The sequence below is a fragment of the Streptomyces sp. NRRL F-5126 genome (genome assembly GCF_000721265.1).
In the GTDB taxonomy this organism is placed as follows: domain Bacteria; phylum Actinomycetota; class Actinomycetes; order Streptomycetales; family Streptomycetaceae; genus Streptomyces.
Genome location: NZ_JOFZ01000003.1, coordinates 402,169 through 446,042 on the forward strand (window position 1 = coordinate 402,169; position 43,874 = coordinate 446,042).

At 72.1% G+C, this 43,874-nt stretch carries 37 protein-coding genes (1 of these 37 running past the window's edge); 11 read left to right on the top strand and 26 right to left on the bottom strand.

The genetic code is table 11. From position 1 onward, the window contains the following. Positions 1-420: the beginning of an ABC transporter permease gene (locus IH48_RS0108220; RefSeq protein WP_030901169.1), read on the bottom strand. 537 nt of this gene lie to the left of the window's left edge; the window shows 420 of its 957 coding nt (coding positions 1-420); its start codon is at positions 418-420; its stop codon lies beyond the left edge, outside the window. Between the two features lies 1 nt (position 421). Then, the gene (locus tag IH48_RS0108225) at positions 422-1,405 is read right to left on the bottom strand and encodes an ABC transporter permease (protein WP_030901172.1); all 984 of its coding nucleotides are present in this window, start codon (positions 1,403-1,405) and stop codon (positions 422-424) included. 507 nt (positions 1,406-1,912) lie between these two features. Between IH48_RS0108225 and IH48_RS0108230 the strand changes: the two genes are divergently transcribed. From IH48_RS0108230 to IH48_RS0108240, 3 genes are all read left to right on the top strand, one after another. Next, complete coding sequence (locus tag IH48_RS0108230) at positions 1,913-3,133, top strand: sensor histidine kinase (protein ID WP_234434172.1); 1,221 nt, start codon at positions 1,913-1,915, stop codon at positions 3,131-3,133. Further along, the gene (locus tag IH48_RS0108235; RefSeq protein WP_030901178.1) at positions 3,130-3,822 is read left to right on the top strand and encodes a response regulator; all 693 of its coding nucleotides are present in this window, start codon (positions 3,130-3,132) and stop codon (positions 3,820-3,822) included. The genes IH48_RS0108230 and IH48_RS0108235 overlap by 4 nt, the downstream gene beginning before the upstream one ends. Before the next feature lie 168 nt (positions 3,823-3,990). Beyond that, the gene (locus tag IH48_RS0108240) at positions 3,991-4,710 is read left to right on the top strand and encodes a DUF998 domain-containing protein (RefSeq protein ID WP_199809909.1); all 720 of its coding nucleotides are present in this window, start codon (positions 3,991-3,993) and stop codon (positions 4,708-4,710) included. 39 nt (positions 4,711-4,749) lie between these two features. Here the strand turns inward: IH48_RS0108240 and IH48_RS0108245 are convergent, their stop codons facing one another. From IH48_RS0108245 to IH48_RS0108310, 14 genes are all read right to left on the bottom strand, one after another. After that, positions 4,750-5,787, bottom strand: a complete 1,038-nt coding sequence (locus IH48_RS0108245) for a sugar kinase (RefSeq protein ID WP_420705457.1) — start codon at positions 5,785-5,787, stop codon at positions 4,750-4,752. Next, positions 5,769-6,683 carry an SMP-30/gluconolactonase/LRE family protein gene (locus IH48_RS0108250; protein ID WP_051839361.1) on the bottom strand — a complete coding sequence of 305 codons (915 nt, stop codon included), beginning with the start codon at positions 6,681-6,683 and terminating at the stop codon, positions 5,769-5,771. Before IH48_RS0108250 ends, IH48_RS0108245 begins: the two co-directional genes overlap by 19 nt. Then, positions 6,680-7,345 (bottom strand): bifunctional 4-hydroxy-2-oxoglutarate aldolase/2-dehydro-3-deoxy-phosphogluconate aldolase, encoded by a 666-nt coding sequence (locus IH48_RS0108255; protein WP_051839363.1) that lies wholly within the window; start codon positions 7,343-7,345, stop codon positions 6,680-6,682. Before IH48_RS0108255 ends, IH48_RS0108250 begins: the two co-directional genes overlap by 4 nt. 1 nt (position 7,346) lies before the next feature. Continuing rightward, complete coding sequence (locus IH48_RS0108260; RefSeq protein ID WP_037841251.1) at positions 7,347-8,162, bottom strand: hypothetical protein; 816 nt, start codon at positions 8,160-8,162, stop codon at positions 7,347-7,349. Then, a complete protein-coding gene (dgoD, locus tag IH48_RS0108265) occupies positions 8,156-9,301 on the bottom strand; it encodes a galactonate dehydratase (protein ID WP_030901196.1) in 1,146 nt (381 codons plus the stop codon). The genes IH48_RS0108260 and dgoD overlap by 7 nt, the downstream gene beginning before the upstream one ends. Further along, complete coding sequence (locus IH48_RS0108270; RefSeq protein ID WP_030901199.1) at positions 9,298-10,050, bottom strand: FadR/GntR family transcriptional regulator; 753 nt, start codon at positions 10,048-10,050, stop codon at positions 9,298-9,300. The genes dgoD and IH48_RS0108270 overlap by 4 nt, the downstream gene beginning before the upstream one ends. A gap of 82 nt (positions 10,051-10,132) precedes the next feature. After that, the gene (locus IH48_RS0108275) at positions 10,133-10,891 is read right to left on the bottom strand and encodes an SDR family NAD(P)-dependent oxidoreductase (RefSeq protein WP_030901202.1); all 759 of its coding nucleotides are present in this window, start codon (positions 10,889-10,891) and stop codon (positions 10,133-10,135) included. Between the two features lie 91 nt (positions 10,892-10,982). Further along, positions 10,983-13,115, bottom strand: a complete 2,133-nt coding sequence (locus IH48_RS0108280) for an alpha-galactosidase (protein ID WP_051839365.1) — start codon at positions 13,113-13,115, stop codon at positions 10,983-10,985. Beyond that, a complete protein-coding gene (locus IH48_RS0108285; RefSeq protein WP_030901208.1) occupies positions 13,112-14,020 on the bottom strand; it encodes a carbohydrate ABC transporter permease in 909 nt (302 codons plus the stop codon). The genes IH48_RS0108280 and IH48_RS0108285 overlap by 4 nt, the downstream gene beginning before the upstream one ends. Further along, positions 14,020-14,919, bottom strand: a complete 900-nt coding sequence (locus IH48_RS0108290; protein WP_030901210.1) for a carbohydrate ABC transporter permease — start codon at positions 14,917-14,919, stop codon at positions 14,020-14,022. Before IH48_RS0108290 ends, IH48_RS0108285 begins: the two co-directional genes overlap by 1 nt. A 1-nt stretch (position 14,920) precedes the next feature. After that, entirely contained in the window at positions 14,921-16,213 is a 1,293-nt protein-coding gene (locus IH48_RS0108295; protein WP_030901213.1) for an ABC transporter substrate-binding protein, read from the bottom strand. Between the two features lie 144 nt (positions 16,214-16,357). After that, a complete protein-coding gene (locus tag IH48_RS0108300) occupies positions 16,358-18,496 on the bottom strand; it encodes a glycoside hydrolase family 27 protein (RefSeq protein ID WP_030901215.1) in 2,139 nt (712 codons plus the stop codon). A 145-nt stretch (positions 18,497-18,641) separates the two neighbouring features. Further along, positions 18,642-20,159: an alpha-N-arabinofuranosidase gene (locus IH48_RS0108305; RefSeq protein WP_030901217.1), complete on the bottom strand. Its 1,518-nt coding sequence runs from the start codon at positions 20,157-20,159 to the stop codon at positions 18,642-18,644. Between the two features lie 64 nt (positions 20,160-20,223). Next, positions 20,224-21,252, bottom strand: a complete 1,029-nt coding sequence (locus IH48_RS0108310) for a LacI family DNA-binding transcriptional regulator (protein ID WP_051839367.1) — start codon at positions 21,250-21,252, stop codon at positions 20,224-20,226. Between the two features lie 279 nt (positions 21,253-21,531). Between IH48_RS0108310 and IH48_RS0108315 the strand changes: the two genes are divergently transcribed. The 7 genes from IH48_RS0108315 (at position 21,532) to IH48_RS0108345 (ending at position 32,578) form a co-directional block, all read left to right on the top strand. Further along, a complete protein-coding gene (locus IH48_RS0108315) occupies positions 21,532-23,388 on the top strand; it encodes an arabinofuranosidase catalytic domain-containing protein (RefSeq protein ID WP_030901223.1) in 1,857 nt (618 codons plus the stop codon). A 196-nt stretch (positions 23,389-23,584) separates the two neighbouring features. Further along, positions 23,585-24,688, top strand: coding sequence for a LacI family DNA-binding transcriptional regulator (locus IH48_RS0108320; RefSeq protein WP_030901226.1), 1,104 nt, complete (start codon positions 23,585-23,587; stop codon positions 24,686-24,688). 111 nt (positions 24,689-24,799) lie between these two features. After that, complete coding sequence (locus IH48_RS0108325; RefSeq protein ID WP_030901229.1) at positions 24,800-26,410, top strand: FAD-dependent oxidoreductase; 1,611 nt, start codon at positions 24,800-24,802, stop codon at positions 26,408-26,410. A gap of 97 nt (positions 26,411-26,507) precedes the next feature. Beyond that, on the top strand, positions 26,508-28,637 hold the full coding sequence (locus IH48_RS0108330; RefSeq protein WP_030901231.1) for a hydantoinase/oxoprolinase family protein: 2,130 nt from the start codon (positions 26,508-26,510) through the stop codon (positions 28,635-28,637). Beyond that, positions 28,634-29,272, top strand: a complete 639-nt coding sequence (locus IH48_RS0108335) for a hypothetical protein (protein WP_051839369.1) — start codon at positions 28,634-28,636, stop codon at positions 29,270-29,272. Before IH48_RS0108330 ends, IH48_RS0108335 begins: the two co-directional genes overlap by 4 nt. A gap of 2 nt (positions 29,273-29,274) precedes the next feature. Then, positions 29,275-30,564, top strand: a complete 1,290-nt coding sequence (locus IH48_RS0108340) for a TRAP transporter large permease subunit (protein ID WP_030901236.1) — start codon at positions 29,275-29,277, stop codon at positions 30,562-30,564. Positions 30,565-30,637: 73 nt separating this feature from the next. Beyond that, positions 30,638-32,578, top strand: a complete 1,941-nt coding sequence (locus IH48_RS0108345; protein WP_030901238.1) for a hypothetical protein — start codon at positions 30,638-30,640, stop codon at positions 32,576-32,578. Here the strand turns inward: IH48_RS0108345 and IH48_RS36180 are convergent. The 7 genes from IH48_RS36180 to IH48_RS0108380 form a co-directional block, all read right to left on the bottom strand. Continuing rightward, entirely contained in the window at positions 32,562-33,170 is a 609-nt protein-coding gene (locus tag IH48_RS36180) for a hypothetical protein (RefSeq protein WP_030901240.1), read from the bottom strand. The genes IH48_RS0108345 and IH48_RS36180 overlap by 17 nt on opposite strands. Before the next feature lie 4 nt (positions 33,171-33,174). Next, positions 33,175-34,011 (bottom strand): carbohydrate ABC transporter permease, encoded by an 837-nt coding sequence (locus IH48_RS0108355; RefSeq protein ID WP_030901242.1) that lies wholly within the window; start codon positions 34,009-34,011, stop codon positions 33,175-33,177. After that, complete coding sequence (locus IH48_RS0108360) at positions 34,008-34,973, bottom strand: carbohydrate ABC transporter permease (protein WP_030901244.1); 966 nt, start codon at positions 34,971-34,973, stop codon at positions 34,008-34,010. The genes IH48_RS0108355 and IH48_RS0108360 overlap by 4 nt, the downstream gene beginning before the upstream one ends. Beyond that, positions 34,970-36,307 (bottom strand): ABC transporter substrate-binding protein, encoded by a 1,338-nt coding sequence (locus IH48_RS0108365; RefSeq protein WP_030901247.1) that lies wholly within the window; start codon positions 36,305-36,307, stop codon positions 34,970-34,972. The genes IH48_RS0108360 and IH48_RS0108365 overlap by 4 nt, the downstream gene beginning before the upstream one ends. A 107-nt stretch (positions 36,308-36,414) precedes the next feature. Further along, entirely contained in the window at positions 36,415-37,140 is a 726-nt protein-coding gene (locus IH48_RS0108370) for a cupin domain-containing protein (RefSeq protein ID WP_037841254.1), read from the bottom strand. Continuing rightward, positions 37,137-38,060 carry a PmoA family protein gene (locus IH48_RS0108375; RefSeq protein WP_030901252.1) on the bottom strand — a complete coding sequence of 308 codons (924 nt, stop codon included), beginning with the start codon at positions 38,058-38,060 and terminating at the stop codon, positions 37,137-37,139. The genes IH48_RS0108370 and IH48_RS0108375 overlap by 4 nt, the downstream gene beginning before the upstream one ends. Next, complete coding sequence (locus tag IH48_RS0108380) at positions 38,057-39,202, bottom strand: Gfo/Idh/MocA family protein (RefSeq protein ID WP_030901254.1); 1,146 nt, start codon at positions 39,200-39,202, stop codon at positions 38,057-38,059. Before IH48_RS0108380 ends, IH48_RS0108375 begins: the two co-directional genes overlap by 4 nt. 205 nt (positions 39,203-39,407) lie before the next feature. On the opposite strand from IH48_RS0108380, the gene IH48_RS0108385 reads away from it, so the two are divergent. Continuing rightward, a complete protein-coding gene (locus IH48_RS0108385; RefSeq protein ID WP_051839370.1) occupies positions 39,408-40,487 on the top strand; it encodes a LacI family DNA-binding transcriptional regulator in 1,080 nt (359 codons plus the stop codon). A 120-nt stretch (positions 40,488-40,607) separates the two neighbouring features. On the opposite strand, the gene IH48_RS0108390 is transcribed toward IH48_RS0108385, so the two are convergent. From IH48_RS0108390 to IH48_RS0108400, 3 genes are all read right to left on the bottom strand, one after another. Beyond that, a complete protein-coding gene (locus IH48_RS0108390) occupies positions 40,608-41,996 on the bottom strand; it encodes a mercuric reductase (RefSeq protein WP_030901259.1) in 1,389 nt (462 codons plus the stop codon). 188 nt (positions 41,997-42,184) lie between these two features. Beyond that, positions 42,185-42,895: a flavodoxin family protein gene (locus IH48_RS0108395; protein ID WP_030901261.1), complete on the bottom strand. Its 711-nt coding sequence runs from the start codon at positions 42,893-42,895 to the stop codon at positions 42,185-42,187. A gap of 316 nt (positions 42,896-43,211) precedes the next feature. Beyond that, positions 43,212-43,592 carry a TraR/DksA family transcriptional regulator gene (locus IH48_RS0108400; RefSeq protein WP_037841257.1) on the bottom strand — a complete coding sequence of 127 codons (381 nt, stop codon included), beginning with the start codon at positions 43,590-43,592 and terminating at the stop codon, positions 43,212-43,214. Between the last annotated feature and the right edge of the window lie 282 nt (positions 43,593-43,874).

The window sequence follows — 43,874 nt, forward strand, 5'->3', positions numbered from 1 at the left end:
GAAGTAGGCGGCCGTGGTGCCGAACAGCCCCGCTATGGCGGTGGTCAGCAGCGACACCGTCACGGCGATGATCATCGACCTGCCGAGGCCGTGCACGAGTTGGGCGTAGACGTCGTTGCCGGCGCCGTTGGTGCCGAGCAGGTGGCCGCTGACGCCCGGGGAGACGGTGAGCGAGGTGAAGTCCGCCTCCGTGTAGTTCCAGTGGGTGAGGAACCGGCCGAACACCGCGAAGAACACGAGCAGGGCGAAGAGTACGAGACCGCCGAGCGCCGCCTTGTTGCGCGCGAAGCGCCGCATGTAGAGCTTGACCGGTGAGAGGCGCTTGCCGCCTGTGCCGGTCTTCCCCGGCTGCGGCTCCCCCGCCTCGCCGTGGCGTACCTCTATGGCGTCGGGTCCGGCGCCTGGCATGTTGATGGCCATGTCAGCTCACCCTGATCCTGGGGTCGAGGGCCACGACGACGAGGTCGGCGAGGATCGCGCCGATGGCCGTCATGAGGGCACCGAAGGCGGCGACGGCGACGACGCCGTGCACGTCGTTCGTGCTGATGGTCTTGGTGAAGTACTCGCCCATTCCGTGCCAGGCGAACACCGTCTCCGTGATGACCGCGCCGGTGAACAGCGCCGGCATCGCGAAGGCGACCTGGGTGGCGACGGGGATGATCGAGGTGCGCAGCCCGTGCCGGTAGATGGCCTGCTTCCGTGTCAGCCCCTTGGCCCGTGCCGTGCGCACGTAGTCGGAGTTGATGTTGTCCAGTAGCAACGACCGTTGCAGCAGGTGATATCCGGCGTAGGAGATGAACGTGAGCGAGATCGTGGGCAGGATCGCGTGGGTCGCTCTGGAGGCGAACACGGGCCAGAACCCGGAGACGTCGGGGCTCTGCGCTCCGGCGACCGGCAGCAGTGTGCTGCCCAGGGCCTGGTTCAGCGCGATGGCCGCGAGCACCACCGCGAGCGAGGCGACTGCGGAGGGCGTGTTGAAGGAGAGCACCGAGAGGCCCTGCCACACCCGGTCGGCGGCCTTGTACTGGCGCGACGCGGTGTACACGCCGAGGCCGACCCCGATGACGATGGCGAGGATCGTCGAGCCCAGGACCAGCTGGCCGCTGACGAAGATCCGGTAGGCGACCTGGTCGTTGACGCTGCCGCCGGTCGGCGAGCGGCCCCAGTCGAAGTGGGTGACGATCCCGGAGATCCAGTGCCACCACCGATCCAGGATCGGCTTGTTCGGATTGAGGTTGTAGAGCGCCAGCGAATGGTTGATCTGAGCTGGAGTTCGAGGCGGTCGCAACGCGGTGTAGTTCGACGCAGGTTTGAGGAATGCGTTAGCGAGGAAGTACGTAAGGTTGGTCGCGACAGCGATCATCAAAAACCAGCCGACTGCTTTGCGGGCGATGTAACGCAGCACGGTGAGCCGGCCTTTCGTGACTTGGGCTATCGGCCCGCACATCCGGTGTGATGGCCGGACCCTGGGCCGCGTTGACCGGGCACCGGTTCGCGAGCGCTCGGACAGGACGTGCGGTTCCTCGGTGAGTCAGTAAATGAGTGGCGCGCAGCCACCCCGATGGGGGAGCCTGGGGCGTGGTGGATCCGTACAGGCGGGCCACACGGCCGGAGTGAGCAGTGCGCAGGGCATGGGGCGACAACCTCGCGTGGGAGACAGCCAATTGAAGGCGGCCGCGCGACACAGCAGCGCCATTGCTGACGATTGCAACTGGTTCGTGCGCACGTCAAGGCTGGTCAGGTCGCGATCCGGTTAAGCCGAAGCTGCATATCGGTCATTCTTCGCGAATGTTTTCAACGTCGCGGCGAACGGGCCGGTCTCGACCTTCCGGCCGGACCTCCCCCACGCCGCCGACGCGGCTCGGTGTCCGCGGCAGCGATCCACGAAGAGCGCTGAGGCTAGACTTCCGCCGTGGTCGAGCTCGCGGAATCGATTCCCAGGCGTCTACGCGTCGCGGCGCTCGGCCGGGGGGCGCGGGGGGCCGTGACGTGGGACCTCGCGTTGGCCGCGGTGCTCGCGGTCGCGTCCTTCGTTCCGCAACTCGCCGGCAACGGCCTGTCGCTGGGTGAGCTGACGCGGCGCCAGGGCGATCTGTGGGCCGTCGTCCTCACCTTGGGGCAGTGCCTGCCGCTGTCGGTGCGGCGCCGGTGGCCCGCGTGGTGCCTGGCGCTCGTGGCCGGCTGCTTCGCGGCGTACCAGTGCCTGGGCTACCGGTCCGACTTCGCCGGTGTGGGGGTGTTCGCGGCGCTGTACAGCGCGGGAGCGCACGTTGGCGCCGACCGCTCCCGGCGCGGGCTGATCGCCGCCGTGACCGCCGGATATCTCACTCTGGCCATCGCACTGCACCACCTGGGATCTCCCGAACGGCCGCTCGACTACTGCACCTTCTACATCGCGCTGCTCGCCTGCTGGGGAGGGGGCGCCTGGGTGCGCGGCCGGCAGGCCCTGGAGGCCGCACGGCGCCGCGAGGACGCCCGGCTGGCCATCTCGCGGGAGCGCGCCCGCATCGCCTGGGAACTCCACGACGTGGTGACCCACCACGTCACCGCCATCGTCGTACAGGCCGACACGGCACAGCTCCTGGTGTCCGGCGCGCCTGACCGTGCCGTGGAGAGCCTCACCGCCATCAGCGGAACCGGACGGCGGGCACTCGCGGAGTTGAGGCATCTGCTCGGAGTGCTCGAAACGCCCGCGGACGGGGTCGGCCGGCCGGAGGCCGATCGCGACGGTCCCGGGGCCGGCCGGGCGCCGGCGCTCGACCGGTTCCGCGATCTTGTCGAGCGGACCAGGCTGGCCGGGCAGCCCGTCGAGCTGTCCGAGGACGGTGAGCCGACGCCGCTTGCCGCCGGTACGGAACTCGCCGCGTACCGAGTGGTGCAGGAGACCCTCACCAATGCCGTGAAGCACGCGCCCGGCCGCCGCACCGTGGTACGGGTGCGGTACGGCGAGGAGATCCACATAGAGGTGACCACCGACGGGCCGGTCGTCGCCGAGGGGGCCTTCACGGCGGGGCGGGGGCTCACCGGCCTGCACGAGCGGGTGAGCTCCTGCGGCGGGGAACTGGCCGCGGGCGGCCGGCCCGGCGGCGGTTTCAGCGTCCGTGCCCGGATACCCTCGGGAGCGGGCCTGTGACCGATGGGGCACCCATCCGGATTCTGGTCTGCGACGACCAGTTCCTTGTCCGTACGGGTTATGCCACCCTCTTCGCCGCGCAGCCGGGCTTCGAGGTGGCCGGGGAGGCCGGCGACGGGCAGGCGGCGGTGGAGAGCGCGGCCCGCTTGCGTCCTGACGTGGTCGTCATGGACGTAAGGATGCCGGTCCTCGACGGCATCGAGGCGACCCGGCGCATGGCAGGACCCGGTGCTCCGGCCCCGGTGAAGGTGCTGGTCGTCACCACCTTCAACCTCGATGAGTACGTCTACGAGGCGCTGCGGGCCGGGGCGAGCGGGTTCCTCCTCAAGGACTGCCTGCCCGCCGAGTTGGTCAACGGCGTGCGCACGGTGGCCGCTGGGGACGCCCTGCTGGATCCCACGGTCACCCGCCGGCTCATCGGCCGCTTCGCCGGCCGCCTGCGGCCGGAGGACCCCGCGCGCCCCGACGCGGAAACCCACCCGCTCGCCGCACTGACCCAGCGGGAGATCGAGGTGCTGAAGCTGATCGCGGCCGGGCTGTCGAACCGTGAGATCGCCGACGTGCTGGTCATCAGCACGGAGACGGTGAAGACCTACGTCTCGCGCATCCTGGCCAAACTGCAATTGCGCGACCGGGTACAGGCGGTGGTACTCGCCCACCGCGTGGGCCTGGTGACCGACCGCGACTGATACGGGCCGCGCCCGGCACCGCTTCGGCAGCCGGCGTCGGTGGTTGTCCCCCGTGCGAGCTACCAGCAGATGTCCACCGCAGGGTGACTTTTCCGCGCGGCGCTCGCCCATAGCGTTGTGGACGCATGCCGCGGCACCGCGCCGCGGCCGGGCAGAGGAGCGCCTTCCATGACCAGCAGATCCGCTCAGGTGATCGACCCCGCCGCCGACGGCGGCCTGCCGCGGGACGGGGTGCGGCGGCGCACAGGTGCCCGGCGCTGGGCGCGCGTCGGTATGGCTGCCCAGATTGCCTTCGTCGCGAGCATGCTCATCGCCGCTTCGTGGCAGGGCCCGCGATACAGCGTCCTGTCCGACGCCGTCAGCGACATGACCGCGGTCACCGCGCCACGGGGGATGTTCCTGGTGGTCGTCTTCACGCTGTGCGGCGCCGCGACCATCGTGTTCGTGCTCCGCTCGGTGTGGCCGACGCTGCGTCCCGGGGGGTGGAGGGCGGCGCTGGGTTCCGTCCTGCTCGCCCTGTCGGTTCCCGGTCTCGGCGACCTTCTGAGCGCCAAGGAGCGGCTGGCGTGCCGCATGGCCGACCCGGGATGCACCGCCGCCCAGCAGATATCCAACGCCGGCGGCCGGCTCGACGGAAACGTCACCACGGTCGGTGTGTTCCTGCTCGTGATCGCCGGGTTCTTCCTGGCCGCCGCCATGCGGCGGACACCCGGCTGGCAGGCCTGGGCATGGCCGTCGCGGTGGACGGCGCTGCTGATTCTCGCCTTCAGCGTGGCACTGGTGCTGTTTCAGCATGCGGGCTTCGGGGGCCTGTTCGAGCGCCTGGTGGCCATCACCGGCGCCGCGGGGCTCGCCTCGCTCGCATGCGGGGTCCTGCGGCGGGGCTGAGTGCGCAGGATTCAGGACCGTGGCGCCCCGGGGCCTTCCTCACACGGCGGGCCCGCGCGGGGCGGATGGCACCGCCGGCGTCGCGAACGCCGCTGCTGTCCACGCGACGTCGTCGGCGGCCAGCAAGGCCTCGACGGCCTCAGGCGACGGCAGCGGGCCGTGGTCGGACGTGGCACGCAGCGCGGAGGCCGCGGTGAGGTGGCCGAGGCGAAGCGCGCGGGCCGGGTGATCGCCCCGGACGGTGGCCGCCAGGTAGCCGGCGGCGAACGCGTCGCCCGCGCCGACCGGTTCGACGACGTCGACACGTGGGGCGGGCACGGTGTGCCGCCCTGACTCGGTGTAGGCGGTCGCGGCGCGTCCGCCGTCCTTGACGATCAGCGCGGCGGGTTGCGGCAGCAGCGCGCGCACGTCGTCGGGTTCCGCGGCCGCCGTGCCCCACAGGTTCTGCGCCTCGTCGAGCCCGACGAAGACGATGTCCGCCCGGCGGGCCAGGGAGAGCAGCACGTCGGCGGCCGGTTCCGGCGCGCCGGTCCACAGTGCGGCGCGGTGGTTGACGTCGAAGCTGACGGGCCGGGCGCGTGTGCCGGACAGTGCGGCCCGCACGAGGTCGTGGCAGGACGGGGAGAGGGCCGCGGTGATGCCGGTCAGGTGCAGCAGGCCCGCGGTGCGGACGGCGTCCTGGGCGAGCAGGCCGGGGCCGAGGCCCGCGGCGGCGGAGTCCCGGCGGTAGTAGTGGACGTGGGTGCCGTCGCGGCCGGGGTCCTTGAACAGCAGCCCGGTCGGGCGCACCGGGTCGAACCGCACTCCTGACACGTCGACGCCGAAGGCCGCGACGCGCTCGCGCACCATACGGCCGAGCGGATCGTCGCCCAGGGCGGAGACCCAGCGGGCGGACACGCCGTGATCCGCCAGGTAGCAGGCCACGTTGGACTCGGCGCCCGCCACGTCGAGCGTGAGCCTGCGCGCCGCGTCGAGCGGTCCCAGTGGGGCGGGTGCCATGGCCGCCATCGTCTCGCCCACGCAGGCGACCGGCCCGCGGGGCGCCGGCAGTGTCCCGCTCACGCGCGCGTCTGCGATCCGAGGAGCCCGGGCGCGGGACGGAACGCCGCAGCCGGCACGCCCGGCACGTCGGCACGCGTGGCGAAGACCGCCCCGTCGAGCGCGCCCGGGTGTGCGAGCCCGGTGCGTGCGCTGGTGACGTACAGGGTGCGCAGGTCGTCGCCGCCCAGGCAGACACCGGCCGGTTGCGCCGCGGGCAGTGCGACGGTGCGGTCGCGTACGCCGTCGCGCGTGTAGTGGTGCACAACGCCCTTGCCCCACACCGCCGTCCACAAGCCGCCCGCCGCGTCCACCGCCATGCCGTCGGGTCCGCCGGATGCCAGTTCGATGAATACCGTCCCCGGGCCGATCTCCCCGCTCCCAGGGTCGACGGTGTGCCTGCGCACCACCCGGCGTGCGGTGTCCGTGAGGTACATGGTGGTGCCGTCGGCGTCGAACGCCGGGCCATTGGGGATGGTGATGCCGGTGAGCACGCGGCTGACCGAGCCGTCCGGGTCGACGCGGTAGAGGGAGCCCGCTCCGTCGGCCTCGTCGTAGGCCATGCTGCCCGCCCAGAAGCGGCCGTACGGGTCGGCGGACGCGTCGTTCATGCGGGCGGGTGACGGCGCGCCGTCCTCGGGGCGTGCGAGCCAGGTGGTGTGTCCGCCGGGGCCGAGGAGGCGGATGCCGGTGCCGGCGGCGGCGATCCAGTGGCCGGGGTGGCCCTCCACCGGGGCGACGGCGCCGAGCGGTTCCGGCAGGGTGGCGACCACATCGAAGTGCGCGGCGGGGTCGTCCCCGCCTTCGCGGGCCGCGAGCAGGCGGCCCGTCAGGATGTCGACGAGGTGGAGCCGGCCACCGGCCCATCGGGGGCCCTCGCCGAGCGCGAGGCGGTCCGCCGAGCAGACCCGGGGCGTCGTGGCGGCGCCGCTCACCGCTTCTCCCCCGCCCCGGCCGGTACACGGACGGCGTCCGGTGCCCGCGCGATGTCGAGGAACCGGCGGGCGCGCGCACGCAGCGTGTCGAGGTCGCCGCCGTCCGCCGCGTCGCCGACGAGCGGGGACCCGACGCCGACGGCCACCGCGCCCTGGGCGAGGTAGGCGCGTGCGGCTTCCTCGTCCACACCGCCGACCGGCACGAACGGCAGGTCGGGGAACGGGCCCGCCAGGGCCCGCAGGTAGCCGGGGCCGCCGGCCTGCGCGGCCGGGAAGATCTTCAGCGCCGCGGCGCCGAGCCGACCGGCCGCGACGATCTCGGTGGGGGTCATGACGCCCGCCAGGACGGGCAGACCGAGGTCGCGCGCGGCGGTGACGCCCTCGCCGAGGGCGGGCGTCACCGCGAAGTCGGCGCCGGCGCGGTGGGCCGCTGCGGCGTCCTCGGCGGTCAGCACGGTGCCCGCGCCGAGCGGTGCGTCCGGGCCGAGCGCCCTTCTCGCCTCCGCGATGACGTCGAGCGCGTCGCGTCCCGAGAGTGACACCTCGATCAGCGCGATGCGCTCCTCGGCCAGGGCCCGCACGGTGGCGAGCGAGGCAGCGGGGTCGCTCCCGCGCACGATGGCCACGATCCGGTGGGCGCGCAGCGCGCCGAGCAGGTCCACGTCAGTGTGTCCTTTCCTGTGAGTGGCGGGCCGTCAGGAAGAGGCGCCAGCGCGCCCGACCCGATGGTGGCACGGTGGCGGTGTCGCCCTCGGCGGCGCCGTCCAGGGCGAAGACCCTGCCGAGCATCGGCTCGACACCGATCGACCGGTAGGGCGCCCGCCCGGGGAAGCCGCCGAGGTTGCGCCACAGGGCGACGGACAGCGGCTGGTCCTCCGCCTCGACGCGCAGGGTGAGGGAGTCGGGGCCGTCGTGCACCGTCGCCTCGTCGGCGTCGACGACCGCGCCGACGGCCGTGCCGTCGGGTGCGCCGAGCACGTGCAGCGGGGTGCCGGCAGGGGACGGCCAGCGGCCGGGGCGCCAACCGGTGCCGCCGTCCTGGTACAGCCGCAGGGGCGCGCCGTCCCGCATGGCCAGCCGGGCGCGGTGCGAGAGGTCGAGCAGCGCGTGGGCCGCCCACAGGAAGCGCGTGCCGGGCTCGGCGGCCAGCCGGTAGTCGACGACGGTGTGTTCGGCGCCGGTGCGGATGCGCCGGGTGAGGGCGAAGCCGGGCCAGGCGGTGTGTTCCTCGTCGCCGTGCCGCCGCCAGGGCCTGGTCCAGGCGTCGCCGTGGTCCGGCACGCCCCGCACGGTGGGCAGGCACTCCTCGACGCCGCCCGCGTCGGCGAACGGGTCGCCGGGGCGTACGGCGTGCCTGCGGGGCTCATCGCGGTGCCAGAGCCACTCCCGTCCGCCGGAGGTCAGCGACGTCCAGCGGCCGCCGCGCGCGGGGTCGGTGACGATCCGGGGCCCGGTCGCGTGCGTGCCGTCGCTCACCATTCCGCGAACGATCCGTCGTCGTGGCGCCACAGCGGATTGCGCCAGCGGTGCCCGGCACGGTCGGCCGCGCGTACGGCGTCCTCGTCGACGCTCACGCCGAGTCCCGGCGCCGTGGTGCGGTGTGCGTGACCGTCGACGAAGTTGAAGGGTTCGGTGTCGACGAGGTACGAGAGCAGGTCGGCGTCCTTGTTGTAGTGGATGCCCCTGCTCTGCTCCTGGATGAGGAAGTTGGGGGCGGAGAAGGCGATCTGCAGGCTGGCCGCGAGGGCGATCGGCCCGAGGGGGCAGTGCGGGGCGAGCTGCGCGCCGTACACGTCGGCGAGCGACGCGATGCGGTGCACCTCGGAGATGCCGCCGGCGTGCGAGAGGTCGGGCTGCGCGACCGCGACCCCGGCGCCGAGCACGGGCAGGAACTCGGCACGCCCGTAGAGCCGTTCGCCCGTGGCGACGGGCACGGGGCTCGCGGCCACCAGCGCGGGCAGCACACCGCCGTGCTCGGGCAGCAGCGGCTCCTCCGCGAACAGCGGGTGCAGCGGCGCCAGTTCGGCGAGAACGCGGCGGGCGCCCGCGGGTGTGAACCGCCCGTGGAAGTCGACTGCGACGTCCCGGTGCGGGCCGAGCACCTCGCGTGCGGCGGCGACCCGCTCGACGACGGCGGCCGTCTCGGCCGCCGTGGCCATCGGGGAGGTGCGCCCGGCGGCGTTCATCTTGACGGCGGTGAACCCGGCCTCGGTCTGCGCGGCGACCTGCTCGGCGATGTGCGAAAGATCGTCGCCGCCGACCCAGGCGTAGACGCGCACCCGGTCGCGTACGGGCCCGCCGAGCAGGGCGTGCACGGGCGCGCCGTACGCCTTGCCTGCGATGTCCCACAGCGCCTGGTCGAGGCCGGCGACGGCGCTGGACAGCACGGGGCCGCCGCGGTAGAAGCCGGCCTTCGTCATGACCTGCCAGTGGTCCTCGATGCGGAGGGGGTCCTGGCCGACGAGGTACTCGGCGAGGACGTCCACGGCGGCCCTGACCACCTCGGCGCGTCCCTCGACGACCGGTTCGCCCCAGCCGACGACGCCCTCGTCCGTCTCGACGCGGCAGAACAGCCAGCGGGGCGGCACGAGGAACGTCTCGACCCGGTCGATCTTCACTTGGTCTCGTCGCCTTCCGTGTACGTGCTCTCCTGCGCGGTCGCGTGCACCTTGTCGAGGTCGCGTCCCGCCTGGTCGAGCAGTGCCCGCATGGCGCGTTCCGCGGCGTCGCCGTCGCCCGCGCGCACCGCGTCGAGCACGGCACGGTGGCTGGGCACGGGGTCCTCGCCGTGCGGGGAGCTGTGCACGATCCGGTCGCGGTGGGCCAGGCCCGACTCGATGACCATCTCCATGCGTTCGAGCAGTTCGTTGTGGGTGGCGTTGAGCAGGGCGCGGTGGAAGGCGAGGTCGGCCTCGACGGCGTGGTCCGCCTGCCCGCCGCCTTCGACGGCCATGGCGGCGAGCGCGTCCTCCAGCGCCTGGACGTCCGCGTCGCCGCGCCGCTCGGCCGCGAGCCGTACGGCGGCCGGCTCGATGATGCCGCGTACCTCGCTGAGGTTGCGCAGCAGGGCGAGGTCGGCCACGGTGTCGGTGGAGCCGGCGAACTGCCAGCGCAGGACGTCCGCGTCGAGCAGGTTCCAGTCGGCTCGCGGCCTGACGAAGGTGCCGCGCTTCTGCCGTGCGTCGACCATTCCCTTGGCGGCCAGCACCTTGAGCGATTCCCGCAGGGCGGTCAGGCTGACGCCCAGCTCCCCCTGGAGCGCGACGAGGTCGAGTGTCGCCCCCTCGGGGATCCGGCCGCTGAGCACCCGGCGCGCGAGGGCCTCCACGGTCTGTCCGTGCACTCCGCGGCGCGCGTACGGCGTCATGTCAGTTGCTGCCTTTCTGCTGCTCGTCGTGGTGTCACCGTGGCTCGTCGCGGTGACACCCGTGGTCGTCGTGCCGTCCCTCTCACGCGGACGCCTTGACGACGCTCCAGCCGCCGTCGACGAGGAGGCTCGCCCCGGTGACGAAGGCGGACTCGTCGGCGGTGAGGAACGCGATCGCCGCGGCGACCTCCTCGGGCGTCCCGAAGCGGCGGACGGCGGTCTCGGCGACGCTGCGCACCCTGTCCTCCTCGGACACGCGGTCCCAGGCGGCGGTGAGCACCGGCCCGGGCAGTACGGCGTTGACGCGGACCTCGGGCCCGTACTCGACGGCGAGCTGCCCGCTGAGCGAGAGCAGGGCGCCCTTCGACGCGGCGTACGCGGGGTGGCCGGGGATGCCCTTGTGCGCGTGCACGGACGAGGTGAGGACGACCGCGCCGCGGTGTTCCCGCAGGTCGGGCAGGAGGGTGCGGAAGCCGAGGAAGGCGCCGGTGAGGTTGACCGAGAGCTGCCGCTCCCAGGAGGCGAGGGTCATGTCGCCCGCGGGAACGACGTCCACCGTGTAGGCGTTGCTGACGAACACTCCGACGGGCCCGAAGGTGTGGGCGGCTTCGGCGACTCGGTCCCAGGCGCCGGCGTCGGCGACGTCGGCCGCGACGAACGCGGCGCGGCCACCGTCCGCCCGTATGCTCGCGGCGGTGTGCTCGCCGGGCTCCTCGGCGACGTCGGCGAGCACCACGGCCGCGCCCTCGGCGGCGAGGCGGCGCGCGGTCGCGGCGCCGATGCCCGAGGCCGCGCCGGTGACGACGGCGACGCGGCCGGTGAATCGTGCTGCCTGGTTCATGGCGTGGGTCGTCTCCTCGGGGCTTGCGGTGCGCCGTCCGGTGCGCGCCGCTGTCTTGACCTGCACGGTGTTCGGGGTGGTGGTGGGCACGCTACCGCCTGTCCAGGACGGCGATCCCGGCGTCGTGCGCGGCCGTCCAGGCGAACGGCAGCCCGCTGTGGAGCAGGTACGCGCCGCTGTACTCGCGGCCGGATTCGGCGTCGCGGTAGCGCGCGGCCGGGTCGAGACCGCGGAGCCTGAGCCGGGCGGGCCTGCCGGGCACGAGGGGTGCCCCGTCGAGCGGGCCGGTGCTCCAGGCGAGTACCGCGAGGCGGCCGCCGTCCTGCCGCGCGTACTGCACGCCGCAGGTCGTGTCGGCCGGCGTGCGAAGCAGCCGCGCCTCGCCGAGGTGGACAATGTCCCTGAGCTCCTTGTACCTGGCGATCCACCCCGCGGCCTCGGTGCGCTGTTCCTCGCTCCAACGGCGGATGTCGGCGCCGACGCCGAGTACACCCGCCATCGCGGTGACGAAGCGGAAGGCGAGGGAGCGCGGCCGCGGGTCGAACACACCGGGCGCGTCGGTGACCCATGAGCTCATGGTGTGCGGCGCGTGGGCGTGCAGGTAGCCGTACTGGATCGAGAGCCGGTCGAGGGGCGCGGTGTTGTCGCTCGGCCAGACGACGTCGGTGCGGGCGAGGGTGGCGTGCTCGATGCGGCCGCCGCCGCCCGCGCATCCCTCGACGGTGACGTCCGGGTGGCGGGTGCGCAGGTGGTCGAGGACGCGCAGGTAGCCGCGGACGTGCGCGGCGTCCAGGTCGAGTGTTTCCGCGGGGCCCGCGCCGGGCCGGCCGCGCTCGGTGGGCGGCCGGTTCATGTCCCATTTGAGGTAGCTGATGTCGTAGGTGCCGAGCAGCTCGTCGAGGGTGTCGAGGACGAACCGCTGGACATCGTCACGGCCGAGGTCGAGAAGCAGCTGGTTGCGTACGAGCGTGGCGGGGCGCCCTTCGATGCGGTACACCCACTCGGGGTGGCGTGCGTACAGCTCGGAGGCGGGGCTGACGGCCTCGGGTTCGATCCACAGGCCGAAGTCCATGCCGAGGTCGCGCACTCCGGCGATGAAGGTGTCGAAACCGTCGGGGAAGGAGGCCTGGTCGGGGCGCCAGTCGCCGAGTCCCCCGGTGTCGTCGTGCCTGCCGGGGAACCAGCCGTCGTCGACGACGAACAGCTCCACGCCCAGGCCGGCCGCGGTCCTGGCGAGTTCGAGCTGGGTGGCGGCACGGACGCCGAACTGGGTGGCCTCCCAGGAGTTGTAGAGGACCTTGCGGGTGCGGCCGAGCCGTGCGCCGGCGAGCCGGCGCTCGTAGCGGTGCCAGACGCGGGCCAGGCCGTCGCGCCCCTCGGCGCTGAACGCGCAGGCCAGCACGGGGGTGGTGAGGGTGTCACCGGGGGCGAGGCGCACGGCGCCCTCGTGCGGCAGCCGGCCCGCTCGCACCCGTACGGCGCCGCCCGGTTCGGCGTCTGCGGTGATGTGCCAGTTGCCCGGCCACTCCAGTGCGATGCCGTAGGTGGGAGTGTCCCCCTCCGCGGGGTGCGCGGCGTCCTGCACGGCCAGCCAGGGCGCGTAGGCATGGCCGGGCACACCCTGTGTGGAGGCGATCTCGAAGCGCCCGCGTGCGAGGTCGAGTTCGGTGAGCTGGAACTCCTGCGACCACTGACCGGTCAGGTACGTGAGCCGTGCGGCCTTGCGCACGGGGACGTTGATCGCGCCCGAGTCGAAGCGTTCCAGGCGGAGTTCGCACTCGCCCGTGCATGTCAGCTCCGTCCAGCGGCGGACCACGTCGGTACCCGGCACGGCCTCGTAGCACACCGCGACGTCCAGGCCGAGCCGCTCGTCGGTGAACATGAGCCGCAGGGCCCTGCCGTCCCCGGCGGTGGCCCCGGTGAAGGCCCACCACACGCCGCGCTCCCCGCCGAGGTGCTGGGCGATCAGGTCGGCTCCGGCGAAGGGACGCATCCCTTGGGGGATGTATTCGGCGGGCGCCGCGTCCGCCGGGGTGATGAAGTGGGTGCGCCCGGGCCAGTCGAGTGGCGAGGGGCCGTCCTCGGCGCCGTGCGGCCCCCAGGCCGCCAGTTCGGGCCGGCTCCCGTCCGGGGAGAGGGTGACGGCGTAGACGGTGTGTTCGGTGTGCAGGATCCACGGCCCGGCCGCCGCAGCGGGAGCCGCGGGCCCGTCGTGCGGCGTCATTTGACGGCCCCGAGGTTCAGTCCCGCGACGAAGTGCCGCTGGAAGCGGAGGAAGACGATCACAGTGGGAGCTGCCGCGATCACGGACCCGGCGGCGATGACGTTCCAGTCGGAGACGTACTGGCCCTGCAGCCCGATCAGCGACGCGGTGATGGGCATCTTGCTGCCGGTGCGCAGCACGGTGATGGACCACAGCAGGTCGTTGAAGATCCAGGTGAACGAGAGCGCGGACAGCGCGGCCAGCGCGGGCTTGGCCAGGGGCATGACGATGCGGGTGTAGATGGTCCAGGGGCCGGCTCCGTCGATGACCGCGGCCTGCTGGATCTCCTGCGGGATGGACCGCATGAAGCCGTGCAGCACGAAGACGTAGAAGCCGACGCCGAAGCCCACCTGCACGCCGATCACGGCATAGAGGCTGTCGTAGAGGCCGAGCATCTCGGTGAGTTTGGAGACCGGGATGAGCAGGATCTGCGGTGGCAGCAGGTTGCCGCCGAGCATCAGGAGCAGCAGGGTGCGGCGCAGCGGCAGGTTGTAGCGGCTGAGGGCGAACGCGGCCATGGAGGCGAGCCACAGGGAGAGCAGGACGCCGGGGACGGTCACGATGATGCTGTTGAGCAGGGCCTTGGCCTGCCCGCCGTCGGTCCAGGCCTGGGCGAAGCCGTGCAGCGTGAACGAGTGGGGCAGCGCGCCGAGTCCGTTGCTCGCGATGTCGTCGAACGAGCGGGTCGCGGTGACGAGGACGAGCGCGACGGGCAGCAGCCACAGCGCGGACAGCAGCACGGCTCCGGTGTGGAAGCCGGCCGTGCCGAGCGCCCGCCCGCGGGGGCGGCCCGCACCGCGCCGGTCGCGGCCGTCCTCGGCGGGCGGTGTCTGGGCCCGGGGCGGCGAAGCGTGGGTGACGGCCATCAGTCGGCCTCCCTGAACGCACGGACGAGGTAGGAGACGATGACCCCGAACGCGAGGATGAAGATGACGACCGCGAGGGCGGATCCGTAGCCGAGGCGCAGGGACTGGAACGCGGTGGAGTACATGTAGGTGCTGAGCAGTTCGGAGGAGTGGTAGGGCCCGCCGCGTGTCAGGGCCCACACCACGTCGAAGGAGCGCAGCGAGTCGATGACGATGACCGAGATCACGACCGCGTTGACGCTGCTGAGCTGCGGCAGTGTGACGTACCTGAACTGCTGGCCCCGGCTCGCCCCGTCGACCTTGGCGGCCTCGTACAGCATGGGGTCGATGCCCTTGAGGCCGGCCAGGTACAGCACCATCACATAGCCGATCTCGCGCCACAGGGCGGGGACGATGACCGCGTACAGGGCAGTGGACTGGTCGGCGAGCCAGGGGTGCGCCCAGCTGCCGAGACCGAGGCCCCTGAGCGTCTGGTTGATCAGGCCGTCGGGCTGGTACATGGCCTGCCACACGAGGGCGGTGGCGACCAGCGAGAAGACGACGGGCAGGAACAGCGCGGCGCGGTAGAACCCGATGCCGCGGCGCTCCTGCTGGAGCAGGAGGGCCGCGCCGAGGCCGAGGACGATCGACAGGCCGCCGAAGAGCACCAGCCACAGGACGGTGTCGAGGAACGCCTTGCCGAAGACGCCGTCGCCGAACATCTCCCGGTAGTTGCCGAGTCCGACGAACGTCGGCGCCGACACACCGTTCCAGTCGGTGAGCGACAGGTAGAAGCCCTGGATCGCAGGCCAGAAGACGAAGAACCCCTCGGCGAGCAGCGGGAGCAGGACGAACGCCAGCACGACGGGCGGGACCCGGGTGGCCCGCCTGCGCCGCGCCGGTGCGGTGATGACCGCCATCTCACTGGCTCCAGATCTTCTGCGCGTCGCGCTGCCAGGTGGTCAGGATGGACGCGATGTCCTTGGGCTTGGAGAGGAAGTGGGTCAGTGCCGTGTCGGCCGAGGGCTGGAGCGCGTCGCTGGAGTCGCGGTTGAAGAACTGCGTGACGTCAGCGGCGTTCTCGATGAGGGCGCGGCCCTTCTTCACGAGCGGGGTGCCGGAGTCCTTGGCCTTGGGGTTGACGGGTATGGAGGTGCCGGACGACCCCTTGAGGTAGATCTCCTGCGCCTCGACGGTGGCGAGGTAGGACATGAAGTCCTTGACCTGGCCGGCGTGCGGGGTATGGGCGCTCGCGAAGTAGCCGTCGGTGGGGCCCTCTTCGGCTGCCGGCACCTTGGGGTCGATGATCGGGAAGCGGAAGAAGTCGATGTCGTCGAGTGCGTCCTTGGGCGCGGCGTCGGCGAAGAACGTCCCGATCAGCATCATGCCGGTACGGCCCTGCAGCAGGGCTGTCGTGGCGTCCTGGAAGGCCAGCGCGGTGCCGTTGGGGTCGAAGTACGGCAGCGCCTCGCTCCAGCGGTCGAAGACCTTGTGCACCTGGGGATCGTCGAAGCGGTGCTTGCCGGCGAGCAGGTCGCGGTGGTACTGGGCCCCGTTGATGCGGATGTTGAGGTAGTCGAACCAGGAAGAGGCCACCCAGGTCGTCCCGTTGCCCGCGCCGAGGCCGATGGGGGCCACCTTGTGGCCCTTGATGGCCTCGCACACCTGGAGGAACTCGTCCCAGGTCTTCGGCTCCTTCACGCCCCACTTCCTGAAGTGGGACTTCCGGTAGAACACACCCCACCAGTAGTAGTCGGTGGGTACGAACACCTTCTTGCCCTGCGAGTCGGTGCACAGCTTCTTCTGCGCGTCCGAGTACGTCGACAGGTCGGGGCCGCTCCAGATGTCGCTGATGTCGAGCAGCAGCCCCTGCTTGGCGTAGGTGTCGGCGACGGACCCCGGGTACCAGGTGAGCACGTCCGGCGGGTTGGCGGACGTCAGGTAGGTGGGCAGCTGCGTGCGGAAGGTCTCGGAGGCGACGGTGTTCAGCTCGGCCCCGGGGCCGCCCTTCTTGCCGTAGGCGGCGACCAGCTTCTGCATCGCGCTCTTGGCCTGCGGCGAGGAGAGGTTGGACTGGAGCGTCACCGGGCCCTTGGCGGACTGCCCCTTGCCGCCGCCCGAGCTGGACGTGACGCATCCGCTCAGCAGTGCGGTGGCGGTGACCGCGCCGGCGCCCGCGAGGAACGTGCGGCGGCTGGGTGGTGTGGCGATCATGGCTGACTCCCTTGGTAACCGCGGAAGGCGGCCCGGCCCCCTGGCGACCGGGCCCCTTCGTGCGGCTGGTACAGACTCGCGTGGTGACGCGGCAGCGTCAAGATTAATTACTAATTTACTTCTTGAATGGCCGGACGAATCCGGTCAGAGCGTGGCTCGGTGGACGCGTCCCGCCACCCCGCGGAATACCGCGAGCACCGTGCCGTCCGGGTCCGCGGCCAGTCCGAGCGCCCCGTCGAACACGCCGCTCGCCCAGGCGGAGTTCTTCGTCCACCCGCCCCAACTACCTTTCCCGGAGGCTGTGTAGTCGCGCTCCCAGAGCGTGTAGTCGCTTGCCCGCACGTACATCCGGACGGTGCCGCCCGAGGCGACGAGGGCCGGGGGGCCGCTGACCGTGCCACCGAGCGACGTCCAGGACGACCAGGTGCCCGACGCGTCGCGCACCCGTTCCCAGACCGCGTCGTCGTTGGTGCGCACGGCGAGGTGGGTACGTCCGGTGGCGTCGGTCACGGCCGCGGGGCGGCCGGTCACGGTGAGGCCGGACGGGGCGCCCACCGGGGTCCAGCCACCGGACGGCCCCCTGCTGACCACCGAGCCGTCGCGGGACGTCGCGAAGAGCGTCCAGTCGCCCGGGCCCCTGAAGGCGACGGCCGGGTCGCTCGCGAGGCTGCCGCCGAGCCGCAGCCACCTGCCCCAGTGCCCGCCCTGGCGTACGCGGTGGTAGGCGGCGCCGTCCGTGCCGCGTACGAAGACGTCGATGCGGCCGCCGGCGGAGCCGTAGGCGGCGGGCGCCCCCGCGATGCGGCCGCGCACGGGGCCACCCAGGTCGGTCGTGTGCGTCTGCCGGGCACCGTCGCGGCCGCTCTGCTCGCGCAGCGAGCCGTCGGCGCCGCGGGTGAACGCGGTCAGCTCCCCGTGCCGGGACACGAGCGCGGGGTCGGCCGTCGAGGACGTGCCGAGGGCGGTGCCCGGCGCGGCGTCGGTGCCTGACAGCTTGAGGAAGGCCGTGCCGTGTGCGGGCACCGTCACGGTGTACGAGCCGGTGCGGGTGCCGCGATCGGCCCGCGCTCGCAGGTCGCGCACGGCCACCCGGCCGGTCAGCCCCGCGTCGGCGAAGGCGACCGTGCGCCGCGCCGGCGCGTCCGAGCGGTTGAGCAGGACCACCGCCCGCTTGCCGCGGCCGCTGAGGACCTTGCTGTACACGTCGCCCGTGGCATCGGTCGCGATCCTGACGCCCTGGATGTCGAGGGGGTCCTGGTCGACCGCGATGATCTCCGGGTCGGTCAGTGTGTCGATCATCGATTGCGGCAGCTTGCGCGGATCGGAGCCGATGACGAGCGGGGAGGCCATCTCGGCCCACATCACCAGCTGGGTGGTGGACTCCTCCTGGTTCAGCTCGTAGGAGCCGTCGGCCAGCCGGCGCATCGGGACGAGGTAGTCCGGGTCGTTGTAGTGGCCGGGGCGCTCGGCCTCGGGGTGCGCGGCGTTGGCATCCATGTTGCGCAGGATGTCCGGCCACTCCCCCGCCGTCGGACTGCCCCAGGCGATGTCGGTGTCGGTGCGCCAGGATGTCGCGAGCGACGGCCCGTAGGCGTAGGCGTTGTGGGCGTCCTGCGCCGGGGTGTGGGGAACGCCCCAGTCGTCGGTCAGCGGGTTGCACAGGTTGAGCAGCATCGGCCGGCCGGTCGCGGCGACGGCGTCGCTGAACTTCTTGAAGTCCGTGGCGGGGTCGGCCTTCTCGGCGATGCCGCAGAGGAAGTCGACCTTGATCGCGTCGACCTTCCAGCGGGCGAACTGCTCGGCGTCCTGCCGGTAGTGGCCGCCGCTGCCGAGACCGCAGCTCTTGCCGCCGTCGTAGTCGCCTGCGTCGGTGTAGATGCCGGCCTTGAGGCCGCGCTCGTGCAGCCAGTCGACGAGCGCGGGTATGCCGGAGGGGAAGCGCTCCGCGTTGGCCACCAGGTTGCCGTCGCTGTCGCGCGGCACGTCGGCCTGCCAGCCGCCGTCCAGCCACACGATGTCGTAACCGGCCTTCTTCAAGCCGCTCTTGACAAGGTAGTCGGCGACGCCCTTGACCTGGTCCTCGGTCGGCGCGCCGAGTCCGTAGTAGGTGTTCCAGCCCATGTAGGGGGTGCCGGCGTGCGCGACGGTCGCGGACGCCGGTTGGGCGGCGTGCGCCGGTTGGGCGGCGTGCGCCGCGGGCACCGCCACCGCGGCGAGTACGGCGGCCCCGAGCGCCGCCGCGGCACGCCGGGCGCGCGGTGCCCCTGCACGTGGGGAAGTCACGTTGGTTCTCCCGATGTTCGAAGGGACGGGAACGCCCGCCGAACCGGTCGGCCGCGGCGTCGGCATGAAGACTGTGACCGGCGCCCGCGCACTGTCAACGTTAATTACTAATAAACTAAAATTAGGGTGCTCCGAGGTGCTGTCCTTACCGTGCCGCGGCCGGCCGCTGCGCCGTGCGGATCATCGACCAGGACACCGGCGGCAGAAGCACGGTCAGGCCGCCGGGCTCGGTGAAGTGGGCCGTTGAGCCGCGCGGTTCGACGAGGTGCGGCGCGTTTCGCGAGTTCGTCGCGCGCAGGTCCCGGCCGCCGAGGACGACGTGTTCGACGACGTCGTGCCCGCCTTCGGCCATGCGCAGCCGCAGGGTGGCCGGCTGCCGCTCGTCCCGGTTGACGGCGAGGATCGTGGTCCCGCCGGTCTCGGGATCACGGGTGGCGGCGACGTCGACCGCGGCCACGTCGCCGATCGTGGGCGAGTGCAGCGCCGGTGAGACCGGCTCGACCCGCAGGACCTCGCCCCTGGCGTGCCGTGCGGTGAGGGCGAAGGGGTGGAACACGGTCTGGCGCCACGCCCCTGCCCCCGGCTCGGTCCTGATGGGCGCGATGACGTTGACGAGCTGGGCGAGGCAGGCGATGGCCACCCGGTCGCTGTGGCGCAACAGGCTCATCAGCAGGTTGCCGACCACGACCGCGTCCTCGGCGGTGTACTCCTCCTCGATCAGCCGCGGCGCGCGTGCCCACCGCGGGGCGTCCTCGCCGGCGGACCGGCTCTCGTGCCACACGTTCCACTCGTCGAACGACAGGGTCAGCCTGCGCGGGGAGCGCCGCTTGGCGGCGATGTGGTCGCAGGTCGCGACGACCCCGTCGATGAAGGAGTCCATCAGCTGCGCCGAGGCCAGGAAGCCGGTGCGGTCGTCGCCGTGCTGCTCGAAGTAGGCGTGCAGGGAGATGTGGTCGACGACGTCGTACGCCTCGTCGAGCACCTGGGCCTCCCAGCTCCCGAAGGTCTCCATCCGCTCGTTGGAACTGCCGCAGGCGACGAGTTCGATGTCCGGGTCGATACGCCGCATGGCCTTCGCCGTCTCGGCGGCGAGCCTGCCGTACTCGGTGGCCGTCTTGTGCCCGATCTGCCAGGGGCCGTCCATCTCGTTGCCCAGGCACCAGGTGCGGATGCGGTGCGGCTCACGCACCCCGTGGGCGATGCGCAGATCGGACCAGCGCGTCCCACCGGGGAAGTTGGCGTACTCCAGGAGGTTGCAGGCGTCCTCGACGCCGCGGGTGCCGAGGTTGACCGCCATGAGGGGTTCGACTCCGGCACGGCGGGCCCAGGCCATGAACTCGTTGAGGCCGAAGGTGTTCGGCTCGATGGACCGCCACGCCAGGTCGAGCGTCTTCGGGCGCTCGGCGCGCGGGCCGACGCCGTCCTCCCAGCGGTAGCCGGAGACGAAGTTGCCGCCCGGGTAGCGCACGGCGCTGACGCCGAGCTCACGCGTCAGTTCGATGACGTCATGCCGCAGGCCGTCGGCGTCGGCCCGCGGGTGGCCCGGCTCGTGGATACCGCCGTGCACGCAGCGGCCCATGTGCTCGACGAACGACCCGAACAGACGCGGCGGCACCGGGGCGATGGTGAAGGCGGGGTCGAGGGTTGCGGTACAGGTGAACACGCCTGTCTCCGAGTTCGTCGCGGAAATACGGGCGGGGCGGCGCGGGTCGGGTACGAGTGGCGCCTCAGCCGTGGTGGCTGCCGCAGGACTCGCGCACGACGAGTTCGAACGGCAGGACGCTGTGGAGGGGGTCGGGTGCCGCGCCGTCGAGGAGCGCGAACAGGACGGCAGCGGCCCTGCGGCCGAGCGCCTGCGCCGGCACGTGGACGGTGGTGATGCCGGGGGTGGTCAGCCGGGAGACGCCGAAGTCGTCGTAGCCGGCCAGTGCGATGTCCTCGGGGACACGCAGCCCGCGCGAGCGGATCTCCAGCATGGCGCCATAGGCCATCTCGTCGTTCGCGGCGAAGATCGCCTGGAGGTCGGCCATGCTGTCCAGCACCTGCCGCGCGGCCGCGCGGCCCGACTCCTCGCTGAAGTCGCCCGCGGCGAGTGTGTGGGTGCAAGGCCTGCCCGAGTCGGCCAGGGCGCCGCGGAAGCCCTCGTACCGGTCCACGGCCGTCTGGTGGTCGAGCGGCCCACTGATGTGCGCGATGCGGGTCAGGCCGTGGTCCTCCACGAGGTGGCGGGTGACGGCGGCGGCGCCGGCGATCTCGTCGGTGCCTACGCTCGCCGCGTGCCGCAGGTGCGCGAACCGCCCGACGAGCACCACCGGCAGGGTGGAGTCCGCCATGCGCTTCACATTCGGGTCGCTGATCGAGGCCGAGGCGACGATCGCGCCCGAGGCGGCCTGCGAGCGCAGCACGCGTTCGTAGGCGGCCACGCCGTGCGTCTCGTCGGGGTTGGTCGACACCACCAGCGCCGCGTCACGCGCGTTGGCCTCTTCGGTGACGCCCACCAGCAGGTGCATGAAGTAGGGATGGCCGAAGACGTGCCGGCCGGTCTGCGGGACGACGAGGGCGATGGAGGTCGATCGCCCGGCGCGCAGCGCCCTGCCGGCGGAGTTCGGGACGTAGCCGAGCCGTGCCGCGGCGGCCCGTACGGCCCGCTTCGTCGGCTCGCTGATGCGCGGGTGGTCCGACAGGGCCATGGACACCGCGCTCTGCGAGATGCCGACGGACGTGGCGACATCCCTGAGCGTGACGCTGTTCGGCATGCCGCGGCCCCTTCCCGGGTTGTCACTCAAGGTGCTTCAACGTTTCAGCACACTGGACGCTAGGCCCAGTCGATCGACGCGTCAAGTATTCGAAATCCCTTGCATCCAGGCTTGTTTGACGCCATTGGAGGGTTGACGGCCGCGCGCCGCACCTCTAGCTTCAATGCTGCTGAATCGTATGAGCAGTGGCCTGGTGCCGACCGCGGCACCGGCCGCGCGCCCCTCGCTCGCCCGTACGGCGAGGACCGCCCGAACTCCCCCACGGAGAAGAGGCCGACGATGACCGCACATCCCCCACCCTCCCGATCGCGCGCGGCGCTGCGGCGCTGCCGCCATGTCGTGCTCGCCCTCGGGGCCGCCCTGGCTCTGACGACAGGTCTGCTCCTTGGCGCCACAGGACCCGCGAACGCCGCCGGCTCCCTGCCCTGCGACGTGTACGGCGCGGCGGGCACGCCCTGCGTGGGCGCGTTCAGCACCGTCCGCGCCCTCTACACCTCGTACGACGGCAGCCTGTACCAGGTCACCCGGGTGCAGGACGGCGACAAGCTCGACATCGGGCTGCTCGCACGCGGCGGTTACGCCGACGCGGCCGCCCAGAACGCCTTCTGCACCGGCGCCACGTGCGTCATCAGCGAGATCTACGACCAGTCGCCGCGCCACAACGACCTGCTGATCGCGGGCAAGGGCACCGCCGGGGCGGCCGATGCCGGTGCCCTGGCCGACGCGCTGCACATCACCGTGGCCGGGCACGCGGTGTACGGCGTCTACATCGCGCCGGGCATGGGCTACCGGCACGCGGTCGGCTCCGGCGTCGCCACCGGCGGGAAACCCGAATCGATGTACATGGTGACCAGCGGCACGCACGCCGACCGCGGGTGCTGTTTCGACTTCGGCAACGTCGAGGCGGCCGAGGACGACACTGGAGCCGGCCACATGGACGCGCTCAACATGTCCACGGCCCACGCCTGCGACCCCTGCCAGGGCGACGGGCCGTGGGTACAGGCCGACCTGGAGAACGGCATCTTCCAGGCGGACACCAACGCCCACAGCCGAAACGGCGGCAACTCCAGCCCCTTCGTCACCGCCGTGCTGAAGAACGACGGGCAGACGTCGTTCGCGCTCAAGGGCGGCAACTCCCGGTCCGGTGGCCTCACGACGTGGTGGAACGGGCCGCTGCCACCGGGATACGCACCCATGCGCCAGGAGGGCTCGATCGTGCTGGGCACCGGAGGCGACAACAGCAACAGGGGCGTCGGGTCGTTCTTCGAGGGGGCGATCACCTCCGGCTACGCCTCCGACGCCACCGACGCGTCCGTCCAGTCGAGCATCGTGTCCGCCGGATACGCGGGCGACACGGCGGGCGTCGCGCCGTCGGCGATCGCCGCGCCCGGCGGGAAGTGCGTCGACGTGAGCGGCGACGACGTGGCGGGCAAGGGCACGGCCGTGCAGCTGTGGGACTGCCAGTCCTACGCGGCCGACCAGCACTGGACGCACGACTCCGACGGCTCGCTGCGCACGCTCGGGCGTTGCATGGACATCGCCGGCAACTCCACCGCCCAGGACGCCAAGGTCCAGCTGTGGGACTGCAACGGGGTCGGCGGGCAGAAGTGGGTGCAGCGGGCCGACGGCTCCCTGCTCAACCCCCAGTCGGGACGCTGCCTCGACGCGACCGACGGCGCCACCGCCAACGGCACCCGCCTGCAGATCCACGACTGCAACGGAACCGCCGCACAGAAGTTCACCGTCGCCGGCGGCTCGACGGTCACGGGACCGGCCAGGAAGTGCCTGGACGTCTACAGCGACGACATCGGCGGCAACGGCAAGCCGGCGGAGCTGTGGGACTGCCAGTCCTACGCGAAGGACCAGCACTGGGTGCACACCTCCACCAACAGGCTGACCACGCTGGGACGTTGCCTGGACATCGCGGGCAACAAAACCGCGCAGAACACACCGGTCCAGCTGTGGGACTGCAACACCGCGGGCGGCCAGGTGTGGGTGCAGCAGGCCGACGGCTCCCTGCTCAACCCCCAGTCGGGACGCTGCCTCGACGCGACGGACGGCGCCACCGCCAACGGCACCCGCCTGCAGATCCACGACTGCAACGGAACCGCCGCACAGAAGTTCGCACTGGGCTGAGCCCCGGTGGACCTACGGTCCCGCACCGGGCACACTCCCCGCCTCCCGCCCGGTGCGGGACTTCCCGTCACTTCCCGTCTCCGCGTGCCCGCAGGGCGCGAAAAGTCTGCACGAACCCTTGACCCAAGCTCCAGGGGCGCCCATAGTGCTCGTTAATGCGCATTACTAATACGCATTAATACGTCGAGGAGCACGAGTGGACGAGATCAGGAAGCGGTCAAGGCCGGGGCGCACCCCCTCGGCCCCGGGCCGCACGTCCAGGCCGCGGCAGGCCGAGGTCGCACGGGCGGCGGGGGTGTCCCAGGCCACCGTGTCCCTCGTGCTCGGCGGCAAGAAACAGGGCGCGGCCATCTCCGAGGAGACCCGGCGCAAGGTCCTGGAGGCGGCCGGCGCCCTCGGCTACGTGCCGGACCCCGCCGCCCGCAGGCTCGCCGCCGCGCGCAACGACCTGCTCGGTGTCTTCAGCTTCACCGCCACCTTCCCCACCGACGTGCAGCACTCGTACTACCCCTTCCTCGTCGGCGTCGAGCAGGAGGCCGCCGCGCGCGGCTACGACCTGGTGCTGTTCACCGGGTCGAGCAGCGGCGGCGCGGGCGCCGCAGGCCCCGATGCCCTGAGCCGGGTGCGCCTGGCCGACGGCTGCCTGTTCCTCGGCCGCCACGCGCCTGCCGAGGAGCTCGGCCGGCTCGTCGCCGACGGGTTCCCCGCCGTGCACATCGGCCGCAGGGACGAGCTCGACGGCCTCGCCTGGGTGGGCGCCGACTACGTCAGCGCCGCGGCCTGCGTGGTCGCGCACCTGGCGCACCTCGGCCACCGGCGCATCGTGCTGGTGCGCGAGGACGACGAGGCGCCCGCATCCACCGACCGCGAACGCGGCTTCCTCGCGGGGCTCGCCGAGGCCGGCCTCGACGCCGGCTCGTCCGCCGTGTTCCGCACGGCCGACCCGGCCGGCGACCTCACGGCGGCCCGGCTGCGCGACTGGGTCGACGCCGGCGTGACCGCGTTCGTCGCCGAGGAGACCGACACGGGCGGCGCCTGGCGTGCCCTGTGCGGGGCCGCCCGCGAGGCGGGGTTCGAGGCGCCACGCGACGTCTCGCTCGCGCTGCTCGGCAGCCCCCCGCCCGACCTGTCGCACGAGCGGGTCCCCACGGGCTTCGACATCCCGCGCCCCGAACTCGGTGCGGCGGCCGTACGGCTGCTCGCGGCGCTCGTCGCGGGGGAAGAGGCCGGAGAGCCGCTGGTCGCCTGCACGTTCAGAACCGGCGAGACCTCGGGGCCGCCCCCGGCCGCGCCCGCCTGACCGGCACCGCACCGCCCCCGCGCGGAACCGGCACACCGCATCCCGCGACCCCGTGACCGCGATCCGCCGCAAACACAAGGAACCAGCACCACCCGCACCACAGGGAGAACCGTGACACCAGAACCGGACATCCTCGTCGTCGGCGGCGGACTCGGCGGCGTCGCTGCGGCACTCGCCGCCTGCCGCGCCGGCCGCAGCGTCGTCATGACCGAGGAGACCGACTGGATCGGCGGCCAGCTCACCGCCCAGGCCGTGCCGCCCGACGAGCACCCGTGGGTCGAGCAGTTCGGCACCACGGCCGCCTACCGGCGGCTGCGTGAATCCATCAGGGCCTACTACCGCCAGTGGTACCCGATGCGCTCCGAGGCCATCGCGCTCACGGCACTCAATCCCGGGGCCGGCCGCGTCTCGAAGCTGTGCCACGAACCGCGCGTCGCGGTGGCCGTGCTGGAGGCGATGCTGGCGGCGGACCGCGCGGCGGGCCGCCTCACCGTCCTCACCGAGCACCGGCCCGTCTCGGCCGAGGCCGACGGCGACACCGTACGGGCCGTCACCGTGGAGGACCTGCGCGACGGCGGCAGGCGCACGTTCACCGCGCGGTACGTCATCGACGCGACGGAGACCGGCGAGCTGCTCGAACTCGCGGGCGTGGAACACGCGACGGGTGCGGAGGCGCGCTCCGAGTACGGCGAGCCGCACGCACCTCACATCGCCGACCCGCTCAACCAGCAGGGCATGACGGTGTGTTTCGCGCTCTCGCACCACGAGGGCGAGAACCACACGATCGACCGGCCGCGCATGTACGACTTCTGGCGCTCCTACCGGCCCGCGTTCTGGCCCGGGCCGCTGCTCGGGTTCCTCGCCCCCGACCCGCGCACCCTGGAGCCGGTGAGCCGCACCTTCGTGCCCAACCCCGCGGGCGACCCGCTCGCGGTGTCCGCCGACCAGTCGGCCGACGCGGGCGACAAGGAGCTGTTCGGGTTCCGCCGCGTGCTCGCACGCGGGCTGCACAGGCCCGGTGCGTTCGACTCCGACATCACCCTCGTCAACTGGCCACTCAACGACTACTGGCTGAAGCCGCTGGTCGGCGCGGGCGAGCGGGCCGCCGCCGAGGCCGTCGCGGAGGCGCGCCAGCTCTCGCTGTCCGTCCTGTACTGGCTGCAGACGGAGGCTCCCCGCGAGGACGGCGGCACCGGCTTCCCCGGCCTCAGGCTCCGCCCCGACGTCACCGGCACGGCGGACGGGCTCGCCAAGTCCCCCTACGTACGGGAGGCCCGGCGCATCAAGGCCGTCACCACCGTCACGGAGCACGACGTCTCCATCGACCTCGTGGGTCCTTACGGCTCCACGCGCCACCGCGACTCGGTCGGCGTCGGCAACTACCGCATCGACCTGCACCCGTCCACGGGGGGTGACAACTACATCGACGTCGGCTCCGTGCCGTTCGAGATCCCGCTCGGCGCGCTCGTGCCGCGCAGGGTCCGCAACCTGCTGCCCGCCGGCAAGAACATCGGCACCACCCACATCACCAACGGCTGCTACCGGCTCCACCCGGTGGAGTGGAACATCGGCGAGGCCGCCGGCGCGCTGGCCGCCCACTGCCTCGGCGAAGGCGTGGAGCCGCACCAGGTGCAGGCCGAGGAGAAGGGGTTCGAGGCGTTCGCCGCGGTTCTCGACCGGGCCGGGGTGCAGCGCCACTGGCCAGACGTACGCGGTTACTGAAGACGCGGCGGCACACGGCCGGGCGGGTCAGCTCCACCTGCCCCGCCCGGCCCACCGCCCCCGACTCGCCACACAGCACGAGGAGGTGCCCAGACCAATGACCACCCACCGTATCCGCGTCGGCATCGACGTGGGCGGGACCTTCACCGACGCCGTGGCGGTGGACGCCACGACCCTCGACCTGCTCGGGCAGGTGAAGATACCCACCACCCACCATCATCAGGACGGGGTCGCCCACGGAATCGTCGAAGCCCTCGACCGCCTGCTGGACCAGACCGGACACGCCCCCGAGGACGTGGCCTTCCTGGCCCACGGCACGACCCAGGCTACCAACGCCCTGCTCGAGGGGGACGTCGCCACCGTCGGACTCGTCGGCATAGGCACAGGACCCGGTGCCGTGCTGACGCGCCGTCTCGCCTCCCTCGGCAGGCTGGAACCCGCACCGGGCAAGCCGCTTCGGCTGTCGTACGCGCATGTCGCCGACCCCGGGGACCCGGCCGCCGTCACCGCCGCGCTCGACTCGGTCGTACGCGCAGGGGCCGAAGCGCTCGTCGCCACGCAGCCGTTCGCCGTCGACCGCCCCGACGGCGAGGAGGCCGTCGCCGCGGCGGCGAGGGCGCGTGCCCTGCCCACGACCGCCGCACACGAGATCACCTCGCTGTACGGGCTGCACAAGCGGACCCGTACCGCCGTCGTCAACGCCGCGATCCTGCCGCGCATGCTCGCCACCGCCGACCTCGTGGACTCGTCCGTCACCAAGGCGGGGGTCACCGCGCCGCTGATGGTGATGCGGTGCGACGGCGGTGTCATGTCGCTCGACGAGATGCGCCGCAGGCCGCTGCTCACCGTCCTGTCCGGGCCGGCCGCCGGGGTCGCGGGCGCCCTCATGCAGGAGCGCATCAGCGAGGGGCTCTTCCTGGAGACCGGCGGTACGTCGACGGACGTCAGCGTCGTCAGGCGGGGGAAGGTGGCCGTCAGGCACGCCGTCCTGCTCGGCAAGTCGTCGTACCTCTCGGCACTGGACGTGCGGACCGTCGGCGTCGGCGGGGGTTCCATGGTCCGCGTCGGCGGCGGGAAGGTCACGTCGGTCGGGCCGCGCAGCGCGCACATCGCCGGGCTGCCGTACGCGTGCTTCGCCTCCGCGGAGGACCTGCGGGACGCGAGGCTGGCGACGGTGCGGCCCATGGACGGCGACCCGGACGACCACGCCGTCCTGGACGCGGCGGGCGGCCGGTACGCGCTGACCATGACGTGCGCGGCCAACGCACTCGGGCGCGTGCCCGAGGGCGACTTCGCCCGCGCCGACCGGTCTGTCGCGCGGGCCGCGATGGCTCCACTGGCCGCCGCGCTGGGCCTGGACGTGGCCACGGCGGCAGCCGCGGTCCTCGACGCGGGCACCGCCCGGGTGCGTACCGTCGTCGACCAGATGATCAAGGACTACCGGCTCGACGCGGACACGGCCGTGCTCGTGGGCGGGGGCGGCGGCGCCGCGTCCGTCACACCGCATCTCGCGGCGGCCACGGGCCGCGAGGGCCGCATCGCGCGCCACAGCGAGGTCATCAGCCCCATCGGGGTGGCGCTCGCTCTCGTGCGCGAGCAGGTCGAGCGCATCATCCCCGGCGCGACCCAGGAGCAGATACTCGCCGTACGCGCCGAGGCCGAGCGCGCCGTGACGGCCCAGGGCGCCGCGCCCGACGGCGTGGAGGTCGAGGTCACGGTCGACCCGCAGACCAACACGGTGCGCGCGGTGGCGACCGGCGCGACGGAGCTGCGCACCCAGGACCGCGGGCACCGCGCGGACGACGCGGAGCGCCTCGGCGCCGCGGCCGCCAGCCTGCGCAGCGACCCCGCCTCGGTGCGGGTGCTCGCCGACACACCGTCACACACCGTCTACGGCACCGAGGTGCGCCGGCGTTTCCGCGGCACGCGGCACCCGGTGCGTGTCGTGGACGCCGACGGCGTCGTACGGCTGCACGCGCCGGACGCACGGGTCGCGACCACCACGGCGGGCGAGGCACCCCCGGTGCTCGCCACCCTTGTCGACGAGTCGACCTCGTACGGCGACGGCGGCGTGCGGGCGCCCGCCCTCAGACTGCTGATCGGCTCCCGCATCGCCGACCTGTCGGGCGTGCTCGACCCCGGTTCCCTGCTGGCGCTCGCCCGCAGCGAACTCGGTTCGCGCGGGGCCGACGAACCCGTCATCGCCGTCGTGGAGGCGCGGACATGACGCTCGCACTCACCCGTGCGGAACGCACCGCGCGGGACCTCGCGTACCTGGACGACACCGAGTTCGGCGCGCGACTCCTCGCCTCCACGCCCGTCCACGCGGGTCGCGACCACGGCCTGCTGCGCGAATGGGCCGCCGCGGCGGCCGCGTTCGGCACGTCCCTGCCCGCCGCGCCGCCCGTCACCGCACGCGTGGTCGAACGCGACGGCGGTCTCGCGCTCGGGATGCTGGCGCGCTATCGGTCGAGGCCCGCGACCGTCGAGCTGTACACCGACGCGATCGCCGCCGCCGAGGAGCTGGTGGACCGTCTGGGCTGGCGTGCCCTGTTCCCTCGCGGCTGCGTGCGCACTGCGGCGCTCGCGCACGAGGCGGTGCACGAGCGGCTCCACCACGGCCCCGGGAAGGCCGAGTTGAAGCGGGCACTGGGACATGTCGTGCTGTCCTTCGGCGGCAGGCAGGTGTACGGGTACGTCGCGGGCGCGGACGAGATAGCCGCGCACGCCTGCGCGGCCCGCACCGCGGGGCTCGGCCGCAGCCCGCTGCTCCTGGCGGAGGCACTCTCCGCCATAGCCGCACCGCCAGGGGCGGAAGCCGCCGGGCAGCCGAGGGACCGGCGCGGAAGAAGGAGGAGGTAACCATGGGCATCGTCATTCTGGTGATCATGGCGGCCGGAGTCGCCGCCATGCTGAGCCGCAAGCTCCCGACGGCGTTCGCGCTGGTGATCCTCGCCGTCATCATCGCCTTCGTCTCCGGCGCGCCGCTCACCGGCAAGAACAGCGTCTTGGACACGGTCCTCCAGGCGGGCGCCCCCGCTCTCGCCGCCACGATGATCGCCATCATCCTGGGGTCGTGGCTCGGCAAGCTGCTGGACGAGACGGGCATCGCGGGCACCCTGGTCAGGAAGATCGTCGAGTTCGGCGGCGACCGCCCCACCGTGGTCGGCCTCGGCGTACTCGCCGTGTCCACCCTCGTCGGCACCGTCACCGGGTCCGCCCCGGCCGCGATGCTCGCCGGCATCATCGGCATCCCCGCCATGATCGCGGTCGGCATACCCAAGGTGACCGCGGCGGGCACGATCCTGATGGGCATCGCCGCGGGCATGCCCTTCGAGCTGCCCGTGTGGCAGTTCTTCTCCAGTGCCCTGCACCTCTCGGTCCCCGAGGTGCGCGGCTTCATGGTCAAGCTGTTCCCGCTGGCGCTCGCGGCGGCGGTCCTTTTCGTCCTCATCGAGACGCACCGACGCGGCGTCGAGCACGCCTGGGCCTTCAAGACGCCGGTGGCCGGGAAACAGCGCCCTGCCTCGCGGCGTCAGCAGCTCGGCGACGCACCGTGGTTCGCGCTGCTCACACCGATCGTCCCGCTCGCGCTCGCTCTCGGCGCCCAGCTGGCGATCATCCCGTCCCTGCTGGCAGGAGTCCTGTACGCGCTGGTCACGACGACCAGGCCGAGGGACATGAACAGGCGGCTGCTGCGTACGCTGTACTCGGGGTTCGAGGTCGCGGCCGCCCCGGTCGCCCTCTTCGTCGCCATCGGGATCCTGCTCGCCGCCGTCCAGTTGCCCGGCGCGGTCGACGCGCTCCAGCCGCTGGTGAAGGCCGTCAGCCCGCAGAACCCCGTGCTGTTCGTCGTCGTCTTCGCGGTCCTGGTCCCACTGTGCCTCTACCGGGGGCCGCTGAACGTGTACGGGCTCGGCGCCGGCATCGCCGGCGTGCTCATCGCCGCCGGCATCTACCCGGCGGCCGCCGTGCTCGGCCTGACGACCTCGTACAACCAGGTCTTCGGCGTCGCCGACCCGACGAGTACGCAGACGGTCTGGGCAGCCCAGTACGCGGGCGTCGGCCCGCAGCAGGTGATGGCGCGAACGCTGCCGTACGTGTGGTGCGTGGCGCTCGGGGGATTCTGCGTCACGGCAGCGCTGTACCTGTGAACCACGCGGGGAGCCGGTCACCCGCGGACTCTCAGGGCCGGTCACTTGTACGCATCAACGAGGGAGGCAGGCTGTGGCACGTCAACTCCGATCGGTCAGCAGGCGGGCGGTTGTCGGCGGTGCGCTCGGCGCCGCGGGGCTGCTGGGCACGCGGTGGGCGGACGGCACCGCACAGGCGGCCGTCCCGCCGCCGCGCGGGCCGTTCCCGCCCCTCGCACCGCTGCCGCACGGCGCACCGGTCCGCTCGCTGTTCACACCACTCGAACAGCGCTTCGGCCCCTATCTCGCCATCCTGCCGGGGATGACCAACGACATCGTCGTCGACGACCCGGCCACACTCGGCTTCATGGGCGGCGGCTGGTGGCGCACGCCGAACAACGCGACCAACGCCCGCGTGCAGGAACACGTCTTCACCCTGAGCTGGTTCCACGCGAACGCACGCCGCTGGAATCCGTACACGGGCAACGCCGCCCTGCTCTCCCGCCTGGACGCGGCCCTCTCCCACTACCTCGGCCTGCAGCACCCGGACGGCTCCTGGCCCGAGTACTCACCCGGCGAGGAGTCGAAGGCGGCGACCGGGTTCGGCATGGGGTACCTCGCGAAGACCCTCGCCAACCTCCGACAGGCACGGGCGCTCGCGCCGCGGCGCGCGGCGATCGAGAGCGCCCTGCGGCAGGGCATGACGTGGTTCCTCGACCCCGCCAACGCCATCTGGAAGAGCCCCGTCAACTACGCCAACCAGAACGCGGCCGGGCTCGCGGGCGCCACCAAGAGCCTCCGGCTCATCCACGACCGCGAACTGGCCGCCCGCCTTGAGGACCGCATCGAGTACCTCGCGGCCAACGGTCAGAGCCCCGCCGGCTTCTTCTACGAGCCGTCGGGCATGGACATCGACTACAACTTCGAAGTGCTCATGCCGGAGATCGCCGAGATCCACCACCTCACCGGCAACCGCGCGGTGCTCGGTATGGCGCGCAGGTTCGCCGACTGGTTCGGCTACAACGTCGTGCGCGAGCCGGACGGTTCCGGCTCCCTCACCTACGTGGCCATGTCCGCCCGCACCGGGGTCGCGTACTACGACGACGTCGTGCCCGACCCCGACAGGACCAACCTCGGCTCGCTGTTCGTGCCCCACATCCCCGACCTCGGTGCCTTCTTCACCTCCGCCGAGGACCGTGCGCGCACGCGCGCCGAGTGGGCCGCGGTGCCGGGCCCCGCCATCGGCCCCGCGAAGCAGGACACGTCACCGCGCATCATCACCCACGCGACCTACCCCGAGGCCTTCCCCTCGAAGCGGGCCAAGGCCGCCGCCGTCAAGCACCTGCCGTACCTGCGCCGCGACGACTTCGCCGTGCGGCGCGAGGACACGGCGCTCGACCAGACGTACCTCTACGTCCGCAGGCCCGCCCTGTACTTGGCGTCGTTCTTCGGCACGCGCCCGACGAAGGACGTGCGCACGGGCCCCGGGCTGCTCTGGCATCCCGCGGCGGGAACGCTCGTCCAGTCGCAGCGCGCGAGTGACACGCAGGTGTGGGGCAGTGTGCTGGCGAACGGCAACGTCGAGGCGCACAGCGACATGCACGCCACCTACCGCATCGGCGACCGCGCCTGGGACGGCGGCGACACGGTACCCGGTGCCTCCCCCGTGGTGGTGGCCTACGGCCTGCCCGACGGACGGACCCACACCGTACTCACGCTCGGCAGGACCTCGGTCACCCGCGCCGTGCGCGGCACCGCCGGCCTCACCGAGCAGGTGCCGCTCGTCCTGCTCGACACCGACGACGTGCGGTTCACCGACGGCACCCCCGTCACCCACGGCGCGGACTCCCACGCGTCAGCGGACGGGCTCGTCATCCGGCGGGCCGGGGTGAGCATCGCCATCGACTGGGGGACCCGGCTCGCCGCGAGCATCGAGGCGACGTCGGTGACACTGCTGCGCGGCGGCGCGCGCCGGATCCACGTCCTGCGCGTGCCGCACGGCGGCACGCTCACCACCGTCATCCGGATGGGCTGACGGCGCGCATGTCCACGGCCGTCGCGGCGAAGGCGAGCGGCCCTGGCAGCAGGGGGACGAGCAGCGGCATCGACCAGGCGAGCAGCCCGGCCAGGAGCGCGGCACCCGCGAGCAGCAGGGTGCCGCGCGGGTCGGCGGCCGAGCGCAGCAGCCCCTCCCGCAGGGACAGCCGGTGCGGGGCCGCCACCGCGGTCGCGCGCAGTCCCACGGCCGCCGCGCCCAGGACGAGCAGGACGAGCGCGGGGGCCATGACGTGCGCTCCCGGCAGCGCGCTGCGCAGCAGCCCGGCGTCGACCACCACGAGCGCGGCGAGCACCGGCGGGAGCAGCCCGCGGGCGAGGGAGCCCGCGCCGATGCCCGCCCGCAGGTGGGCGGCGTACGCGCCGGCCTTGACCGGCAGGCCGCCCTCGGCGCTCCCCCGCAGCGTCGCCGACGCGGCGGCGAACGCGGCGGGTGCCGTGACGACCGGCACGCAGGCGAGGCTGGTGAGCAGCCCCACGAGCAGCATGTCGGCGAAGAGTGTGAAGCCGCTGCCGAAGACCTCGCCGGGCTCGCGGCGCCCGCGTGCGGGGTGGTCGGTGACCTGGGTCATGGGATCAGCCCTTCAGTCCTGAGGTGGCCATGCCCTGTACGAGGTAGCGCTGGAAGACGAAGAAGAACAGCACGATGGGCAGCACGGAGATCACCGACATGGCGAACATCGGCCCGTATGCGGAGGTGCTCGACTGGTCGACGAAGCTGCGCAGGGCGAGGGTGATGGTGAACTTCTCCGGCGCGAACAGGTAGATGAGCTGCGTGAAGAAGTCGTTCCACGTCCAGATGAAGGTGAAGATGGCCGTGGTGATGAGCGCGGGCCGGCTCAGCGGCAGTGTGATGGCCCAGTACGTGCGGAACACGCCGCAGCCGTCGATGCGCGCCGACTCCTCAAGTTCGCGCGGCAGGTTGCGCATGAACTGGACGATGAGGAAGACGAAGAACGCGTCGGTGGCCAGGAACTTCGGCAGGATCAGCGGCCAGTACGTGTCCACCATGCCGAGCCGGTTGAAGATGATGTACTGCGGGATGAGGATGACGTGCTGCGGGAGCATCAGCGTCGCCACCATGAACGTGAACATCGGCCCGCGCATCCTGAACCGGAGCCGGGCGAACGCGTACGCGGCCAGCGAGCAGGACAGCACGTTGCCGACGACGGCTCCGCCGGCGATCAGGAGGGTGTTGCCGAGCAGCCGGGTGACGGAGACGCCGGACACACCGTCGAGCGCGGTCGTGTAGTTGGACCACTCCAGGTGGCTCGGCCACAGATGCAGGCTGGTGACGACCTCGTCGGCCGGTTTGAGTGACGTGGCGAGGAGCCACAGCAGGGGGTACAGCAGCACGAGCAGGCACACGACGGCGATCGTGTGCGGCACCCATCGTTTGGCGGCCGGGTTCATCGTCCGTCCTCCCCCGCGTAGAAGACCCAGGACCTGGACGTCCTGAAGAGGATCAGGGTGACGAGGGCGATGGCGATCAGCAGCAGCCAGGCCATCGCCGACGCGTAGCCCATGTGCGAGGCGGTGAAGCCGCGCTCGTAGAGGTAGAGCGTGTAGAAGTTCGTCGAGTCGGCGGGGCCTCCCTTGCCGCCGGTGATGACGAAGGCCGGCGTGAACACCTGGAAGGACTGAATGGTCTCCAGCACCAGGTTGAAGAAGACCACCGGGGAGAGCATCGGCACGGTGACGGAGACGAACTGCCGCCACCGGCCGGCGCCGTCGAGCGAGGCGGCCTCGTAGAGGTCGGGCGATATCTGCTGCAGCCCCGCGAGGAAGATGACCATGGGGGCGCCGAACTGCCAGACCGTCAGCAGGACGACCACGTACACCGCGAGGTGCGGGTTGCCGACCCAGCCGCCGGCGTGGATGCCCACCGCGTCGAGGAGGCCGGAGACCGAGCCGCCGTCGTTGAACAGCGCCCGCCACACCAGGGCGATGGACATGCTGGCCCCGAGCAGGGACGGCGCGTAGAAGGCGGAGCGGTAGAAGGCGCGGCCGCGTCCGAGGTTCTTCAGCAGGATCGCCGCCCCGAGCGCGACGCCCAGCTTGAGCGGCACCGCGATCACCACGTACAGCATCGTGGTGCCGACCGACCGCCAGTAGCGCGGGTCGTCGGTGAGCATCTCCGTGTAGTTGCGCAGGCCGATCCAGTGCGGTGGGTCGAAGAGGTTGTAGTCGGTGAACGACAGGTACAGGGAGACGGCCATCGGCGCCAGCGTCAGCACGACCGCGCCGATCATCCACGGCGAGAGGAACACGTAAGCGGGCCAGTGCTGTTCGCGCCTGCGGCGGCGTCCTGGCTGCGGCCGGGACCGTGTGGTGCGTGGGGCGCGTGCGGGCGCCCTGGTGGACACTGTGCTCATGACCTCAGCTCCCGGTTGGCCGCGTTGATGAGTTCGCGCGCCGCCTCGCGGGGGGTGGCGAGCTGGTATCCCACGCGCTCGTACTCGCGCCCGAAAGCGGTGTCGATGGCGACATCGCCGCGCGGTGGTGCGGTCGGCGGCGCGGAGAGGCCGTACTGCTCCATCATCACCGCGTAGTCGTAGATCTCCCGTTCCGCCCCCTTGAGGGTCTTGGCGACGCGGGTGGCGATCGCCCGGTTGGGCGGTGTGGACCGGGTGAAGCCGAGGATGTCGCCGGCCCGCCGGTCGTTGATGAGGAAGTCGACCAGCTGGGCCGCCTCCTTGGGGTGGGCGGTGTGCGCGCCCACGCCCACGAGCATCGAGGGCTTGAAGTACTGGCCGGCCCTGCCGTCGATGGTGGGGACCGGCGCGAAGCGTACGGCGTCGCCGAGCAGCGCCGGGTAGCCGGGGAAGGTCGCGTCCCACGTGTAGTCGGCGGCCGACAGGCCGCGGCCGATGGGTGACGTCTCGGTGGAGATCGCCTGCGAGGTGTCCCGGGCCGCGGCGACGGCCCCCTGCCTGCGGAGGCGGTCGAAGAACGTCCAGAAGGCGGTGAGGTCGTCCTCCGTGAACCCCAGCCGGGTCTGGCTCGCGTAGAGCCGCTTGCCGTGGCTGCGCAGCCAGTCCTCGAAGACGTCCTCGTTGCCCGCGCCGTCATTGGCGCCCGTGACGTGCCGCCCGTCGGGCGACCTGAGGCCGAGGGCGGCGATCCTCCTGTTGTCCTCGGCCCACTCCTGCCAGGTCCAGGAGGGCTTCGGCGTGGGGATGCCCGCCTTTTCGTAGATCCTGGTGTCGTAGGCGTATCCGGTGATGCCGCGGCCCATGGGCACGGCGTACAGCTTGCCGCCGTAGGTGCCGGTGCGCAGGAAGTCCTTGTCGATCTCGGCGGTGCGGATCGTGCGGTCCGCGACAGGCCCCGTCAGCTCCATGATGGCGCCGCTGCCCGCGTACTGCGAGATCTGCCGGTAGTCGAGCTGGACCACGTCGGGGACACCTCCGCCGGCCGCCTGGGTCGCCAGCTTCTGCAGGTAGGACCCGAAGTCGGCGTTGGACGTGCGGACGGTGACGCCTGGGTGTTCCTTCTCGAAGAGGCGCACGGCCTTCTCGGTGCGCGCCGCACGGTCGTCGTTGCCCCACCAGGAGAACGTGAGGGAGACGCCGCCGCCCGTTCCCCCACTGGCGGTGGAGCAGGAGGTGAGCGTGGTGGTCAGGGCGGTACCGAGACCGACAGCGGCCGAGGCCAGGACGGCACGGCGGCTGAGGGATCGGTGCCCGCCGCTTCGGGGCTCTGGCATGGGCGCCTTCCGGAGACGGTGGGAGGGGGCGTTGGCGGTGGTTCGGGAGGAGGTGGCCGGGCGGGCGGTGTGCCGCGCCGCCCCGCCACGGGCGACGGGTACGCGGCTCAGATGCCCGGGTAGACGTCCAGGCGGCCGCACATGCCGAAGCGTCCGCGTGCGGTGGGTCCGGTCGCGGTGACCCGGGCCCCGGTCAGATGGTGCGCGTCCTGAGTGCGCAGTGCGTCGAGTTGGGCCCGGGTTGCCTGCGCGGCCGCGTGCGCGCCCTCGCGCCACCGCTGCTCCCACGCGTCGAGCCGGGGGCGTACGAGCGCGGCGGCCGCCTCCTGGAAGGCCGCGAGCGGCCGGGGGTCGCCGCTTTCCGCGGCCTCCCGCAACCGGAGGAAGCGGTGTGTGGCGAGGTCCCGGCGGGCGCGCGCGGCCGCCACCTGCTCGGCCTCGGGGGCGTCGGCCGGGATGCGCACGGCGTCCGCGTACGTTCCGGGGTCGGCGAGCAGGTCCTGGGGCAGGGTGAGTACCGCGTCGCCTGCCTCGGGCAGGCCGCTGTTCTGCATAACGACGGTGATCTCCAGGCCGCCGCCGTTGGTCAGGCGGTGGATCGTGCCGGGTGTGAACCAGGCGACGGTGCCCGGCTCCAGCGGTGTCTCCCGGTACCCGGCGGTGGTGAGTGTCTGCACCGTGCCGCGGCCCGCCGTCACCACGTACCCCTCGGTGCAGGTGAGGTGCAGATGAGGCGTGCCGCCGCCGGGCAGGTCGTCAACGGTGGGCCAGTCGTACACGGTGAGCCTGGACACCCCGACCGCCCCGGGGAAACCGTCGTATGCGGTGCTCACCAGGCGCGTCCGCGCAGCTGGGCGGCCACCCGCTCGCGGTCCCACGCACCGTCGGCGACGGTCACGCGGTAGGAACGGGTGAGCGTGTCGCCGGGAGCGAGGACGAGTTCCTCGTGGAACGCCCAGGACGGCGCGACCGCGGCGAACGGGTCGCTGCGCACGAACCAGTGTGCCGGGTGGGTGCCCTTGTCGCCGCGGTGGTCGTTGGCCGGAGCGTGCTCGAAGACCAGGGTGGCCCGGCCGTCCCGCCCGTCGTGCTCGCCGACATACGCCAGCCACGCGGCCTGGGTACCCATCAGGTCGCCCTCGTCCGCGTCCGCACTGAAGACCTGTCCGCCGCGGAAGGCGCGCGGGCCGCGCCAGAACAGGCCCGTGTAGCCCGCGGCGGGCCGGCCGTGGGTCGTGGGGCTGCCGAACCGCAGCGGCTCAGCACGCCGGTTGGCCACGGACGAGGTCCAGGTGAGCGACCAGCTGCCGGCCTCGGTGTCGACGTCGGACACCTCGACGCGGCGCTCCTCCTCGGCCCACAGTTCGCCGTCGTACGGGTGCCAGGCCAGGCGCTCGGCGATGACGGCGCGGTCGCCGTCCGCCGACACCTCCTCGAAGCCGGTGTGCGCCATCGAGCCGACCTTCTCCGGCAGGGCGAGGTACCCCTCGCCGTGCACGTACGTGTTGCCGCCCCACAGGTTCTGGCCCGAGAGGTGGGAGGCGGTGAGCTGCAGCCCCTTGTGCCAGCGGTGGTCGTTGGGGCGGTAGTCGGTGACGACCGCACCTGAGAGCGTGCGGAGGGGATGCAGGTAGGGCTTGGGCGCCTCCCATGCGGCCTCGGGGCGGTACACGTAGGCGAACAGCTCGGTGCCGGTGGCCTCGTGGGCCACGGTGACGCGGTCGCCGTGGACGTGGGTCAGTGCCAGGGTCATGCGTGGTCCTCCTCGCCGGAGCCGGCCGGCGCCCAGCCGGGGGCGCCGCCGTGCAGCTCGGTGTAGTAGGGGTCTCCCGGGCCGATGTCGCCGGCGCGTACGGGAGTGTCCGTGAACGCGGACTTGTACAGAGCGGTGATGAACTCCAGCGTCCTGCGGCCGCCGGGGCCGCTGGTGTCATGGCGCCGCCCGGCGGCGATGTCGTCGACGAGGCAGCGCAGTTGGGCGAGGTGGGAGCTCGGTTCGTCCGCGCCGAAATCGCGCCAGCCGGCCGCGGTCGCCTCGGGGACGCCGGGGGCGGGTGTGATGTGCCAGTCCGCGTTGCGGTAGCCGTAGAGGTGGGTCAGCTCGATCGTGGCGTGCTCGCAGTCGATGCGGATCCTGCTGACCTCGTCGGGGGAGACCACGCTGTTCACGAGCGTCGCGACGGCGCCGCCCTCGAAGCGGACCTGCGCGGTGGACACGTCCTCGGTCTCCACGTCGTGCACGAGCCTGGCCGCCATGCCGCGCACCTCGCTCCAGGGTCCCATCAGGTCGAGCAGCAGGTCCGTCTGGTGGATGCCGTGCCCCATGGCAGGGCCGCCGCCCTCGGTCGCCCAATGGCCGCGCCACGGCGCGGCGTAGTACGCGGCGTCGCGGTACCAGGTGGTCTGGCAGTGGGCCACGAGGGGGCGGCCGAACGCGCCGGCGCGCAGCAGGCGCCGCACGTGCCGGGCGCCGGAGCCGAAGCGGTGCTGGAAGACGATCGACGCGTACGGGTCGGCGTCGCCGCCCTTCTCCGCGGCCTCGATGGCGTCGTAGTCGGCCAGCGAGGGGCACGGGGGCTTCTCGCACCAGACCCACGCGCCGGCGCGGAGCGCGGCCACGGACTGCTCGCGGTGCACGGCCGGCGGGGTGCACAACACCACGAGGTCCGGGCGCACTTCGGCGAGCATCGCGTCGAGGTCCGTGGACGCGTACGGGATGGAGAACGAGTCGGCGAACGCGCGCACGGCGGTGCCGTCCACGTCGACCGCGGCCACGACCTCCGTCTTCCCCTCAGCGGCCAGCGTGCGCAGGGCGGGCAGGTGGCCGGCGCGCGCGATGCCTCCCGTGCCGACCACGGCCGTGCGCAGGGGGGCGTCCGAACGATGCGGAGACATACGGTCCCTCTCGTGAGACGAGCACAGCAAGCGCTTGCTATCGGTCGCGTCAACGGCAGGCGCTTGCCATCGGTTCCAACGTTGTAACCGCCCGGCGTCCGCAGGGTCAACCCTTCGTTCGAAAACAGCCGGAGCCCGTGGGGCCTGCTGACAGAAAGCGCGTGCGCGTGCATACTCTGGGGAGACTTCAGCGAAGGGCCGTCCGGTGGCAGCAGTGACACTCAAGGACGTGGCCGAGCGCGCGGGGGTGTCGATCAAAACGGTTTCCAACGTTGTACGCGACGCCCCGCGGGTGTCAGCGGCCACGCGGGAACGGGTGACGCGCGCCGTGCGCGAACTCGGCTACCGGCCCAACCCGTCGGCACGCCGGCTGCGTACGGGGCGCGGCGGCCTGATCGCCCTCGCCGTCCCGGAACTGACCACCCCGTACTTCGCCGACCTCGCCCACCACGTACGGACGGAGGCCACCGCGCTCGGCCTCACCGTACTGATCGAGGAGACGCTCCAGGACCCGACGGAGGAGCTGCGCCTGGCCACCGGGGTGGGCGCGTCGCTGCTCGACGGTGTGATCCTGTCGCCGCTGCACGTGACGGCCGCCGAACTCGCCCCCGTCGCCGATGCGTTCCCGCTGGTCCTCCTCGGCGAGCGCAGCTACGGGACGGAGCAGGTGGTCGCCGACCACGTGCTCATCGACAACGCGGCCGCGGCGCGTGACGCGACCGCGCACCTGGCCGGCCTCGGCCGGACGAGGATCGCCGCCATCGGCGCGGACAGGAAGGCGTCGGCGACGAGCCGCCAGCGTCTGGAGGGCTTCCAGCTGGCGCTGCACGGGGCGGGGCTGCGCTTCGACCCACGGCTGGCGCCGCCGGTCGAGGAGTTCGACCGGCGCGACGGCCTGCTGGCGATGCGCGCGCTCCTTGGCCTGCCCGCGGACGTACGGCCCGACGCGGTGTTCTGCTTCAGCGACACGCTGGCGGTCGGGGCGCTGCGTGCCGTGCACGAGGCGGGCCTGGCCGTGCCGGGAGACATCGCCCTGGCCGGTCTCGACGGGTCGCAGGAGGCCCTCTACAGCACGCCGTCCCTCACGACCGTCGTCCCCGACATGAGCGCCATCGCCTCCCTGGCCGTGAAGTGCCTGTCGGCCCGGATCCGTTCGGACAGACCCCTGCCGTTCGAGGTGCATGTGGCCCCGCACCGGCTCGAGGAGCGGGAGTCGACGGCCGGAGTGCGCCGCCCCTTGCAGGTCGGAGAACCGAACCGGTCAACTGCTGCCGTCACACGGTAGTGCCGGTGACGTGTGCGAGCGGCATCCACCGCCGTTGCGGCCTCTGGGGCGGCGGCCCCGGCCAACTCGCCGTCTCACAGCGGGTGAGCCGGGTTGCGTGATCGCCGCCGGGGGCACCGCTCAGGCGTCGAGGCTCGCGAAGAGGCTGTTGAGACCCTCCGCCAGCAGAGGGTGCGTGAAGATCGCGTCCGCCATGGCGGCGTACGGGAGCTTGCCCAGCATGGCGACCTGGACGATCGTCATGATCTCGCCCCCTTCCATGCCGAGCATGGCGGCTCCGAGGATCTGTTGGGTTTCCGCGTCGACGACGGCCTTCATGAAGCCGCGTGTCTCCCCGGCCTCAAGCGCCCGGATCACGCCGTTCATCGGCAGTTTCGCGACCCGGATCGAGCGCTTCTGCTCCCGGGCCTCCCGCTCGGTCATGCCGACGCGGCCCAACTGCGGGTCGATGAACACGGTGTACGGGACGACCCTGTCCCGCGTGCTGGTCTTCTCGCCACCGAGCAAGTTGGCGTGCAGGATGCGGTAGTCGTCGTAGGAAAGGTGGGTGAAGGCCGGTCCGCTTTTGACGTCCCCCATGGCGTAGACGCCGGGGACGGAGGTCTCCAGGTACTCGTCGACCTCGATGAAGCCGTTGTCGAGCACCCGGATGCCGGCTGCCGGCAGCGCGAGCGCCTCCGTGTTGGCGATACGGCCGACAGCCGACAAGAGGTGTGTGCCCTCGACCTGCCGCTCGCCGTCCGGTGTACGAACGGTCAGTCGCACCCCGCCGCCGTGCGCCTCCTCGACGTGGTCCGGCGTCGCGGAGGTCAGGACGGTTACGCCGTCCTCACGCAGGATGGCGGCGACCTCGTCGGAGACGTCGTCATCCTCCCTCATCAGCGGACGCGGGCCGGTCTGGACGATCGTGACCTCGCTCCCGAACCTGCGGAACATTTGGCCGAACTCCAGCCCGATGTAGCCCCCGCCGAGGATGAGCAGGTGCTCGGGGAGCGTGTCCAGCTCCATGATCGATGTTGAGTCCAGGATGGGGACGTTCTGAGCGCCGCTGAGCGCCGGCGGCCTGGGCCTCGCCCCCGTGTCGATGACGATCACCGGCGCGGTGACACCGCGCTTTCCGCCTTCCCGCAGTGCGATCTCGACCGTCTTGGGACCCGTGAAGCGAGCCTCCCCCTGAATCACGTCGAGCCCCTCTTTCTCCAGGCGGCTCACGTAGTTCTCCCGCGCCCCGGTGACCATCGCCCGCTTGCGCTCCCGCACAGCGGCGAGATCGACGGACACCGGACCGGTCCGCACGCCGTACTCCGCGCCACGCCTGGCCTGGTGGGCGAGGCGTGCGCTGGCGACCATCGTCTTGGTCGGGGTGCAGCCGACGTTCACACAGACTCCGCCGAGGTTGCCGCGCTCGACGAGCGCCACCCGCTTGCCCGCCTCCGCCAGATCACCCGGAAGGAACCGGCCACCCTGGCTGGTCCCGATCACCATCGCGTCGTATCTCTCGTCTGCCATGAAATGAATCGTAACGACACTGAATGTGACGAACCAGATGCTCTCCGCCGCAGTCGGGGGAACCTCCGCCTCCGAAGCCGGGATGAGGCCGCACTACGTGAGCGGCTGGGGCGCGTGCCGGGGAGAGTGCTCTCTGACTACGGGCGCCACCGTCCGGGTGCCCGGACGGGCCGGCGCGTGGCCGCCGATCACCTGTGCTCGGGATTGTCGAAGTCACGGCGGCAGCCGGCGTCCCAGGTCGCGCGCTGATTGCCGTACGCGGGAATGCCGCCGACGTCCTTGAGGAGCCGCGCCAGATGGAGCAGGTTCCATGTCATGAAGGCGGTGTTGCGGTTGGTGAAGTCGTTCGCCGGCCCACCCGAACCAGGGTCCAGGTACGAGGGGCCAGGGCCCGCCTCCCCGACCCATCCCGCGTCCGCCTGGGGCGGAATGGTGTAGCCGAGGTGCTGCAGGCTGTAGAGGATATTCATGGCACAGTGCTTGGCGCCGTCCTCGTTGCCAGTGATCAGGCAACCCCCCACACGTCCGTAGTAGGCATACTGGCCTGCTTCGTTGAGAAGGCTCGAGCACGCGTACAGCCGTTCGATCACCCGCTTCATGACAGAGCTGTTGTCACCCAGCCAGACCGGTCCCGCCAGGACCAGGACGTCTGCCTCCAACACACGCTCGTACAGCACTGGCCACTCGTCCGTCTGCCGGCCGTGCTCGGTCATGTCGGGCCACACCCCGGTCGCGATGTCGTGATCGACGGCCCGTACGACATCGACCGCGACACCCTGACCGGCCATGATAGCCGCGCTGCGGTCGATGAGCCCCTGTGTGTTGCTCCGCTCGGGCGACCGCTTGAGCGTGCAGTTGAACACAAGGGCGCGCAGATCACCGTACTGGGCAGGCGGCATGTCGCCGCCTGTGGGCTGGGCGGTCACCGGCGTCTCCTCCTCGGGGTTCACCACCGTGCCCGGCACCGCGGGCACGGATCTGACCATCGTGCGGGCCCGGTGGTTGCCCTGCCGGCACGACACGGCGATCCGGCGAGAGCTTCCCCGGCCGCACCTGCGACACCTCGGGCCGTGCCCTGCCACGTCGCGGAGGAGTCTCCCCCGCCATCCTCATGATCGGGAGGGCCGCGAGAAGCCTTCGCCGAAGGGTGACCGTCGAGCCGGCCGCTCGGAGCCTTCGCTCCTGAGACAACGCCACGAGTTTGCATATGACGTGTTATTCGAAGCTCTTGCTCTTCCGTGTCTCGCAGGGCAGGCACCTCTCCAGGTGCGGAAAGGCCTGGAGGCGTTCCCCGTCGATCGCATCGCCGCATTGGACGCAGTAGCCGTAGCCGCCGGCCCGCAGTCGAGCGAGAGCCGCTTCGACACGAGTCAGGAGCCCGCGCGCCCGGTCCGTCTCCGCGAGATGTGCCGCCAAGGCCTCCGTGACCGAGCCGGCGTCCCCGGCGTCCAGGAGGCAGTCAGCTTGCAACTCCTTCTCCCGCGTCGAGGCGTCGGCGAGGCGAAGGCGAAGTGCGGCTGCTTCCGCGGTGAGCCGGCGGTGCACAGCCTCGGTGTCAGGCGGAGGAGTCGAGTCGGCCGATCGGTCGTCGTCCACGTGCTTGCCTTCCTCACGATTCCGGTACGGCCCCGTTCCCGGCGCTCCATGTCGTCCGGCTGCCGATCGATCAAGGATTCCGGCGGTCGCAGGGAGGGTAGTGTGCCCCGCTCAGGCATACTCTCCTTGACTGTACGTGGAGGGCGGCATGTAACAGGTCGCGAGTGCGCGGAGGTGCAACGTATGGACACGAGCGAACGTCTGTCCGCGCTGGCCCGACGAGTGGGTGCCGCCGATGTCGTGGACGCCATGGGCCGCCTCCACAAGCACCGGAGTCACATC

What these genes read in the sequence shown, in the direction of transcription:
- IH48_RS0108240 (WP_199809909.1), top strand. Translation starts at nt 3,991, where the DNA reads ATGACCAGCAGATCCGCTCAGGTGATCGACCCCGCCGCCGACGGCGGC.
- IH48_RS0108260 (WP_037841251.1), bottom strand. Translation starts at nt 8,162, where the DNA reads ATGGTGAGCGACGGCACGCACGCGACCGGGCCCCGGATCGTCACCGAC.
- IH48_RS0108270 (WP_030901199.1), bottom strand. Translation starts at nt 10,050, where the DNA reads ATGACGCCGTACGCGCGCCGCGGAGTGCACGGACAGACCGTGGAGGCC.
- IH48_RS0108275 (WP_030901202.1), bottom strand. Translation starts at nt 10,891, where the DNA reads ATGAACCAGGCAGCACGATTCACCGGCCGCGTCGCCGTCGTCACCGGC.
- IH48_RS0108280 (WP_051839365.1), bottom strand. Translation starts at nt 13,115, where the DNA reads ATGACGCCGCACGACGGGCCCGCGGCTCCCGCTGCGGCGGCCGGGCCG.
- IH48_RS0108285 (WP_030901208.1), bottom strand. Translation starts at nt 14,020, where the DNA reads ATGGCCGTCACCCACGCTTCGCCGCCCCGGGCCCAGACACCGCCCGCC.
- IH48_RS0108290 (WP_030901210.1), bottom strand. Translation starts at nt 14,919, where the DNA reads ATGGCGGTCATCACCGCACCGGCGCGGCGCAGGCGGGCCACCCGGGTC.
- IH48_RS0108295 (WP_030901213.1), bottom strand. Translation starts at nt 16,213, where the DNA reads ATGATCGCCACACCACCCAGCCGCCGCACGTTCCTCGCGGGCGCCGGC.
- IH48_RS0108310 (WP_051839367.1), bottom strand. Translation starts at nt 21,252, where the DNA reads ATGCCGAACAGCGTCACGCTCAGGGATGTCGCCACGTCCGTCGGCATC.
- IH48_RS0108315 (WP_030901223.1), top strand. Translation starts at nt 21,532, where the DNA reads ATGACCGCACATCCCCCACCCTCCCGATCGCGCGCGGCGCTGCGGCGC.
- IH48_RS0108330 (WP_030901231.1), top strand. Translation starts at nt 26,508, where the DNA reads ATGACCACCCACCGTATCCGCGTCGGCATCGACGTGGGCGGGACCTTC.
- IH48_RS0108335 (WP_051839369.1), top strand. Translation starts at nt 28,634, where the DNA reads ATGACGCTCGCACTCACCCGTGCGGAACGCACCGCGCGGGACCTCGCG.
- IH48_RS0108340 (WP_030901236.1), top strand. Translation starts at nt 29,275, where the DNA reads ATGGGCATCGTCATTCTGGTGATCATGGCGGCCGGAGTCGCCGCCATG.
- IH48_RS36180 (WP_030901240.1), bottom strand. Translation starts at nt 33,170, where the DNA reads ATGACCCAGGTCACCGACCACCCCGCACGCGGGCGCCGCGAGCCCGGC.
- IH48_RS0108355 (WP_030901242.1), bottom strand. Translation starts at nt 34,011, where the DNA reads ATGAACCCGGCCGCCAAACGATGGGTGCCGCACACGATCGCCGTCGTG.
- IH48_RS0108360 (WP_030901244.1), bottom strand. Translation starts at nt 34,973, where the DNA reads ATGAGCACAGTGTCCACCAGGGCGCCCGCACGCGCCCCACGCACCACA.
- IH48_RS0108365 (WP_030901247.1), bottom strand. Translation starts at nt 36,307, where the DNA reads ATGCCAGAGCCCCGAAGCGGCGGGCACCGATCCCTCAGCCGCCGTGCC.
- IH48_RS0108375 (WP_030901252.1), bottom strand. Translation starts at nt 38,060, where the DNA reads ATGACCCTGGCACTGACCCACGTCCACGGCGACCGCGTCACCGTGGCC.
- IH48_RS0108380 (WP_030901254.1), bottom strand. Translation starts at nt 39,202, where the DNA reads ATGTCTCCGCATCGTTCGGACGCCCCCCTGCGCACGGCCGTGGTCGGC.
- IH48_RS0108390 (WP_030901259.1), bottom strand. Translation starts at nt 41,996, where the DNA reads ATGGCAGACGAGAGATACGACGCGATGGTGATCGGGACCAGCCAGGGT.
- IH48_RS0108395 (WP_030901261.1), bottom strand. Translation starts at nt 42,895, where the DNA reads ATGCCGCCTGCCCAGTACGGTGATCTGCGCGCCCTTGTGTTCAACTGC.